This window comes from Variovorax sp. BGA-UO-ETr-C22, assembly GCF_059567965.1.
Window position 1 is genome coordinate 339,103 of the sequence record NZ_JCAQPA010000006.1, and the last position, 57,671, is coordinate 396,773.

Here is a 57,671-nt window from a genome sequence, read left to right on the forward strand (position 1 = left end):
TGACCGATGCCGAGTCGACCCTCTTCAGCGCCGCGCTGGCGGGCGGCCATGCCGAGTTCACGCTGACGCGCGCGCAGTTCTTCGCCGCCACGCAGGCGCTCACCGACCGCACCCTCGCGGCCGTGCGCAAGGCACTGCGCGACGCGAAGCTCAAGCCCGAAGCGTTGCAGGGCATCGTGCTCGTCGGCGGCTCCACGCGCATGCCGCAGATCCGCAGCGCGGTGGCCGCCTATTTCGGCCGCGAGCCGCTGATCAACCTGAACCCCGACGAGGTCGTGGCGCTTGGCGCCGCGATCCAGGCCAACCAGCTGGCCGGCAACAACGGCGCGGGCGAACTGCTGCTGCTTGACGTGATCCCGCTGTCGCTCGGCATCGAGACCATGGGCGGCCTGGTCGAGCGCATCGTGCCGCGCAACCAGACCATCCCCACCGCGATGGCCCAGGACTTCACGACCTACCAGGACGGCCAGACCGCGTTGGCGCTGCACGTGGTGCAGGGCGAGCGCGACCTCGTGTCCGACTGCCGCAGCCTCGCGCGCTTCACGCTGCGCGGTATCCCGCCGATGGCGGCCGGCGCGGCGCGCATCCGCGTGACCTTCACCGTCGACGCCGACGGCCTGCTGAGCGTGAGCGCCAAGGAGCAGGGCAGCGGCGTCGAGGCCAGCGTGGCGGTCAAGCCGTCGTACGGCCTGTCGGACGACCAGATCGCGACCATGCTGCAGGAAAGCTTCTCCACCGCCCAGCAGGACATGCAGGCCCGCGCGCTGGTGGAATCGCGCGTCGATGCAGACCGCATGCTGCTGGCCACGCAGAGCGCGCTCGATGCCGACGGCGACCTGCTGAGCGCTGAAGAGCGCGCCGCCATCGACGCCTCGATGGCACGGCTGCGCGATGTTGCCAAGAGCAGCAACGAAGCCGCCGTGATCGAAGCCGCCACGAAGGTACTGGCCAACGACACCGAAGCCTTCGCGGCCCAGCGCATGAACGCGGGCATTGCACGCGCGCTCGCCGGCCGCAAGGTCGAATCCCTGTAGACAGAACCATTTCATGCCCACGATCAAGATCTACCCGCATCCCGAGTACTGCCCGCAAGGCGCCGAGATCACCGCGCCCGCCGGCACCTCGATCTGCGAGGCGCTGCTCGACCACGACATCAACATCGAGCACGCCTGCGAGATGAGCTGCGCCTGCACCACCTGCCACGTGATCGTGCGCGCGGGCTTCGACTCGCTGAACGAGGCGGAAGAGGGCGAAGAAGATTTGCTCGACCGCGCCTGGGGCCTGGAGCCGCAATCGCGCCTGAGTTGCCAGTCGATCCTGGCGCAGGAGAATGTGACGATCGAGATTCCGAAGTACTCGATCAACCACGCCAAGGAAAACCACTGATGAGCGCAGCGCCGGGCCGCCCCAAGCAAGCTCGCACCCCCTCGGGGGGCGGCGAGGACACGAAGTGCCGAGACAGGGGGCACGCATGAGTCGCCAGATCGTTCTCGATACGGAAACCACCGGCCTGTCTGCGGAGAACGGCGACCGCATCATCGAGCTGGGCTGCGTGGAGCTGTTCGCGCGCAAGCTCACCGGCAACGACCTGCACATCTACTTCAACCCGGAGCGCGAGAGCCACGAGGACGCGCTCAAGGTCCACGGCCTGACCACCGACTTCCTGCGCGACAAGCCGAAGTTCGCCACGCTGGGCAAGGACATCATCGAGTACCTGCGCGATGCCGAGCTGATCATTCACAACGCGGCCTTCGACGTCGGCTTCCTGAACAAGGAATTCGAGCGCGCCGGCCTGCCGCCGCTCAAGACCTTCGTGAGCGAAGTGACCGACACGCTGGCCATGGCCAAGCTGGTCTACCCGGGCAAGCGCAATTCGCTCGACGCGCTGTGCGACCGCTTCGGTGTCGACCGCTCGAACCGCACCTTCCACGGCGCCAAGCTTGACGCGCAGCTGCTGGCCGACGTCTACATCAACCTCACGCGCGGGCAGGATGCCCTGCTGATCGACGTGGCCTCGAACGAACCCGCGCAGGGCACCACGATCGTGGCCATCGACCTGAGCCAGTTCGAGCTGCCGGTGATCGCGGCGGCCGAGCACGAACTCAGCGCGCACGAGGCCGTGTTGTCGCAACTCGACAAATCCAGCGGTGGAAAAACTTTATTTCGCCAAAACGGCTGAAAAGCTATGGCATAATCTGAGGCTTCGCACAACGCGATACGTGTTCAAGACACTGAACTCAAAAGCAGTGTCTCAGGGCGGTTAGCTCAGGGGTAGAGCACAGCATTCACACTGCTGGGGTCGGAGGTTCGAAGCCTCCACCGCCCACCATTTCAGACCTACGACAGACGGCACCATCAGGTGCCGTTTTCGTTTCAGGCGGCACCTTCGGGTGCCGTTTTTGTTGGTCCCGCGCAAATCCCGATGCCATTCAGGACGGGTCTGCCGCGCTCAGAAGGAGCGGCCTTCGCGGTTGCGCCGCAGGTCGGCCTCCACCATCATCGCGCACAGCTCCTCCAGCGTCGTCCGGGGCTCCCAGCCCAGCGTCTTCCTGGCATGCGACGCATCGCCGATGAGCAGTTCCACTTCCGCCGGCCGATAGAACTTCGGATCGATCTTCACCAGAACCTTGCCGCTCTCGCGGTCGATGGCGACCTCTTCCTGCGCCGACCCTTCGAACCGGAGTTCGTAGCCCGCGGCCCTGAACGCCATGTCGACGAAATCCCGCACGGTTTCCGTGCGGTTGGTGGCGAGCACGTAGTTGTCCGGCTTGTCGGCCTGCAGCATGCGCCACATGCCATCGACGTATTCCTTCGCATAGCCCCAGTCGCGCTTGGCATCCATGTTGCCCAGCGTGAGCACATCGAGCTTGCCGAGCCTGATCTTGGCCGCCGCGTCGGTGACCTTGCGCGTCACGAATTCGCGGCCGCGCAACGGGCTCTCGTGGTTGAAGAGGATGCCGCAGCAAGCGAAGAGCCCGTAGCTCTCGCGGTAGTTCATGGTCATCCAGTGGGCGAAAAGTTTGGAAACGCCGTACGGGCTGCGGGGATAGAAGGGCGTGTCTTCCTTCTGCGGAATGGCCTGGACGTTGCCGAACATCTCCGACGTCGAGGCCTGGTAGTACCGGATCCCGCGGTCCGTCAGGCGGATCGCGTCGAGCAGGTGGAGGGTGCCCAGCCCGTTGATGTTCGTGGTGGCTTCGGGCTGGTTGAAACTCGCGCCCACGTAGCTCTGCGCCGCCAGGTTGTAGACCTCGTCGGGCTGCGAGTCCCTGATGAGCGTGATCGAACTGCCCAGGTCCGTCAGGTCGTACTCCACCAGATGAAGCTCCGGATGGTCCTGGATGCCGAGCGACTCGATGCGCCAGAAGTTCACCGAACTGGTTCGGCGGAAGGTTCCGTAGACGGTGTAGCCCTTGCCCAGCAGCAGCTCGGCCAGGTACGCCCCGTCCTGTCCGGTAATGCCAGTGACGACAGCACGTTTTTTCATGGCTTCAATGAGGTGAGAGGAAGGGAAGGGACGGGTCAGGCCGGCGCATCGACGCCGCGTTCGGCCGTGGGCTGCAGGGCCGCTTGCAACGCGAGTGCCTCGCGCTTCTCGGCCGCGGGGCAGCGGCCGTAGGTGTCGTCGAAGCGCACGATGTCGTCTTCGCCGAGGTAGCTGCCGGTCTGCACCTCGATCACTTCCAGCATCGTCTTGCCGGGGTTCTCCAGCCGGTGGATGGTGCCCGAGGGCAGGTAGATCGACTCGTTCTCCCGCACCAGCAGCACTTCGCCGCCGCGCGTGGCCTTGGCCGTGCCCTTGACGACGATCCAGTGTTCGGCGCGGTGGTGGTGCATCTGCAGCGACAGCTTGCCGCCGGGCTTGACGGTCAGGTGCTTCACCTGGAAGCGCTCGCCCGTATCGATGCTGTCGTAGGCGCCCCAGGGCCGCACCACGCGGCGATGCTCGGTGGCCTCGACCGTGCCCTCGCGCGCCAGCATGCGCACCACCTCGGCCACCTGTTCGGCGCAGTCCGCGCCCGCGACCAGCACCGCGTCCGGCGTGTCCACGATGATCAGGTCCTCGGTGCCGAGCGCTACCACGGGCCGGTGCGGCGCATGGACGAAGGTGTTGCGCGAATTCAGCACGCTGCCCGCGCCGCTCACGCGGTTGCCCGCCTCGTCGGCCGGGTGCAGCTGGGCCACCGCGTTCCAGCTGCCCACGTCGCTCCAGGCGCCCTCGAAGCGCACCACCGCGACGTCGGCGTGCTTTTCGAGCACCGCGTAATCGATGCTGTCGCTGCGGCAGCCTTCGAAGGCCTCGCGGTCCAGCCGCACGAAGCTGCCGTCGACCGACACCGCGGCGGTCGCGCGTTCGCAGGTGGCGAGGATGTCGGGCGCATGCGTGCGCAGGGCCGCGACCAGCGTGCGCGCCTGGACCAGGAAGATGCCCGCGTTCCAGCAGTAGTTGCCCTGCAGGATCAGCGCCGCGGCCACCGCCGCCGTCGGCTTCTCGACGAAGCGCGCCACCGCGTGGCTGCGGCCATGGCCCGTGGCCCCGGCCGCCTCGATGTACCCGTAGGCCGTGCTCGGAAAGCTGGGCGCGATGCCGAAGGTGACGATCTTGCCCGCCAGGGCTGCGTCGACGCCGCTGCGCATCGTGGCTTCGAACAGCGCCACGTCGGGAATGTGGTGATCCGCGGGCGCAAAGAGCAGCAGGTCGTCGGGCTCGGCCAGCAGCGCTGCCGCGGCCATCGCGGCGGCCGTGTTGCGGGGCACGGGCTCGAGGATCTGGCGGCCCTGCGCGTGCGCGTTCTCGATCGCCTCGCGCACCAGGAAGCGATGCTCCTCCGACGCGACGCAGGTGATCGTCCGGTTCAGCGTGGCGAGCCGTTCGAGCGTGAGGTGCAGCAGGCTCTTGTTGCCCACGATCGGTGCGAACTGCTTGGGAAAGGCCTTGCGCGACAGCGGCCATAACCGCGTGCCGCTGCCGCCGCACAGGACCACGGGATGAATGGTGGGGGTGTTCATGGTGACCAGCCTTTGTGTGTGCAGTGGGTGATGAACCGGATCGCTTCGAGGGCGTGCCGCTCAGATCAGGCCCGTGTGAACGGCGAGGTTCACCGCCTGGGCGCGCGAATGCACATGCAGCTTCTTGTAGATGCTCTTGATGTGCACGTTGACCGTCTGGCCCGTGATGCCGAGCTTGGCGCCGATCTCCGCCGAGACGTAGCCCGACGCCACGTGGCGAAGGACCTGGCTCTCGCGCGGTGTCAGCGTCGTGTCGCGCGGCGGCGATGCGTCGTCGGCGGGCTGCGGCTCGCGGGGCTGGTGGTTCAGGCGGTGCAGCAGGCGCCGCGCGAGCCGCGGCGTGATGACGGCGCCGCCGTTCACCACGTGCAGCACCGCATCGGCAAAGCTCTGCAGCCAGGCGTTCTTCAGCAGGTAGCCCGTGGCGCCCAGTTCGAAGGCGCGCAGCACGTGGGCATCGTCCTCGAGCGCGGAGATCACGATGATCTCGCCGTTGCCATGGTGGCGGCGCGCCTCGGCGATCAGCTCGAAGCCCATGCCGTCGCTGAGCCGCAGGTCGACCATCAGCACGTCGAACGCATGCGTGGCCAAGAGCTTGCGCCCCTCGCGGATGCTGTCGGCCTGGCCTTCGAGCTGGATGCGCAGGTCCGACAGCAACTCCTGGGCGATCACCCGGCGCATGTACTCGTCGTCGTCGATGAGCAGCACGCGCACCGGCGATTTTTCCTGGCCCGTCATGAAGTCCGGCCACAGCCTCGCGGCGGGCGCGCACACGGGGGCGGACGGGCCCGGGCGGCGCGGCGCCATCACGGCGGGGGTGGGGTCGCCAGAGGGTGTGAGCGTGTTTTCAGCCATGTTCTTGCCCCGGTTGAAGTGAGTGAGTGACGGCGGTCGGTGCGGCGCCGTCGGCGGCGCGGACCGGGAAGCCCGGCATCGGTTCGTCGAAGCCGCGCGGGTTCGCCAGCTGCCAGCGCCAGCTGTCGGCGCACATCTGGTCCAGGCTGCGCTGTGCGCGCCAGCCGAGCCGGTCCTGGGCGTGCTGCACGTCCGCCCAGTAGGCCGCGGCGTCGCCGGGACGGCGCGGACCGATGTGCACCGCGATGCGGTGCCCGCATGCGCGTTCGAAGGCCGCAATCACGTCGAGCACCGACGCGCCGTGCCCCGTGCCCAGGTTCACCGTGAGCAGGCCCCGATGCAGCGTCGCGTACCGCAGGGCCGCCACATGGCCTTCGGCCACGTCCATCACGTGCACGTAGTCGCGCACACCGGTGCCGTCGTGCGTCTCGTAATCGTTGCCGTGCACGACGACGTGCCCGCGCTCGCCCACCGCGACCTGCGAGACATACGGCACGAGGTTGTCGGGCGGTCCCTGCGGGTGTTCGCCCAGCAGGCCGCTCTCGTGCGCGCCGATGGGGTTGAAGAAACGCAGGCACGCGATGCCCCAGCGCGGATCGGAGCGGGCGAGGTCCGCGAGCATGCGCTCCACCATCACCTTGGAGCGCCCGTAGGGGTTGACGGCCGCGTACGACGCGCTTTCCCGTATCGGCGAGCGCGGGATGTCGCCGTAGACCGTGGCCGAGGACGAGAAGATCAGCGTGCGCACGCCGGCACGCTCCATGGCCCGCGCCAGCGCGAGGCTGCCCGCCACGTTGACGTCGTAGTAGCCGAGCGGGTCGCTCACCGAGCGGCTGACCGCCTTCAGCCCCGCCAGATGCAGCACCGCGTCGACCCCGTGCTCGGCGAACACGCGGTCGAGCACCGCCGCGTCGCGCACGTCGCCGCGCACGAGCTGCGGCTGCACGCCGCAGATGCGTGCCACGCGCTCCAGCGAGCGCGGGTCGCTGTTGACCAGCGTGTCCAGCACCACCGGCAGGTAGCCGGCCGCGATCAACGCCACGCAGGCGTGGCTTCCGACGAAGCCGGCGCCACCCGTCACCAGAATCTTTGAGTGGGTCATGGTTGGGACTCGCGCAGTGGGGATGGCGTGGCCGTGCCTCGGTCCGCCACGCAGCGAAGCAGCTCTTGTTCGAGGCGCGACAAGATGGCGTCCTGGTCGAGTTCCGTCTGCGCGAACGCGCGGCCCGCCGCACCGAGCGCCTGGCGCAGGCCCGGCGAGCACGCGAGCTGCGCGATCGCGTCGGCCAGCACGGCCGCATCGCCCGGGGGCACCACGAAGCCCCGGTCCGCGACCACGCGGGCGAGTTCGGTGCCGGGGTGCGCCGTGGCGATCACGGCCTTGCCGCTCGCGAACATGCCGGCCAGCTTCGAGGGCATCACGAGGTCGGCGGCATCGGCACGCTGCGGCAGCACGTGGATGTCGGCCATGCCCAGCAATTCGTTGAGCCGTTCGGCGGGCTGCAGGTCGAGAAAGTGCACGCGGTCCAGGCCGGCGCAGGCCGACATCAGCGAGGCGCGGCTCGGGCCGTTGCCGCAGATGACGAAGTGAATGTTCCGCCGGTCGGCCAGCAGGCCCGCGGCCTCGGCCAGCAGCTCGATGCCCTGCTTGGCGCCCAGGCTGCCCGCATAGAGCACGACCACGGCATCGGGCGCAATGCCCAACTCGGCTCTGTAGCCATCGGCCGCGCGGGGAGCGGGACGGATCGCCGAGACGTCCACCCAGTTCGGAAAGAGAACCAGCCGGCCTTCGCCGATGCCCTTGCTCCTGGCCTTGTCGACCATGGCCGCCGAAATGCTCGACACGCGGTCGAACCTCGCCAGCAGCCATCGCTCGAGCGACAGCGCGACGCGCCGCACGCCCGCGCCGCGCACGAGGCCCAGGCCGAACGCCGCATCGACTTCGAAGTCCTGGATGTGCAGCCACGACCTGATGCCGAGCAGCTTCGCGAAGCACAGCACCGCGGGCGCGCAGAAAAGAGGCGGCTCCACGACGAACACAAGGTCGGGCTTCCAGCGCGCCTGCGTCAGCAGCAGCGGCATGCTCGACAGCATGAACGAGCACAGGTGCGCCACGCGCGCCAGCGCACGCGGCTGCGAAGGCACCCAGGTGGGCGCGCGCCAGACCGTGAGGCCGTTGCGCCCGGTGGTCTTGCGGTAGGCCCGGGCCGAATGGCCCTCGAACACCGCCCAGTGCGGGAAGAAGGGCGGTGCCGCGATCACGCGCACGTCGTGGCCCCGGGCCTGGAGCCACTCGGCCATCTCGCCCGAGTACTTGCCGATGCCGGCCAGCTCGGGCGCGAAGTTCATCGAGTACAGCAGGATCTTCACGGCGAGCTCCCCATGGCCGGGCGCAGCAGGCGCACGATCGGAAAGAAACCGAACAGCGCGCGCATGCGCAGCTCGTACAGCACGAAGTCGGTGACGAAGGCGATGAAGAAGACGTAGTGCGGCTTGTCGGGAAAGAGCGAGATCACGACGCCATACGAGGCCAGCCGCAGCGCGAACTCCAGCAGCGTCCACCACCCGAGCGAGCCCATCGTGGCGTTCAGCGCGAGCATCGTTTCGTGATGGACCGTGTAGGTCCTCAGCAGGAAGTACGGCGCGATGCACACGAAGATGTCGCGCGCCTCGGGGCCGAGCTTGAGCAGTGGCGCGGCCACCGCCATCAGCCCCGCCAGCCCCACGAAGAGCACGCAGCCGAGCAGGAACGAATGCCGCGCCAGCCGCAGCTTCTCGATCGTCAGGTTGCCCGCGTTGGCGTCCAGCATCGCCGGCGTCTTCGTGACGAGAAAGGCCTGCACGAACTGCGAGGGCGCCTCCGCGAGAAGGAAGGCCAGCTTGAACGCGCCCACGTAGCCCAGTGGCATGAAGAGCGCCACCAGCAGCAGGTCCGACTTGCGCAGCAGGAAGGTCATCAGCGCATACACCGTGGCGCTGGCCTGCGACGCGAGCGCCAGCACGGGCGGCCCGGCCGGCGGCGCCGCGCCGTTCGCCGGCAGGAAGATGGCCGCGCCCACGAGCACCAAGGCCAGCAGATTGACGGCGAGCAGGTGCGCCACGCCGATCTCCAGGCCGAGCGCAGCGAGCGTCGCCACGCCCAGCACCAGCACGGTCGCGCGCACGCCCGACTCCAGGTTGAGCAGGCCCGCATGGCCCAGGCCCCGGCTGTACGACAGGCGCAGGCTGTTGAAGGCGAAGACCGCGAGCGACAGCACGATCAGCATGAAGGGCGCGCTGGCCACCGGCAGGCGCTGCGCCCCCACGACGCCGGCCGCGAGCAGCGCGGCCAGCGGCAGCCCGATCGCCAGCGTGCGCACCAGGTCGCCGCGGGTCACGCGGGGCGGCACGCTCGCGGCATTGCGCGAGAACAGCAGCGAACTGCCCAGCGTGCCCACGACCAGCGCCACTTCCAGCACCGACTGGTAGACGGAGTACTCGCCGAAGCGCGCGGGCGCCACCTGCGCCGCGATCAGGAAGATCGCCAGGAAGCCCGACAGGTACACATACAGCCGCGACGCGAGCGCCCCCAGGCCCAGGCGCTGCGCCAGGCGGATGCCGGGCAGGGCGAACGAGGTGCCGGCGGCTGGCTTCATGGCGTGCTCCCGTCCGCAGGGTGCTTGGCCGCCGGCGCGTCTGCGAAGCCCAGGGTGTCGGCCATGCGGCGCGCGCGCGAGGCGATCCGGTGCGCGTTGTTCTTGGCCCGGCGCGCCATCTGCAGTGCCCAGGTGAGCAGCGCGACCGTGTACACGCGGCGATGCAGCGCGGGCTGCATCGCCAGCTTGGCGGCGCCCTGGAAGTGCAGCGCGAGCACGCGCACCGTCTCGCCCGCCGGCGTCTGCAGGCAGGGCTGGCCGTCGACGAAGGCCAGGCGCTTGGCGCCGCCGCGCACGCGGAACTCGCGCACGAAGTGGTTGGTGCCGCCGTTGACGTTGTGGTCGATCACCTGGCCGTCGAACACCCGATTGATCGGCACGGTGTTGCCGCTGGCCTGCGCCCACAGGTACAGCAGCGTCATGTCGGACACCCCGCCGCGCACGCTGCGGGTCGCGAAGCGCTCGGCGATCTCGCGCAGCTGGTGCAGGCCCGTGGGCGTGCTGTACATGCGCAGGAGGCAGGCGACGAAGTCCTGCAGGCCGGCCGCCGTCCAGTAGCTCACGTGCGGCGAGATCTGGCAGGGGTTCCAGCCGTCCGTGGGCAGGATGCTGGAGCCGGAGAAGTCGGCGTGGCCCACCAGGCGCGCGATGTGGGCGCCGACGCCGTTGAACAGCAGCACGTCGCTGTCGATCAGCACGAAGGCACGGCAATCGGGGTGCGCTGCGAGATGGTTCGCCAGGAGGAAGTAGCGCCGGAAGCAGATCTTCTCGAACGCCGGCGTGTTGCTCGACAGGTGCACGTAGGCCTGGCAGAAGCGTTCGTATGCCGGTCCGGCGTCGGTGTCCGACAGGACGACCAGCTGCTCCTGCGCCATGGCCGCGGATTCGCAGCACAGGCGCAGGGCCGTGTTCTGGCGGTCTTCCACAACGATGAAGGGGAGGGCGTGGTCCATGGTCGGGCAAGCGGGTTGGTACGGGTCAGGGCCGCGGCGCGGTGGCGCTGCGTACCAGCGCGACGTGGGCGGGAAGAAAGTGGAAGTCGGCGTCCAGCGGCATGTCGAGCGTGAGCATTCCGCCTCGCGCGTTCGCGTCGCCGATCCAGCTGCGCAGTTGCACCGCCGAGAAGCGCGGCGCGCTCGGCTGGGCCCAGGAGGCGCCCAGCGGCGTCAGCACATGCAGCCGGAGTTCGGAGGGCGGCGAGGCCAGGCGTGCGGCGGGCTGCAGGTACTCGCCTGCCATGAGGTTCTGGCACGGCGCGCTCTTGAGGCTGAAGCGCGCCGCCCCCTCGCCGGCATTGAAGGCCAGCCACCGGGTGGGTGCGCCGCTGCGCGCGGCCGCGCAGAACCGCTCCCAGTCGCGTGCCGTCATGCCCGTCGTGTTGTAGACGCCGTCGAACCACCAGCCCGTGGCGACTGCGCCATAGTGCTGCGACCAGCTGTCGATCACGGCCGACCAGGCGGTGATGAAGCGCGTCGGCGGCGGCAGCTGTTCGGAGACGTCGCCCAGGCATTCCATCAGGTAGGCATCCCCTTGCGGCGCGCGGAAGGGCAGGTAGAGGATCAGCGCGATGCCGTGGCGGCGCAGCGCGCGGCCGATCTCCATCGGCAGGTCGCGCGGCGAACGGTGCGCGGCGCTGCGCGGGCACAGCGCTTCGAGCGCGGCGTTCGGCGCGATGAACTGGCCGTTGTTCTGCCCGAGCGTGAGGATGAGATGGCTGGCGCGCATCTCCGCGAGCGAGGCGGCGAAGGCGTCGACGTCGAAGCGCCCGATGCCGGCGATGGACTGCTTGTCGGGCAGGTAATGCACCATCACGCCGAAGCCCGGGGCGCTCTGCGTTTCCGGCAGTGCGGCGGCGGCGGGCTGTGCCCAGCCGGTCAGCCCGAGCGCCAGCACCGCGAGCGCGCGAAGCAGGGAGCGTGCGCGCTTCGTCATGGCGTGGCCCTCGCCAGTGACGCGTCACCGCGCTTCAGCCTGAGGTAACTCGCGGCCACCGCGCCCGGCGTGCAGGCCCGCGAGAGCGACCATGCGGGGCGCGTGCGCTGGTGCGCGGCCAGGTAGCGCTCGATGCTGCCGAGGCCGACGAATTCGTTGCCGATGAAGAACGCGTAGCCCGCGAAGAGCTCGCGGTGCACCGGAAGGTCCGAGAGCAGCAGCGGCACGCCCAGCGTGGCCGCCTCGGCGGCCGACAGGTTGAAGCCCTCGAAGGTGGACAGCGAGATGAAGGCCGTCGCGCCCCGGTACAGCCGCAGGAGTTCTTCCCGCGATACCAGCCCCCGGTGCCGCACGCAGCCGCGGAACGCGGGCGCCATGGCCGAGATCATGCGTTCGACCTCCTTCGCGCCGTTGCCGGTGATGTCGAGGTAGTCGACCAGGCCCTGGCGCTTCATGCGCACGAAGAGCTTCAGGATGCCTTCGAAGTTCTTGTGCGGGTAGTAGTGGTAGGCCGCGATCAGGTAGCGCCCGTCGGGCGCTGCCGTGCCGTCGGCGCTAGCGGCGACGGCACCCGCATCCACCGGATTGAAGATCACCGCCGGGTGCTCGCAGCGCCTGAAGTGCCGCTCGAAATCTTCCTGGCTGCTGCGGCTGATGAAGACCACGTCGGCGGCGCTGCGCGCGACGCGGTGCAGGTTCCAGTCGAGCCAGAGGCGCTTGCGCGCGCTGAAGTACTGCGGGTACGACTTGTACTGCACGTCGTGCACCACCACGATCGAATCCCGATGGCGGCTGAAGGGCGCCAGCAGCGAGAACGGCAGGAAGTAGTTCGGGAACAGCGAGTACACGCGCTCCCCGCGCAGCCATCCACGCACCAGGTGGACGTTGTAGAGCAGCGTGTCGAGGATGAAGCGGCTGATCTTCAGCCGCCGTGCGGCCGCGTACAGGTGCGGATGGCGCTCGCTGACCGGCTGCACCTCGTGGCCCGGCGCGTCGCGCATGCTCTCGAGCAGCACCTCGGACACGTTCAGCACCCCGCCCGCCGACGCGTTGAGCCGGATCGTGTCGTAGAAGAGGTAGGTGGCCATGGTCGCTCCTGCGTGCGTGCGTTCTCATGCGGTCGGCAGGCTGGCGCGCGCCGGGCGGGGGCCCGGCCTGCGGAACCACGCAGCGAGGCTGCCGGCGACGACGGCCGCGACCAGCCCCGAGACGGCGAACGGTCCCCAGCCCAGGATCGGCCCGCGCAGGAACGGCACGTAGGCCGCCAGCAGCACCAGCGCGCACAGGTAGCCGGCCGTCAGCGTGCGTTGCGGATCGATGGCCTTGTCGACGAGGCGAAAGAGCGCCGAGACCGCGAAGCCCAGCAGGGCCGGGCCCGCCAGTCCGAAGTCGAAGTAGGCGGTGGTGAAGGGCGGCAGCGACAGGTTGCTCTGCGAGAAGTTGCCCAGCACGGCCGGCCAGCCGAGCGGGTCGTAGCCCGGGAACATCTTCAGTTCGCGCGGCAGGATGAAGGAGAAGGCCGAGAGCAGGTAGCGCCCGTAGCCGAGGTCGGGCGAGGGCGCGCGCTCCAGGATGCCCGCGACGACGAACATCGCGTCGAAGTCCTGGCTGAACGGGTACGACGCCAGCTCCGCGCCCCACATGGCGTCCCGCGAGATCAGGTTCAGCACCGGCCCCAGGCCCGCGATGGCGCCGAAGATCACGGCGGCGAGCGTCCACCGGTGGCGCCGTCCCAGGGCGTGGATGAGCAGCGGGAGCAGCCCGATCAGGATGACCTGTCGCGCCGTGTTGACCGGGTTGGCGGCGATGGCGGCCAGTGCGAACGCGAGGCCCGCGACGCACCAGGCCCACAGCGTGCGCTGGCGCGTGGCGTGGATCGCGAGCGCCACGCAGCACAGCAGCACCATGAGCTTGGGCAGCGTGGAATAGACGATGTACTGGACCGGCGCGGCCTCCTCTTCGGAAATCACGCCGCGCGCCGTGAAGTTCATGTCGGGGCGCAGGAAGAGCATGGCGAACGCCACCTCCAGGCAGGCCAGCAGCAGGAAGGGGTGGGCGACGCCGGCGCCGAGTGCGCGGCGCGCCAGCCGGGGCGCGGTAGACGGCTCGGGCAGGCCCAGCCGTGCGGCCTCCACGCCGGCCATGTACAGCAGCACGAGCATCAGCCCCTGCGTGTGCGCGGCCTGCCCGACGATGCCGACCTCCCAGAAGTCGGTGTCGGTCGCGATCTGCATCGCCGGCGCCAGCGAGAAGTAGATGAGAACCGCCGTGTAGTGGATCAGCAGGAACACGCTGTCGCCGGCGGTGCCCAGCATCGACAGCTGCACCACCGTCAGCACGAACACCACCCCGTAGCCCCAGACAGGATCGATCAGCCCGCACAGTGCGGCGCAGACGATGCCGGACCAGAAGACGAGGGTTCTCATGGCGAGGTCCGTTTCTTCTTCAGGCGTGCTCGGCCTCGGCGGCGGTCCGGCGCGCCGTCTGGTAGTCCGCATAGGTGCGGCGCAGCCCTTCGGCCAGCGGCACGGTGGCGTGCCACCCGAAGCTGGCCGCGCGCGACACGTCCAGCAGCTTTCGCGGGGCGCCGTCGGGCTGGGCCAGGTCGTAGTGGATGCTGCCCTCGTAGCCCACGACCTCGCGGATGTGCTCCACCAGCTCGGCGATCGAGACGTCCTCGCCCGTTCCGAGGTTGATGTGGCCGCGCATCGGATCGGTGTGCTGGTCGTAGGCGGCGCGCGACAGGTTCATCACGTCCAGGCAGCCTTCGACCATGTCGTCCACGTACAGGAATTCGCGCCGTGCCCGGCCGCTGCCCCAGATCAGCACGCTCGGCGTGCGGCTGATCTTGGCCAGGTGAAAGCGCTGGATCAGCGCGGGCACCACGTGGCTGTTCTCCAGGTGGTAGTTGTCGCCGGGCCCGTAGAGGTTGCTCGGCATCACGCTGCGGAAGTCGACGCCGTGCGTGGCGCCGTACTGCCGGTTGTAGCTTTCGCAGAGCTTGATGCCGGCGATCTTGGCGATCGCGTAGGGCTCGTTGGTGGGCTCGAGCTTGCCGGTGAGCAGGGCCTCTTCGCGGATCGGCTGTTCGGCCAGCCGCGGGTAGATGCAGCTGGAGCCGAGGAACAGCAGCCGCTTGACGCCGGCGAGAAAGGCCTGGTGCGTGAGGTTGGCCGCGATCAGCAGGTTCTCGTAGATGAACTGCGCGGGATAGGTCATGTTGGCGTGGATGCCGCCGACCTTGGCCGCCGCCACGTAGACCTGGTCGATGCGCTCGGTCGCGAAGAAGCGTGCGACCGCCGCCTGGTCGAGCAGGTCGAGCTCGGCGTGGCTGCGCGTCACGACCTCGTGGCCGAGTTCGCCCAGGCGCCTCGTGAGCGTCTGGCCGACCATTCCGCGATGACCTGCAACATAGATTCGCATGGCGTTCTTTCAGTGAAGGAAGAGGGGGCTCCAGGTCTCAGCGCGAACCGCGCGCCCCGAGCACGACGCGGAAGGTCTTCAGCAGGATCACCACGTCGCGCAGCAGCGAGAGCGTGGCGACGTACTCGGCGTCCATGGCCGCGCGGCGGCGGTAGCTCACCTCGTTGCGTCCGCTGATCTGCCACAGGCCCGTGATGCCCGGGCGCACGGCGCAGTAGTACGCCCAGTAGGGGCCGTACAGTTCCTTCTGCGCAAACATGCAGGGGCGCGGGCCGACCATGCTCATGTCGCCCTTGAGCACGTTCCAGAACTGCGGAAACTCGTCGATGCTGTAGCGGCGCAGGAAGGCGCCGAAGCGGGTGATCCGCGGGTCGTGCTCGAGCTTCTGGAACTTCTCCCATTCGCGCCGCGCCGCGTCGTTCTCGCGCAGGTGGCGGGCCAGCAGGGCATCGGCGTCGGGCGCCATGGTGCGGAACTTGTAGAAGCGGAAGATCCGCCCGTCGCGGCCGTAGCGCGGCTGCACGTAGATGGCCGGGCCGCCCGAGGTCAGCAGCACGCCGAGGGCGATCAGCGCGTAGGCCCAGCCCAGGAACAGGAAGAAGGCGCCCGCCAGGAGGATGTCCATGGCGCGCTTGGCGGCCTGCAGGAGCCGCGAGCCGCCCACCGGCACGGGGCGTGCGGCGCTGCGGTGCGGCGTGCGTGAAAGGTGCGTGCTCATGATGTCGCGCGCTCCGGTTCTGCGCGGGGGGTGTGCCCCAGCGCGGGCGGATAGATGTTCGGCGGCAGGCCGTAGGGCCCGTAGTCGTAGCCGTAGGCGTTGTGGCGTTGCCGCGCGTCCTGCGCGTTGAGCACCACGCCGTGGAACGCCGCGCCCACGTGCGCCAGCCGCTTCGCGCTCTCCACCAGGTCGCCCAGCTCGCTGTCGCCGGCGCGGGCCACGAGCATCAGGGTGCCCACGTCCGGTGACATCGCCACGGTCTCGGTCGCCAGCAGGATCGGCGGTGCATCGATGACCACGGCGTCGTAGAGCGCCGAGAGGGTCTCCAGCAACCGCGTGAACGCACTGGAACCCATCATCGTGGCCGGATCGAGCGGCAGCTTGCCGGTGGTGATCACGTCCAGGTGCGGCAGCACCTGCGCATGCACTGCCTGCGCGAGCGTGGCGGTGCCGGCGATCAGCTCCGACAGGCCGGTGGTCGCCTTGAGCCCGAACTGGCTCGCCAGCTTGCCGCGGCGCATGTCGGCGTCGATCAGCAGCACGCGCTTGCCCGAGGCCGCCAGCACGGCCGAGAAGTTCGCCGACAGGAAGGTCTTGCCCGCGCCCGGCGTGGCGCTGGTCAGCAGGATGCGGTTGTTCTGCGCGCCCGCCATCAGGAAGCCCAGCGCGGTGCGCAGCCTGCGCACGCCTTCGAGCGCCGGGTCGTCCGGGTGCGAGGCCGCCAGCAGCTTCACGCCGGGCTTGCCCTGGCGGATGGCGCGGTCGAGCGTGCCCTGCCGCGTGCTGAGTGCGATCGTGCTGTAGACGTTCAGGCCGGTGCGCATCTCGATCTCGTCGGGGGTGGCGACCGTGTTCTTGAGCACCTTGCGAAGCACCGACGTGACCGCGCCCAGGAACAGCCCCACGACCAGCGCCAGCGCCATCACGATCACCGCCTTGGGCCGCACCGGCTTCTCGGGCGACAGCGCCTGGTCGAGCACGCGCACGTTGCCGATGCGGCCTTCGCGGGCCAGGCGCATCTGCAGCGAGCTGTTCAAGAGCGACGAATAGAGCTCGGTGTTGACCTTGATGTCGCGCTGCATGCGCAGCGAGTTCTGCTGCAGCATCGGCATGCGGCGGATGCGGTTGTCCACGCCGCCCAGCTCCTTGCGCAACGAGGCGATCTGCGCGTCGAGCGTGATCAGCATCGGGTGCTGGCTGGTGAAGCGGCTTGCCAGGTCCAGGCGCTTCTGGCGCGCGTCGAGCAGCTTGGCCTGCAGGTCGACGTTCTGCGACAGCGCGTTGCGCGCCTCGTCGTCCAGGCTGATGGTTCCGTTCTGGTTGCGGTACTGGTTGTAGGCCTCTTCCGACTGTTCCAGCTGCTGCTTGAACTTGGGCAGCTCGGTGCCCAGGAAGTTCAGCGTGCGCTCGGCCTGCGCGGTCTTCTGGTCGATGTTCTGGCGCATGTACAGGCGCGCCACTTCGTTGAGCAGGTTCGCCAGGTGCTCGCGATCGTCGGTCTGCCAGCTCACGTCGATCACGCTGGACTGCTTGCCCTTCTCGATCACGCGCAGCTCGCGCTGCAGCTCGAGCATGGTGAGCTGCGTGGAATGCCGCGTCAGCTCGAAGGCGCCGCCGGGCCGGGCGTCGATCGAGGCCACCAGCAGGTGGACCGTGCCGCCCGGCACCGAGCTGTCCTGCGGCTCACCGACCCGGCCGTGCAGCGGGGTGTCGAGGTCGGGGTGCGTCAGGGTGTAGGTGCCGTCCTTGCCGGCGGTCAGCAGGAACTTCTTGCCCTCGAGGGCCGGCGGCACGTCCATCTGCGCGACCGCGATCCGCTCGATGCCCGACACATAGCCGCGCATGCCGAGAAAGCCCGGCCTGGACAGCGTCTTCGAATGCCGCGCCATGAAGGCGCCCACGACCGGGATGTAGTGCGGCCGCGCCTTGATGAACAGCTTGGTGTTCTCGATCGCCTGGCCGAGCACCATGCGCGACTTCAGGATCTCGGCCTCGCCCGAGGTCGGCGTCTTCACGCCCACGCCGTTGACCGCGGCATCGCCCGCGCCGCCGGGCGAACGCTCGGCGTCCTCGAGCTGGATCAGCACGTTCGCTTCGTACACGCGCGGCCCGAAGAGCGCGTAGCCCGCGCCCAGCACCAGCACCGCGGCGGTGACCGAGGCGATCAGCCATCGGTTGTCCAGCATCAGGTCGACGTATTCCTTGAACCGCGAGTGCGGGCGCTCGGGTTCCGGGCTGTACGGTGCGGGAAGCGGGGGGTACCAACGCGCATTCATGGGCTTCACCTTCTTTGTCGTGTTCGGGCCGGGGCTGCGCGGCCTACCTGCTGCGGGCGGTGTCGCGCGCGAGGTTGATCACCTGGGCGGCGGGAAGGATCAGGTTGGCGACCCGGTTCCACGAGACCAGCGGCACGCGGTCGACATAGACCACGTCGCGCGGCCGCAGCTCGAAGCGGTCGGCCAGCGCGAGCGCGGCCGGGTTCTTCGCGTTCAGGCTGAAGATCTGCGGCGTGTCGGGCGTCTGCGGCGAGTTGCGGATCACGTAGATCTGCCCGGGGTCGGCCGTGAGCAGGTCGGGCCCGCCCGCATCGCCGAGGGCCTCGTTCAGGCTCATGCGGCCGTTGCGCATCAGCAGCGCCGAGGGCCGCAGGATCTCGCCCATCACGTAGATGCGGCTGTCGTCGCGGTTGCCGACGTACACGATGTCGCCGTTGCGCAGCGGAATGTTGTTGGCATCGGCGCCGAAGCGCTTGAGCTGCATCAGGTCGATGACCACCGTGCGGTCGCCGCGCGTGAGCGTCACATGCGAACGGTCGCCCCCGGCGGTGATGCTGCCCGCGCGGTTGAGCGCCTCGGACAGCGTCATCGGGATGTCCGTGAAGATCTGCAGCCCCGGCGTGCGGACCTCGCCCTCGACATAGGCGCGCTGGCTGCGGAACGACTGGATGCGCACGCTCACCAGCGGTGCCTTGATGATGCTGCCGATGCGCTTGGCGATCAGTTCGGACGCACCGCTTTCCGTCAGGCCTTGCAGCCGGGTGCGGCCGATGTAGGGAAAGCTGATCTCGCCCGCGGCATCGACGATGAAGCCCGGCGCCACGGTGACGCCGGTCGGGTCGCTCTGCTGCGCGATCACCGCGCCCAGGTTGGGCTGCAGCTCGGGATTGTTGTAGACGGTGATGCCCACCACGTCCCCCGGCCCGATGGTGTAGGGCGCGGGCCGGCCGAACAGCGCCTTCACGTCGGGCGGGATGCCCGTGTTGCCGGCGAGCTGCGCGCGGACCAGCTCCGGCGTGATGGCCGCGATCCTGCCGCCGGCCGTGCCGTCGGCCGACTGCAGCGGGCCCGGCGTGCCGAAGCCGGGTGCGCAGCCGCACAAGCCGAGCGACAGCAGCAGCGCCATGGCGCGCGACCGGAAGCGGCCACCGGGAAGGGCGCGGGCGCCCTCGGTGGCGAGGAGGCGCTCGCCGCGCGGGTTCGCTGGGGTTGCGGATGTCATGGCAATCTCCTTGGCTTCGGTTGTTGTTTCAGGGCGCGGCGAGCGTGGCCGGGATCGCGCGCGGGGTGCCTGTCGCCGGACGGTCCTGCCGCTGCGGACTGCCGGTGGCCAGACAGTGCTCGACGACCCAGTCGCCGACGGACTGCAGGAAGAGCTGCTGGCCTTTCACCGTGCAGACGGTGTGGTCCACGTCCCGCATGAACTCGTACTGCAGGCCCTGCATGAACGGTTCGTGGCGCAGGGCGCCGAGCTGGTCGCGGTCGCGGTCGCAGACATGCAGCGATCCCGAATACAGCAGCTGCACCGCCACCTCGCGTTCGACCAGCCGCTTCATCGTGGCTTCGAACCAGATCGCGTTGACGTTGGGTGGCCGCCGGTCCACGAAGTAGCCCGGCAGCGGCTTGCCCACCGTGCTGCCCGGCAGATGGCGCAGCACCCAGCGCCGCGCCTTGCCGGGGAACGACGGGTGCAGCGGCGCCGCGAGCGCGCGGCGCACCGTGAGCTCCCAGCGCGTGCGCCGCTGGGGGAAGGCAAAGCCATCGAACAGCGAGAGCGCCACCATGCGCGCGTCCACCGCGGCGGCCGACATGGCGTGCTCCACGCCCGAGCACATGGCCACGGTCGCGAACTGGCTGATGCCCTGCATGCGTTGCACGAGGTCCATGGCGGCCTGCAGGCTGTGCACCGCGCGCGTCTGCAGGTCGGGCCCGGTGTCCAGCGCCTCGCTGTCGCCGATGCCGCCCAGGTCGAAGCGCAGGCTGCCCACGCCGCGCGCGGCCAGCAGGTGCGCCAGCTTCACGTTGATGCGGCGCGGCCCGACGCGGTGGTTCGCGCCCATGTTGAACATCAGGCAGGCGACAGGCGCCGGCACGCGCTGCGCAGGGAGGGTGAGCATGCCCATCAGTGCGTTGCCGGGGCCGAAGCACACCGGGGTCTGCGTCAGGTCATTCATGGATGGCTCCCTGCAGGCGGTTGAGCGCATCGGCCGGCACCATCGCGCTGTGGGGAAAGGGGTCGGACGTCCAGTCCAGCGGGTGGCTCAGGTAGGCCAGGCGCACCGGCATGTGGCGCGACTGCTGCTCGGCCGCCCATTGCGCGGTGGACGTGTCGTCGGGCGGGGCCAGCACCAGGGTGTCGTGCAGGGCCGTGAGCGGCAGCGACTGTGGCGTGAGGGCGCGCAGCTGCGCCTGCAACGCCGGCGAGAGACGCACGCCCAGCGCCTCCTCGGGCAGTGCGTCCGGGTCCCGCGCGAGGCTGCGGCGCCAGGACAGGTCGGGAATGCAGAAGGTCGTGTCGATCGCCTCGACGTGGCGTTCGCGCAGCAGGCGCGCGTAGCCCGGCCCGTCGATCACCGGTTCCCAGAGCACCAGCCGCGCCGGGTCGCAGCGCCCGTTGCGCGCGGCCAGCACGGCCAGGGTGGCGCCCAGCCGCGCGCCGATCCACACGATGGCGGCATGCGGTGCGTGCCGCCGCAGCTCCTCGTGCGCCGCGCACAGGTCGCGGCGCCAGCCGTCGAGTTCGCCTTCGCTCTCGTCGCCCGGCGAGTCGCCGGAGCCGTAGAAGTCGAAGCGCAGCGTGGCGATGCCGGCGCGCGCGAGGCGTTCGGCCAGCACCTTGAAGAAGCGGTGGGTGCGCAAGCCCTCCTGCCCGAAAGGCGGGCATAGCAGCACCGCGGTGGGCTCGCCCCGGTGGTCGTCGGCGGCGTGGAACGCGCCGAAGACCTGGCGCGAGGCCGGCCCGAACATGAGGGGCGTGAAGAGGGTCATGCGACACCCCCTGCGCATCGCGCCTCGCTCATCCCCTTGCGCGGATTCAGGGGGCGCATGCGGCGGCCTTCGGGGTCGGCCTGCGAGGGCCGCGCGCGGGCTTCGGTATGGCGCCATTCGGCGAGCGAGCCCACGCTGTCCGCCCGCGCGGGCGCGGGCCCCAGCGCCAGCACCAGGATGCGTCCGGCCACCGGCAGCTCGACGCTGCGGCTGTCCGGTGCCAGGCCCACGTCGAAACTCTGCGGCGACACCAGCAGGCCCACGCCGATGGCCTTCAGGCAGGCTTCCTTGCGGGTCCAGCAGGTCAGGAAGGCACGGTCGCGTTCGTCGGCGGGCAGGGCGGCCAGCGCCTCCTGTTCGCGCCGCGTGAAATGCGCCGCCGCCAGGTCGGGGGCGTCCGGCATCGGGCGCAGCAGCTCGACGTCGGCGCCCAGCGGGCCGCGCCCGCCGATGGCGATCAGTGCCAGGCCCTGGCTGTGGCTCAGCGAGAACTGGGTGCGCGGATGCCCCGCCAGCGACGGCTTGCCGAAGGCGCCGATGGCCAGCGTCAGTGCGTCGGGGGCCAGGCCCGTGTACGCGCACAGCGCCTGGCGCAGCGCGACATGGGCCGCCACGAAGCGCTGCCGGTCGACGGGAAAGCGCAGATTCTCGGCACGCGCGCGCTCTTCCTCCGACAGGACCTGGGCGGGCAGGGTGTCGGTGAAGCTGTCCAGCTCGACGTACCGGCAGACCGGTGCGTCGATGGACAGTGCGTTGGCGGCGCCGGTCATGATCACCCCTTGCGCAGCCAGCTGCCGAGTGCGCCGAGCAGCCCGCCGCGCTGTGCATGCGCGGCCGTGCCGGCGGCCAGGTCGGCGAGGTCCGAGGGCACGCCGTGCGGTGTGCCATGCGCCGAGGACGCGATCTGCCCGAGGTTCTCGAACAGGTAGCGGCGTGGCTCCACGCGGTGCCCCAGCGTCTGCGCCGCCTGCTGCACGGCGCGCAGCACCAGCAGCGAGTCGCCGCCGAGGTCGAAGAAGTTGTCGCTGGCGCGGATCTCGTCGACGTCGATGCCGATCACGTCGGCCCAGATCTGGGCCAGCTGGGCGTGCTCGGGGCTGAGCAGTCCGCGGTTCGCCTCGCGCGCGTCGCCGTTGAGGGGCTCGGCCGGCGCACTCTTGTCCGCCTCGCCGGCCGCCAGCTTGCGTAGATAGCGCGCGCTGGCCGAGCCTTCGGTGCTGGCGATCTCCGCGAGCGTGGCGTTTGGGTGGTCGGCGACGCGGCCCAGCACCTCGAGATAACGCTCGCGCAACTGAGCGCCGGTCTCGCGCAGGTACACGTCGGCGTTGTAGAGCAGCGCGCCTTCCAGGCCGTGCGGCTTGTCCATCAGCCACACGCCGACGTCGTCGGTGGCGCCGTGCTGCATCACATGCACCTGGCGGGTCTGCAGGCTGCCGACGGTGCGCGCGCGCTCGCGGGCATCCTGGAACGAGAACATCGCCTGGTAGGGCCCCGAGGCCTTGATCTGTCCCGCATAGCCGGGCTCGGCCATCAGGCGCTCGAACGGCACCTGCTGGTGGTTCATCATCGACAGCAGCTCCTGCTTCACGTAGCGCATGAAGTCGGGCAGCGGCAGCGCCATGTCGACCGCGAGCGAGACCGGCAGCACGTTGTTGAAGAAGCCCATGACGTCTTCCGTCTCGGCCTGCTGGCGCCCGCGCACCGGGTTCGCGATGACGATGGCGTCGTTGCCGGTCGCCTGGGCCATCGTCACCGCGTAGATGCCGAAGGTCAGCATGCTGAGCGTCACGTCCATGTCGCGCGCCACCTCGCGCAGCCGCTGCGTGCTCTGCAGGTCGATGTGGATCCAGTGCGCGCCGCCCTGGCCGCTCTTGCCCGCGCGGCGCGGCATGTCGGTCTTTGGCGGCCGCACGGCCCTGGCGCTGGCGAGCCGGCCGCGCCAGAACGCGAGCTGCTCCTCGCAGGCGGGCTCGGTCAGCCAGGTCTCCAGCCACTCTGCGTAGTCGCCGTGGGTGGTGGCGAGCGCGGGCAGGTTGTGGGGCCGGCCGCGTTCGGCGGCGTCGTAGAACGCGCCCAGTTCGCGCTGCATCAGGTCGAAGGACCAGCCGTCCCAGATCAGGTGATGCGGCACGAACAGGAAGACGTGTTCGTTGTCGTCGAGCTGGAACAGGGTCGCGCGCATCATCGGTGCGCTGTGGATGTCGAGCGGCCGGTCGGCCAGCTCCTGCATCTGCTCGGCCAGCTCGGCCTCGCGCTGGTCCGCGGGCAGGCCGCGCAGGTCGACCAGCGGCAAGGCGAATTCCACCGACGCTGCGATCGATTGAATGGGCCGCCCCGTGTCCTCGTCGAAGCCGATGCTTGTGCGCAGCGACGGCTGGCGGCGGATCATTTCGCGCAGCGCGCCTTCGAAGCGCGCGGCGTCGAGCTTGCCGGTGAGCCGCTGCGCCGAGGGCGCGTTGTAGACCGAACGGCCCGTGTACAGCTGCTCCATGAAGCGGATGCGTTCCTGCGAGGGCGTGAGCGGCGCGCTGCGGCGATCGGGGTGGCAGGCAATCGGCGCCTGCAGGCCGACGCCCGCGCCCTGCAGCGCCTCGATGACCGCGGTCAGCTTCTCGGCCGTGGGCGCCTCGAACAGCGCGCGCAGCGGCAGCGTGACCTGGAACTCGCGGCTCAGCAGCGTGGTGAGCCGCGCGGCCAGCAGCGAGTGGCCGCCCATGGTGAAGAAGTTGTCGTGCATGTCCAGGCCCGGCAGGCTCAGCACCTTCTCCATGACCGCGAGCACCTTGCGCTCGTGCGCGTTGCGCGGACCGGCGCCGCGCCGCACCTCGTTGCGCGCGACCGCCTGCGGCGGCGGCAGCGAGACGCGGTCGACCTTGCCGTTGGCCAGCGTGGGCAGGGCGTCGAGCGTCACCACGTGCTGCGGCAGCATGAAGGCCGGCAGGTGCTTGCGCAGGTGCACCATCAGCGCATCGAGGTCGAAGCCGCCGCCGGGCAGCAGCGCCAGGTAGGCCACCAGGCGCACGTCGCCGGGGTTGTCCTCGCGGGCCACGACCACGCTGCGCGAGACGCCGGCCACTTCGCAGCAGCGCACCTCGATCTCGCCGGGCTCGATGCGGTAGCCGCGCACCTTGACCTGGAAGTCGAGCCGCCCGAGGTGGTCGAGCAGCCCGTCGTTGCGCCAGCGGCCGCGGTCGCCGGAGCGGTAGACCTTCTTCGTGGCGCCGAAGATGCGCACCGTGACGAAGCGCTCGGCGGTCAGCGCGGGGCGGTCGAGGTAGCCCAGCGAGACGCCTTCGCCCGCGATGCAGATTTCGCCAGGCACGCCGATCGGGCAGGGCTGCAGGTCGGCGTCGAGAATCCAGATCTCGGTGTTGTCGACGGGCCTGCCGATCGAGATGCCGCGCGAGGCGATCTCTTCGGGACGCACATGCCAGGCCGTGGAGTACACCGTCGTCTCGGTCGGGCCGTAGCCGTTCCACAGGCCTTCCATGCGCTCGCACAGCGCCAGCGCCATGCTCGGGCGCAGCGCCTCGCCGCCGGTCCAGCCGCGAAAACCGGGCGTGCCGCCGGCCCATTGGGCATCGAGCAGCAGCTGCCACATGCCGGGCGTGGCCTGCAGCAGCGTGATCTGTTCGTCGTCGAGCGCCTGCGACAGGCGGTTGCCGTCCATGGCGACCTCGCGCTGCACCATCACGAGTTCGGCGCCCGCCGCCAGCGGCAGCAGCAGGTCGGGCACGGCCATGTCGAACGACAGCGTGGTGACGGCGGCGATGCGATCGGACGGGCCGATGCCCGATTCGCGCTGCATCCACTGCAGCAGGTGCGCCACGCCCCGGTGGTGCGCAATGACGCCCTTGGGCAGGCCGGTCGAGCCGGAGGTGTAGATCACATAGGCCGCGTCTTCGGAGCCCGGGTCGTCGCTGCTCGGGGGCAGCGCTTCGCCCGACAGCTGGCGCCAGGCGGTGTCGCGATCGATCTCGAAGACGCGCTGGTCGGCGTCGGCGCGCCAGTCGCGCGGCGCCACCGCGATGTCGGACGAGGTCAGCATCAGGCTGAGGGTGGCGTCGCTGGCGTAGTGGTCCAGCCGGGCCTGCGGGAATGAGGTGTCCATCGGCACGTAGGACGCCCCCGCCTTGAGGATGCCCAGCATCGCGACGACCATCTCCAGGCTGCGTTCGAGGCACAGCCCCACGCGCTGGCCGCGGCCCACGCCGCGCGCGCGCAGCGCACGCGCCAGGCGGTTGGACAGCGCGTCGAGCTCGCCGTAGCTGCAGCTGCGCGCGCCGTCGCGCACCGCCGGGCGGTGCGGCTGCTGCGGCACGCGCGCCACGAAGCCGGCGTGCGCCAGCGGCGCGCCGCGCAGCGGCACGCGCGCCGGCTGCAGCGCCAGCAGCGCACGCGCGGCGCCGGCGGACAGCACGTCGAGCCCGCCGATGGTGTCGTCGGGCTTTTGCGCGGCCGACTGCAGCACGCACTCGAACATGTCGAGCCAGCGCTGCACGCTCACGTCGTCGAACAGGTCGGTGTTGTATTGCGCCTCGACCTGCAGGCTGCCGGCGTGCGGGCGCAGGTTCACGAAGAGTTCGAAGTTCTCGTAGCGCCGGGCGATGGTGTCCTGCACCACGTCGAGCGTGGTGAAGGCCTGCGCGCTGCTCGCCACGTCGGGGTCGACGTTGAAGGTCACGCTCACCAGCGGCAGCCGGCTCGGGTCGCGCTCGAGCGACAGCTGGCCCAGCAGCGCGCCATAGGTCAGGGCCTGGTGATCGAAGGCGTCGAGCACGGCGGTGCTGCATTCGTCCATCAGCGCGTCGAAGCGCATGGCGGGATGCGCGGCGATGCGCAGCGGCAGCAGGTTCACGCAATGGCCGACCAGGCCGGGCACGTCGTGCGCGAGCTGGCCCGAGGTCGGAATGCCGACCACGATGTCTTCCTGGCCCGTGAGACGGTGCAGCGTCGCCACGAAGCCGCTGAGCAGGCCCGTGAACAGGCTGACGCCGGCCTTGGTGCTCGCGATGCGCACGGCGCCGACCACGCGCCGGTCGAGCAGGCGCTCGGCGCGGCGCGAGTTGAAGGTGCGCGCGGCCGGGCGGGGGCGGTCCAGCGGCAGGTCGAGCACGGGCTGCGTGTTGCCGGCAAAGCGCTCCAGCCAGTAGTCGATGTGCGCCTGCATGTCGGGGCTCGCGGCCGCGACGGCTTCCTCGGCGGCGAAGTCCGCGAAGAGCGGTGCGGCCTTGAGCTTCAGCCCGATGCCGGTTTCCTCGGCATAGAGGTGGCCCAGCTGCTCGGTGATGACCGCCCACGACCAGCCGTCGCAGACCACGTGGTGCGCCGACATCACGAGTTCGTGCTCGTCATCGCCCAGGCGGTACAGCACCGCCCGGAACAGCGGCCCGTGCTCGAGCGAGAACGGCGTGCACACCGCCTCGTCATGGGCCGCGTGCAGCGCCTGCGCGAGGGCTTCGGGCGCGAGCCCGCCCAGGTCGTGGCGCACCAGGTGGTTCCCGGCCGGCGGGCTGACCAGCATGAAGGTGCCGTCCGGCGAGATGGTGGCGCGCAGCGCCTGGTGGCGTTCGAGCAGCCGGTCGGTGGCGCGCGCCAAGGCGTCGCCGTTCAGCGCGCCGCGCAGGCGCAGCACGACCGACTCGTTGTAGGCCATCGAGGCCTCGGGGCTCAGCGTGGCGCCGAGCCAGATTTCGCGCTGCGACTCGGTGGTCGCAATGATGCATTCGACGAGGCCACCGCTCGCGGTGGGCTTGAGTGCGGCGTTCATGCTGCGGCCTTTCCGTTGATGAGGCGCTCGTGCAAGGCGGCGTCTTCGGGTACGTACCAGTACGGCTGGCCGTCGCTGTCGCGGGCCAGCACGCTGCCGTCCTCGACGGGCTTGCGCGCGTCGAAGCGGGTGGGGGCGGGAGCGCGGCGCGGAAGGAAGCCGGATTCCTGCATCTCGGCGACCGATTCCTTGAAGGCGCGCTGCAGAAAGGCGATGTCCTCGGCGCTGTGCGCGCTCGTGAGGAAGCACGGGAAGTTGTCCAGGATGTGCACGCCGCGGCTGCGCATCATGGCGAACAGCAGGTCCTGCAGCGGCTGGTCTTCGAGCCAGCTCACGCGCCACAGCGACGCGAAATGACGGATCTCGATCGGCGCGCCGACCTCCTGGCACCAGCCCGAGAGTTCCGTGGCCATGGCGGTCGTGCTGGCGGTGAGCCCGGCCTGCAGCGCGGGCCCGGCTTCCTTCAGGTGCGTGAGCGAGGCCTTGGCTGCGGCGAGCGCCAGCGGATGGCGCACGAAGGTGCCGGCAAAGTAGGTCACGCCCACGCCCGGGATCGAGTCGTCGCCGTACTGCCAGGCGCCGCCGTCGAGCGCGTCCATGAACTCGCGCTTGCCGGCGATCACGCCCACCGGAAAACCGCCGCCGATCACCTTGCCGTAGGTGGCGAGGTCGGCGCGCACGCCGAACAGTTCCTGCGCGCCGCCCAGCGCGCTGCGAAAGCCGGTGATGACCTCGTCGAAGATGAGGCAGCAGCCGTTCTTCGCGGTGACGTCGCGCACGTCGTGCAGGAACTCGCGCGGCTGGAAGTCGGGGCGGCGGCTTTGCACCGGCTCGACCAGCACGGCCGCCAGGTCCGCGGCGTTGCCGCGGATGAAGGCCAGCGCCTCGGGCGTGCCGTAGTCGAGCACGCGGATGTCGCCGAACATGCCGCTCATCACGCCGGGTGCGGCCGACAGGCCCTTGCCGCCCTTGCCGGCGCGCACCAGCACTTCGTCGAAGGTGCCGTGGTAGGAGCCCGTGAAGGCCACCACCGTGCTGCGGCCGGTGACGGTGCGCGCGATGCGCAGCGCCGCCATCACGGCCTCGGAGCCGGTGTTGCACAGGCCGGCGCGCTCGCTGCCCGTGAGTTCGCAGATGAGGCGGGTCACGTCGGCCGCGAGCGGATGCTGCGGCCCGATCTCGTAGCCCGCATCGAGCTGGGCCCGCACGGCGTCCTGCACGAAATCGGGTTGCCAGCCGAACAGGTTCAGCCCGAAGCCGTTGAGCGCGTCGACGTACTCGTTGCCGTCGAGGTCCCAGAGCCTCGAACCCTTGGAGCGTTCGATCACGATCTGGTAGGTGATCTCCTTGGTCAGCGGACGGAAGCCGTTGACCACGCGCGGATCGGCCATGTGGGCGCGGTTGTCCTCGGTGAAGCGCTTGCTCTTTGGCGTGCGCTCGACATAGCGCCGCACGAAGGTCGCCAGCCGCGCCTTCTGCCGCGCGCTGGGTTCGGCGGTGCGCTGGGTGTGGATGCGGGCGATGGCGCCGAAGGCCTTGTTGACGTCGTAGCGAAGCGGTGCTTCGGCGGGCGGCTGTGGCTGCGCGGCGGGTGCGGCCTCGGCCGCGACGGGCATCGCCGCCACCGCCACTGGCGCGGCCGCGCCGGACAGGAGTGCGAGCTGCTGGCGCATCAGCTCCATCTGCTGCGCGATCACCTGGTTTAGCAGGCCGGTGGGCGGCGCAAGCCCTTGCGGCGGCGTTGGCATCGACACCTGCACGGCGGATGCCGCAGGCATGGCGGGCATGGCGGGCACAGCCACCGGCTCGGCCTCGGGCGGCAGGCTCTTCAGCAGGTACGCGGCCAGCGCGTCGAAGCTGCGGTAGTTCTCCATCAGCTGACGGAAGCTCAGCTCGACCTTGAAGCGCTTCTTGATCTGCGTGGCCGCTTGGGTCAGCGTGAGCGAGTCCATCCCGATCTCGCCGAACGGGGCCTGGCCCTCGGCCTGGGCCATGTCGATGCCCGAGATGTCTTCGAACAGGGCCCGCAATCGGGCGTCGACCGACGCCGCGCGCGACGCCTCGGACGGCGGGGAAGAAGGCGGAGGAAGGTCAGGCGAGGGCGCAGCAGCGGTCACGATCGGCTCCAATGAAACAGGCAGGACGGGCGCAAGGGCCGGTGACACCGGCGCGGCGGGCGCGATGTCGACCCACAGGCGCTTGCGTTCGAACGGGTAGGTGGGCAGGCACACGCGCCGGGCGCCGGCGCGCGGTGCCAGCAAGGCAAGGTCGACCTCGGCGCCGCAGGTCCACAGGCGCGCGGCGGCCAGGCGCAGGGTCCGGGTCTCGTCGGCCGGCTCGCCGTGCAGCAGCGACACCGCCACCGCGCCGGCCTTCGACGCCGGGGCCAGGCCTGGCAGGCGGTGCTGGCGCACCAGCGCGGCCAGCGTGTTGCGGGGGCCGACTTCCACGAACACCGGATGGGTGGCGTCGTCCGCCGCGCTCTGCAACGCCGGCGAGAAGCGCACGGTGCCGCGCAGGTGCTGCGCCCAGTAGGCCGGGCTCGTGGCCTGTGCGTCTTCGAGCAGGCGACCGGTGAACGTGGAGTAAAGGGGAATCTGCGGTGCGTGCAGCGCCACCTGGCTCACGAGCGCCTCGAAGGGCGCCACCGCGGCGTCCATCATGGCGGAGTGAAAGGCGTGCGAGGTCTGCAGCAGCCGGCAGGCGACGCCCTCGGCTTCGAGCGCGGCCTGGAGTTCGGCGATGGCCTCGCTGGGGCCGGCGGCCACGCAGGCGCCGGGTGCGTTCTCCGCGGCGAGCGAGACCTGGGGCGAGGACGCGAGCCGCGAGGCCAATGCGTCCGCGCCCAGGCGCACCGACAGCATCGTCCCCGCCGGCTGTGCCTGCATGAGCGCGCCGCGGCGGGCAATGAGCCGGGCGGCATCTTCCAGGCGCATCACGCCGGCGATCACGGCCGCGACGAATTCCCCCACGCTGTGGCCGATCAGCGCGTGCGGGCGCAGGCCCAGCGACAGCAGCCGCCGCGCGAGCGCGTACTCGAGGGTGAAGAGCGCGGGCTGCGTGACGGCCGTCGGCGCGAGCGCCTGCGGGTCGTCTGCGAACAGGCGCTCGCGCAGGTCGAAGTCCAGCGCGCCGTCGAAGGCGCGCAGGCAGTTGTCGAACGCGGCCGCGAACACCGGGTCGCCCGCATGCAGCGCGCGGCCCATGCCCGGGTACTGCGCGCCCTGGCCCGGGAACATCAGCACGGGCTGCGGCGCGCGCTCGGCGATCCGGTCGCTCACGCGCCACGCCGTGTTCTCCGAGCGCAAGGCCTCGATGGCCTGCGCCGCATCGCCGGCCACCACGGCGCGGCGGAAGGCATGGGCCTTGCGGCCGACGCACAGGGTGAACGCCGCGTCGGCCAGGCAAAGCCCGGGCTGTTCCTCCAGGTGCGTGGCCAGCCGCTGCGTCGCGACCGCCAGCGCGGCCTCCGAGCGGGCCGACAGCGCCAGCACATGGACGCCCGGCTGCGTGCTACGTGCCTGCCGCGCCGGCGCTTCCTCGAGCACGACGTGCGCGTTGGTGCCCCCGACACCGAACGAGCTGACCCCCGCGCGGCGCGGCAGCTCGGCCCGCGGCCACGACTGCAGCTGGTTGCTGACGTGAAACGGCGTGCGCGCGAAGTCGATCGCCGGGTTCGGCGCCGTGAAGTGCGCGGTGGGCGGAATCAGCTCGTGGTGCAGCGACAGCGCCGTCTTGATGAGGCCCGCGGCGCCCGCGGCCGTGACCATGTGGCCCACGTTGCTCTTGAGCGAGCCCAGCGTGCAGTAGCCCCGTGCGTCGGTGTGTTCGGCGTACGCGACGGCCAGCGCCTCGACCTCGACCGGGTCGCCCATCGGCGTGGCGGTGCCGTGTGCTTCCACGTAGGAAATGCTGCGCGCGTCCACGTCCGCCGCGGCCAGCGCGGCGCGGATCACGGCCGCCTGGCCGTCCACGCTGGGCGCGGTGAAGCTGGCCTTGGCGCCGCCGTCGTTATTGACGCAGGCGCTGCGCAGCACGGCATAGACGGTGTCGCCGTCGGCCTGCGCGTCGGACAGCCGCTTGAGCAGCACCACGGCGGCGCCGTCGCTGAACACGGTGCCCTTGGCCTGCGCGTCGAAGCTGCGCGTGTGGCCGTCGGGCGAGAGCATCGAGCCCTCGTTGTAGAGGTAGCCGCTGCGCGGCGGGCAGGTGACCGAGGCGCCGCCCGCCAGCGCCATGTAGCACTGGCCCGTGCGCAGCGCGTGGAAGGCCTGGGCCACCGCGACCAGCGAGGTCGAGCACGCGGTGTTGACGCTCACGGCCGGCCCGCGCAGGTTGAGCCGGTTGGCCACGCGGGTGGTGATGTAGTCCTTCTCGTTGGCCAGCATCACCTGGAATTCGCCGACGGCCTCCACGAGGTCGGGGCGCGAGGCGACGTGGCGCTGGAAGTAGGTCGCGTTGTACGTGCCCGCGTACACGCCCACCGGGCCCGGCGCTTCGTCGGGCACGTAGCCCGCGCGCTCCAGGCACTCCCAGCAGATCTCGAGGAACACGCGGTGTTGCGGGTCCATGAGCGCGGCTTCCTTCGGGCCGATGCCGAAGAAGGCGGCATCGAAGCCCTCGATGCCGTCGATCACGCCGCGTGCCCGCACATAGGCCGGGTCGCGGCGCAGCGACTCGCTGACGCCGGCGTCCAGGCTGGCGTCATCGAAGAAGCTGATGGTGTCGCGCCCGGCGACGAGGTTGTCCCAGAACTGCTCCACATCGCCCGCGCCGGGGAAGCGACCGGCGGTGGCGATGAGAGCGATGGGCTCGGGGACGCGGGCGGCGTCCTCGCGCACGGGCACGGGGTGTGGCGCCTGCGGCGCCTCGCCGGCCGACTGCAACTGCGCCGCGATGGCGCCCGGCGTCGGGTGGCGGAAGAAGAGGTTGGTCGACAGCGGCGGCGCGCCTTCGCGCTGCAGGTCCGCCAGCACCTGCAGCACCAACAGCGAGCTGCCGCCCAGGTCGAAGAAGTTGTCGTGACGCCCGGCCTTGTCGACGCCCAGGGCGCGCGCGAAGGCGTCGCACACCTGCTGCTCGAGCGCGTCGCGCGCGGCCTCGAAAGGCTGCGCGAGTTCGGGGCGCTCGGCGGCCGGCTCGGGCAGGGCGTTGCGGTCGAGCTTGCCGTTGGGCGTGACGGGAAGCTGCGCAAGCCACACCTGCGCCGACGGCAGCATCACCGCGGGCAGGCGGGTCGCCAGGTGCGCGCGCAGCGTGTCCCACGCCAGCTTCTGCGTGCGCGCGACCAGGTACGCGACCAGGCGCAGCTGGCCGTCGCGACCGGGCCGCGCGACCACCGCGCAGGACTGCACCGCGGGGTGCGCGAGGATCGCCGCCTCGACCTCGCCGGTCTCGATGCGGTGGCCGTGGATCTTGACCTGGCCGTCGATGCGCCCGATGAACTCGAGGGTGCCGTCGGGCAGCCAGCGGGCGAGGTCGCCGGTGCGGTAGAGCCGCTCGCCCGGCGCGCCGAAGGGGTCGGGCACGAAGCGCGCGGCCGTGAGTTCGGGCTGGTCCAGGTAGCCGCGCGCCAGGCCGTGTCCGCCGATGCACAGCTCGCCCACGAGTCCGCTGGGCAGCAGCTCGAGCGTCGGGCTCAGCACGCGCAGCACGGTGTCCTTGATCGGGCGCCCGAGCGGCACCGAGCGCGGGCCCGCTGCGATCGCGGCGCGCTCGATGCGGTGGGTGGTCGCGAAGGTCGTGCACTCGGTCGGCCCGTAGCCGTTGCTGAGCGTGAGCCCGGGGAGTGCGTCGAGCGCGCGCCGCACATGGGGTACCGACAGCGCCTCGCCGCCGGTGAACAGGTGCGCCAGGCCCACGAGGTGCTGCGGATCGCCGTCGACCACGGCGTTGAAGAGCGAGGCCGTGAGCCAGGCGGTGTGGACCTCGTGGCGGGCGATGGTGCGCGCGAGGCCGGCGCCGGTGGGTACCCGTTCGTCGTGGATCACGCAGCGCCCGCCGTTGAGCAAGGGCCCCCAGACTTCGAGCGTCGAGGCGTCGAAGGCAAGCGGCGCCGCATGCAGCATCGCGCGCCCGGGTGCGAGTTCGATGTAGTCGACATCGACGACGAGCCGCAGGATGGCGCGATGGCTGATCTCGATGCCCTTGGGTACGCCGGTCGAGCCCGAGGTGTACATGAGGTACGCCAGCGATTCGCCGTCGATGGCCGGCGGTGTCCACGGCGCGGGGGCCGCGCCGTCTTCAGGCGCGTCGATCCGCACGGCGGTGCAGTGGGCCGGCACGAGCGAGGCCAGCGCCTCGGTCGTCACGACCCGGGTCACGCCGGCCTGGTCGAACATCGTGGCGACGCGTTCGGGCGGAAAGTCGGTGGGTACCGGCACGTAGGCCGCGCCCGCCTTGAGGATGCCGAGCATGGCGACGATGGCGGCCATCGACCGCTCGAACACCATCCCGACGGGGTCGCCTGCCTGCACGCCCGACTGCTGCAGGCGCTGTGCGAGCCGGTCGCTGCGCGCGTCGAGCTCGGCGTAGGTCATCGTTTCGTCGCCTTCCACCAGCGTCACGGCGTCGGGCGTGGCCGCGGCCCGGCGGCCGAACACGGCGGGCACGGTGAGCGACAGGTCGGGCGCGGCGGGCGGCGTGGCCCATGCGGCGAGCTGGTCGCGGCGGTCGACGTCGGGCAGGGCGCGGATGTTGTGGAGCGCCGCACCGGGATGCACCAGCAGATCGGCGGCGGTGTCGGCGATGGCTGCGAGCAGGCGGCTGGCGCAGGGCGCGTCCATCAGGCTCGCGTCGACGTCCAGATGCAGGCTGGCGGGGAGTTCTGTCCGGGCTTCGAGCCGCAGGGGCGGCAGGGTGTCGGCGGTGTGCGGCGTGGTCTGCCGGTCGAGGTCGAGCTGGGTCAGCCACGCGCTCGCGGTGCCGGGCAGCGACGTCGGCATGCCGTGAGACCCCGGCAGGGCCGCGCCCAGCCAGCGCGATTGCAGCAGCAGCCAGGCACCCACGAAGAGCGTGTCCGGCAGGTACCCCGTGGTGCCCAGCGACGCAAGCCAGCGCTGCGCGAACCCGGCTTCGAGGGCCAGCGAGACGCCAAGCCGTTCGCCTGCCGCCGCGCGCGCGGGTGGCGAACCGAACAGATCGCCCAGCGCGGCCTGCGAAGCCACGGCGGCCTCCGGCGACGAAGCAATGTGGGTTTCCATGCAATTACCCGGCTGCAGACTGTGAATGGAAAATTCAATTGAAGGAATCGAATTGATTTCAATTGGATTTGGTTCTTGGTTTGTCGCGATCCTATGAACTTGGTGAGCCTTCTGTTTGGCTCTTTTCTCCATGTTTACATTTTGATATAAATATTTCCGAATCGAACTACCTAAGCCATGACATTTGAGGTACCAAGGCCATTTGTGGTGGGCGTTTTGTCACCCCTGTAGGAAGCCATGATGGAACGTCGATTCGAAAAAATGGCCATTTTTCTTCGCCATGTCCGCAGACCTGAGAGTCTGAGTTTCGGTATCGCTTCTATGAAGGTTTCTAAAATCAGACAAGTTTTGACGGTTGACAAGAAACTTTTCGCGAATTGAGACAGTTGGAAGGAATCGGCATTCGAGCGTTGAGCACTCAGAATGGGGTAGATATTTTTCTTCTGTGGAATGTATTTTTGTCTTTTGGGTAATTCGAGGGTGAATTTGAAAATTCTCAAAAGGCCTAAAAGATCTAATGAAAAATGTTACTTGTCATCTGATTTTTGGTGCCTGGTCGCAATTCTTTCGTGGTTCTTGGTGATCATTGAAATTCAAATGATGTCCATTGTTTTAACGAAATAGAGAGCGATGTGGGTCGAGGTACTTTCCCCTCTGTCAGCGCACGGAGCGCGGGGATGCATTGCGACAATCGCCGGCAAATTTCGGAAAGGCGGTCGCGCCATGGGTACCGGCATTGATCCCGGCTGATTTCTGTCGCGCCGGCCGGAAGGCCCGAACCGGGTCCGGGCATCGATGCAGCGGGCCCGTCATTTCGTCCGCAATTCACCGCCGGACCGCGGCGCGAATGCTTTGCGGGCACGGGTTTTTTCAGGCCGGACAGACGGCGTTTTTTCGACGCGACCAGCGGGTCGTGGGGGCCGCGCCGGGCACGCGGTCCCAGGCAGGCGCTTTGTCACGCTCGCATGCACGCCGGGCAGGGCGCATGGCTCCCTCACCAAAGGGCGCTTCGCTCATGTGCGAAGGCACGGCGATGCCTAGACTGGCCCTGCCATGCATCGTCCACTGTGATCCTCCCTGTGTGGTGTGGGAGGGGCGAGGACACAGCAGCGTGCGTGGCCCTGTTGCTGGAGTGCCTGGGCGAAGGCCTTGTCGGTGCGCACCGACGACGCCTTCCGCCACGGGCCGCTTGCAGGCGCGTGAGGACGCGCTAGAACGAAGAGATGGAACGAAGGAGTGCAGCCATGGCCACCCAACCCGATCTTCCGTCTCCGATCACGCCCGACCTGCCGGTCGAGCCCGACGAAGGGCCGGAGCACGCGCCCGACGAGCCCACCGACCCCGAGCCGCCGCCGAGCGCGAGGTAGGCCGAACGCCCGTCGCGCCGCGCTAAGCTCGCGCGATGGATGAAATCGATTGCGCCGTCATCGGTGCCGGCGTGGTGGGTCTGGCCGTGGCGCGCGCATTGGCGCTCGCGGGCCGGGAGGTGCTGGTGCTGGAGTCCGAAGGGGCCATCGGCACGGGAACGAGTTCGCGCAACAGCGAGGTGATCCACGCGGGCATCTATTACCCGCAGGGCTCGCTGAAGGCGACGCTGTGCGTGGAAGGACGCGACGCGCTCTACAGCTACGCGCAGGCGCGCGGCGTGCCGCACAACCGCTGCGGGAAGCTCATCGTGGCGACCTCGGCCGAACAGGTGGGCCAGCTCGAGGTGATTCGCGCCAAGGCCGCGGCCAACGGCGTGGACGACCTGGTGCTGCTCACCGCGCAGCAAGCCAACGCGATGGAGCCGCAGCTGCATTGCGTGGCGGCGCTGCATTCGCCGAGCACGGGCATCGTCGACAGCCACGCGCTGATGCTGGGCCTGCTCGGCGATCTCGAGAACGCGGGCGGCATGCTGGCGCTCAAGTCGCCCATCGAACGGGCCGAATGCGTGGACGGGGCCGTCGTGCTGCTCGCCGCCGACGGCACGGCCCTGCGTTGCCGCACCGTGGTCAATGCCGCGGGGCTGGGCGCGCCGGCGCTGGCGCGGCGCTTCGAAGGCATGCCGTCGTCGGTGGTGCCGCGCGAGCACTTCGCCAAGGGCAGCTACTTCACGCTCGCGGGCCGCGCGCCTTTCGGCCGGCTCATCTATCCCGTGCCGGAGCCGGGCGGGCTCGGCGTGCACCTGACGCTCGACCTCGGCGGGCAGGCCAAGTTCGGGCCCGACGTGCAATGGGTCGAGGCGGCCGATGATCTCGTGGTCGATCCCGCACGCGGCGAACGCTTCTACGACGAGGTGCGCAGGTACTGGCCGGCCTTGCCCGACGGTGCGTTGATTCCCGGCTATGCGGGCATGCGCCCGAAGATCTCGGGGCCGGACGAGCCTGCGGCCGATTTCGTGATCGCGGGGCCGGCGTCGCATGGGGTGCCGGGGCTGGTCCATCTGTTCGGCATCGAGTCGCCCGGACTCACCAGTTGCCTGGCCATCGGACGGCACGTTGCGGACCTGCTCGCCGACGCCTGATGCATGCACTCGGGCACAACTGAGCACATCTGTCGCGCATGAGGGGCTTTCGAGCCTGTAACATGACAGCACGCCATATGCTGGCGTGAAGCCGCCGGCGCGGTGCCGGTGTCATCACGGAGGAAAGATTCCAATGAGTGCATCCAACAATCTTGAAGCAGCAGCCGAAGACATCGCAAGCGACGTGCGCGGCGTGCTGGCCAGCAAGGACCTGGATTCGGTTCCCCACATCAAGGCGCTGCGCCAACGCATCGACACCAAGCTCGCCATCGCGCGCGAGCTGGCTTCCGAAAAGAGCAAGCTGGCCGCCAAGAAGGCGCGCCAGGCGGCCACCGCCACCAACACCTACGCCCACGACGAACCTTGGCAGGTTGCCGGCGCCGCACTGGCCGTCGGCGTGCTGGTGGGTCTGTTGCTTGGCCGCCGCTGAGCGTCACTGCACCGGCCTGAGCGCACACCGCCGTCCCTTCGTTCGCCGTTGCCACACTGTGGCCGGTGAGGGCGGAGGCGGCGCATGAGACTGCTGTCCCTGTTCGGGCTCGATGCCCGCATCCGACGGTTGCGCATCGCCGCCGCCGAAGGTGCGCTGGCGGCCGAGGACCGGGTGCAGTTGCTGCGCATGGCCTGGGAGGACGAGAAGCAGCGCCTGAAGCTGACCCTCGTCCTGGTCGTCGCCGTGCTGGGGCTGACCACCGTCGCGGTGGCACTGCTCTCGATGGCGGTGGTCGTGCATTACTGGGACACGCCGTACCGCGTCACCGCCGCCTGGGTGGTAGCCGGTGTCTGGGCGGTGCTGTGGCTGGCGGCCGTCATCGGCCTGATGCGCAGCCTGAGCAACGCCTCCAACAGCTTCGTTCCGACCTTTCAGGAGTTCGAGCGCGACTGGGCCTGGGTCCAGGACCGCTTCAACCTCGGCAAGGACCCGGAGCTGGACGACGAAGCGCCGCGTCCGCCGCGCCCCGCCACGCGCGAAGAGCTGCTGGCCCGCATGGACCGCCAACGCGAGCGCATCGCCACCCTGCAGGGCGGTCGCGAGACGCAGCCGGCCTCGGGCGAGCCTGCGAACGAATCGGCTGCGGCCACGGCGTTGCGCATTGCGCGCGAGCACCCGGTGGCTGCCGGGGTGGTCGCTGCCGCCGCCGTGGCGGTGATCCGCCCGAAGCGGTTGCTGCGCTGGGCCACGGTCATTGCGCCGGTGCTCTGGCGCATGCGCTAAGCACGAAGAACCGGCTCAGGCCTTGCGGCGATCCCGCTGCAGCGCCTGGGCCGTTTCGCGGACCAGCCCGGGGCCGCGATAGATCAGGCCGGTGTAGATCTGCACCACGTCCGCGCCCGCGGCGATCTTGGCCTTGGCATCGGCCGCACTCAGGATGCCGCCCACCCCGATGATCGGAAAGTCCTTGCCCAGCGCCGCGCGCAGTTGCGCGATCACGCGGTTGCTGGCTTCGCGCACCGGCGCGCCCGAAAGGCCGCCGGCTTCCTGCGCGTGCGGCAGGCCGGCCACCGCGTCGCGCGCGAGCGTGGTGTTGGTGGCGATCACGCCGTCCATGCGGTGGCGTTGCAGCGTGGCGGCGATCACCGCGACCTGCGCGTCGTCGAGGTCGGGGGCGATCTTCACGAACAGCGGCGCGCGCTTGCCGTGGCGCGTGGCCAGCGCTTCGCGCCGCTCGGCCACGGCGCCCAGCAGGGCGTCGAGCGCTTCGTCGCTCTGCAGCGAGCGCAGGTTGGCCGTGTTGGGGCTGGAGATGTTGATCGTCACGTAGTCCGCGTGCGGGTAGACGCCGTCCAGGCAGGCCAGGTAGTCGTCCACCGCGCGCTCGATCGGCGTGGCCGCGTTCTTGCCGATGTTCAGGCCCAGTAGCATCGGCGACTTGCCGCCGCCGGCCTGCTTGCGGAAACGGGCCTTCTGCACGTTGGCCAGGAAGGCGTCGAGCCCTTCGTTGTTGAAACCCAGCCGATTGATCAGCGCGTCGCGCTGCGGCAGGCGGAACATGCGCGGCTTCGGGTTGCCGGGCTGGCCCTTGGGCGTGACCGTGCCGACCTCGACGAAACCGAAGCCCATGGCCGCGAAGGCGTCGATGCAGCGGGCGTTCTTGTCCAGCCCGGCGGCCAGGCCGACGCGGTTGGGGAAATTCAGGCCCGCCAGCTGGATCGGGTCTTCGACGCGCGTCGCCGCGTAGGCGCAGGCCAGTGGCGTGTTCTGGGTGCGGGCCAGCCCGTCGAGGGTGATTTCATGGGCGTGCTCGGGGTCGAAACCGAACAGAAAAGGGCGGGCCAGGCCATAGAGCGAAGAGGGCAACAGCAGGGGCATCGGATAATTCTCGACTTCAATGAGCCAAGGATTCTCCGCGATGACCGCACCCGCCTCCCCAACCCCTCTTTCCCAGGATGAACTCAAGGCCCAGGTCGGCCTTGCCGCGCTGGCCTACGTGGTCAAGGGCGAGATCGTCGGCGTGGGCACCGGCTCCACGGTCAACAAGTTCATCGACGCGCTGGCCACGATCAAGGACGAGATCAAGGGCGCCGTCTCCAGCTCGGTCGCGTCCACCGAACGCCTGCGCGCACTGGGCATCCCGGTGTTCGACAGCAACGAGGTGGAAGAACTGGCCGTCTACATCGACGGCGCCGACGAGATCGACCACCGGGGCTTCATGGTGAAGGGCGGCGGCGCGGCGCTCACGCGCGAGAAGATCGTCGCGGCGCAATCGAAGCGCTTCGTCTGCATCGCCGACGCCTCCAAGCTGGTCGAGACGCTCGGCGCGTTTCCGCTGCCGGTGGAAGTGATTCCGATGGCCGCGCGCCGCGTGATGCGCCAGTTCGCCGGCCTGGGCGGCATCGCCCAGGTGCGCGAGAAAGACGGCCTGCCGCTGGTGACCGACAACGGCCAGCACATCGTCGACGTGACCGGCCTGCGGATCACCGACCCGCGCGCCTTCGAATCCGAAGTGAGCCAGTGGCCCGGCGTGGTGACGGTGGGGGTCTTCGCCCACCAGAAGGCCGACGTGTGCCTGCTGGGCACGGCGTCGGGCGTGAAGACGTTGCAGTTCGCCGGCTGAACGGCGGCGATGCAGCACGGGGAGCACGGGGGCGGGTCCCCCGTCGTTCCTAGAACTTGATGCCGGCCGGGTTGTTCGGGCCCGGCGCGTTCGAGGGCGGTGCCGGCGCGGGGTTCGGCGGCTGCAAGGGCGTGTCGGTCGCCCGGGGCGCAGCAGCCGCCGGTGCCTGCTGCGCGACGAGCGGACGCGCGGCGGGCGGGCGATAGCCCGGGGGCAGGCTGTTGCTCTTGGGATAGCCGGCCGCGTCGAGGTAGCGCGACCATTCCACATCCGAGAAGCCCTTGAGCTGCTGCGACCCGACGGTCAGCAGCGGCAGCGCGTTCTGTCCGCTCAGGCGCTGCAGGGCGTCGACGTCCTCGTTGCTCTTGATGGTGCGTTCCTCGAAGGGAATGCCGCGCGTGGTGAGCAGCGTGCGCGCCTCGTTGCAGGGGCCGCAGCCTTCGCCGCTGTACAGCGTGACGGGGTAGCGCTGTGCCACCTGTCGCAGTTCGTAGGGAAGCCCGCTGTTGGTTGGCGCGTTGACGCCGGCCGGCTGGGGCCCGCCCGTCGGCGCGTTGGTGACGACGGGGGGCTGGTCCGAGAACGTGACCTTGCCGTTCTTGTCGACCTGGCGGTAGACCGCCTGCGCCAGCACGCTGGCGGTCGACAACACGAGGACCAGGCCGATCAGGCCGCGCATCGGGAGTTTGTAAAAAGTCGGATACATATCTCCCGAGTATCGCAAGCTTCAGCGCCGTATCAAGCGGGCTGGGCCTGGGCCATGCCCTGATGTCGCAGCAGCGCATCAAGCTGCGGCTCGCGGCCCCGGAAGGCCTTGAACGAATCCATGGCGCTGCGGCTGCCGCCGGCCTCCAGGATGGCCTGGCGGTATCGGCGGCCGGTCTCGATGTTGGGCTCGCCGTCGGCACCCACCGTTTCCTCGAAGGCCGCGTAGGCGTCGGCGCTCAGCACCTCGGCCCACTTGTAGCTGTAGTAGCCGGCCGCGTAGCCGCCCGAGAAGATGTGGCTGAAGGTGTTCGGCGTGCGGCTGAACGGCGGCGAGGGCATCACGGCCACTTCGGCGCGCACCTGGCCGAGCAGCGCCATCACGGCGCCCGGTGCGGCGGCGGCCTGGTGCTCGGTGTGCAGCAGCATGTCGAACAGCGAGAACTCGATCTGGCGCAGCGTCTGCAGCCCGCTCTGGAAGTTCTTGGCGGCGGTCATCTTGTCGAAGAGGGCGCGCGGCAGCGGCTCGCCGGTGTCGACGTGGGCCGTCATGTGCGCAAGCACGTCCCACTCCCAGCAGAAGTTCTCCATGAACTGGCTCGGCAGTTCGACCGCGTCCCACTCGACGCCGCTGATGCCCGACACGTCGCGCTCGTTCACCTGCGTGAGCATGTGGTGCAGGCCGTGGCCGAACTCGTGGAAGAGGGTGGTCACGTCGTCGTGCGTGAGCAGCGGCGGCTTGCCGTCGACGCCGCTGGCGAAGTTGCAGACCAGCTGCGCGATCGGCGTCTGCAGCACGCCGTCGTCGGGGCGCAGCCAGCGGGCGCGCACGTCGTCCATCCAGGCGCCGCCGCGCTTGGCGGCGCGGGCGGAGGGGTCGAGGTAGAACTGGCCGACCTTCTGGCCGGCGCGCTCGATGCGGTAGAACTCGACGCTCGGGTGCCAGGTGGGCGCGTTGTCGCGGCGGATCGACACCTCGAACAGCGTTTCGACGATCTTGAACAGGCCGGCCATCACCTTCGGCGCCGGGAAGTACTGCTTCACCTCCTGCTCGCTGAAGGCGTAGCGCGCTTCCTTGAGCTTTTCGCCGACATAGGTCCAATCCCAGGCTTGCGGATCGACGAGGTTCAGCTGCTCGGCCGCGAAGGCGCGCAGGTCGGCCAGGTCGCGCTCGCCGTAGGGCTTGGCCTTGGCGGCGAGGTCGCGCAGGAACTTGACGACCTGCTCGGGTGATTCGGCCATCTTGGGCACGACCGAGAGTTCGCCGAAATTCCTGTAGCCCAGCAGCTTCGATTCTTCCTCGCGCAGCGCGAGGATCTCGGTGATGAGCGCGGTGTTGTCGAACTTCGGATCGCCGAGTTCGCTGGCGCGCGTCACGTAGGCGCGGTACAGGGTTTCGCGCAGCGCGCTGCTCTTGGCGAACTGCATCACCGGCAGGTAGCACGGCATCTTGAGCGTGAGCTTGTAGCCTTTCTTGCCTTCGGCCTCGGCGGCCGCGCGCGCGGCGCTCACCACGTCTTCGGGCACACCGTCGAGTTCACCCAGCTGCGCGTAGTGCGCGAAGGCGTCGGTGGCGTCGAGGGCGTTTTCGCTGAACTTCTGGCTCAGCTCGGCCTGGCGTTCCTGGATGTCGGCAAAGCGCTGCTTGGCCTCGCCCTGCAGCTCGGCGCCGCCGAGCACGAAGTTGCGCACGGCGTTCTTGTGCGCCTGGCGCTGCTCGGGGTTGAGCGTGGCCGGGTCGATGGCCTTGTACTTGGCGTACAGGCGTTCGTCGGAGCCCAGGCGGGTCCAGAAGGCGGTGACGCGCGGCATGGCCTCGTTGTAGGCAGCGCGCAGCTCGGGCGTGTCGGCCACGGCGTTGAGATGGCCGACAGCGCCCCAGGCGCGGCTGAAGCGTTCGGAGGCCACGTCGAGCACCTTGGAGATCGCGATCCAGTCGGCCGGGAATTCGGGCGCCGTCACCGTCTGCAGCGCGGCCTCGGCATCGGCCAGCAGCGCGTCGACCGCGGGCGACACGTGTTCGGGCTTGATGCGATCGAACAGGGGGAGGTCGGTGAAGTCGAGGAGCGGATTGGTCATGTGAAAGATCCTGGGCGAGCGTAGCGAAGCCATTTCGGAAACCACCGCGGAACCGGCTTTGCCGGGCCGCTGGTGCCCGTTGAGGGGGAGGCGGCTACACGCAGTGAGCCAACAACGGGGTGGTTCTTATCTTGCGGCGCGTTCGGCCGCTTCAAGGGTGTTGACCAGAAGCATGGCGCGCGTCATCGGGCCGACGCCGCCGGGCACGGGGGTGATCCAGCCGGCCACTTCCTTCACGCCGTCGAAATCGACGTCGCCGGCGAGCTTGCCGTCCGCCTTGCGGTTCATGCCCACGTCGATGACGACGGCGCCGGGCTTCACCATGTCGGCGGTCAGCAGGTCGAGCTTGCCCACGGCGGCGACGACCACGTCGGCCTGGCGCGTGAGGGCGCCCAGGTCTTTCGTGGCGCTGTGGCAGATGGTCACGGTGGCGCTCTTGGCCAGCAACATCATGGCCATGGGCTTGCCGACGATGTTGCTGCGGCCGATGACCACGGCGTGCTTGCCGCGCAGGTCGTAGCCGATCGATTCGAGCATCTTCATGCAGCCGTGCGGCGTGCAGGGCCAGAAGCCCGGGGCGCCGGTCATCAGCGCGCCGGCGCTGGCCACGTGGAAGCCGTCGACGTCCTTGGCGGGCGAGATGGTCTCGATGACCTTCTGGCTGTCCATGTGCTTGGGCAGCGGCAATTGAACGAGGATGCCGTGCACCTTCGGGTCGTCGTTGAGGGCGCGGATGCGCGCCAGCAGGTCGGCCTCGCTCAGGTCGGCGGGGTAGGTCTCGAGGGTGGCCGAGAGGCCGGTCTCGGTGCTGTCGTTGACCTTGTGCTTGGTGTAGACCTGGCTCGCCGGATCGCTGCCCACCAGGATGATGGACAGGGCCGGGTTCACGCCGCGGGCCTTCAGCGCAGCGGTGCGGCCGGACACCTCGGCGCGGATGGTTTTGGCGAGGGCGTTGCCGTCGATCAGTTGGGCGGTCATCGGTTTTGATTTTCCAAGTAAAAACGCCCGCTTGCGCAGGCGTGGGGAAGGTGCGTGGCTATCGCAGGGATAGCTGCAGCTCAGGAGGCCTTGGCCGCTGGGGCCGCCTGCCCGAGCGCGATCTTGAGCAGATCGGCCACGGTGTTGGCGTTGAGCTTTTCCATGATGTTGGCGCGGTGCGCCTCCACCGTCTTGATGCTGATGCCCAGGTCGTCGGCGATCTGCTTGTTCAGGCGGCCGGCGACGATGCGCTCGAGCACCTGCGCCTCGCGGCCGGTGAGCTTGGACAGCAGTGCGTCTCGGCTGGCCGACTGCTGGTGCTGCGTGAAGGCGCCGCGTGCGTGTTCGAGCATGCGCTCGACCAGCGACACCAGCTCTTCGTCGTTGAAGGGCTTCTGGATGAAATCCATCGCGCCCTTCTTCATGCTGTCGACCGCCATCGGCACGTCGCCGTGGCCGGTGATGACCACGATCGGCAACGGAGAACGCCGTTCGATCAGCCGATCCTGCAATTCGAGGCCGGTCATGCCGGCCATGCGGATATCGACGATCAGACAGGCGACTTCGCGCGGGTCGTATCGGGAGAGAAAGGATTCGGCGGACTCGAAACAGCGGACTCTGTAGTCCTTGCCTTCGAGCAGCCATTGCAGCGAATCGCGTACGGCTTCGTCGTCATCGACGACATAGACCGTGCCCTTCTTCGGAATCAAACTCATGCAGGTACCTTTGCCTCGTCGCTTGCTACGGAACTGATAGCGTCCAACACCGGAATCCAGAAGGAAAAACGGCATCCGATCACATCCGGGCCATTGTAGATGTTCTCCGCCTGCATCCGGCCGCGGTGCGACTCGACGATGGTGCGGCACAGGTTGAGCCCGATGCCCATGCCCTCGGGCTTGGTGGAGAAGAAGGCCTCGTAGAGCCGGTCCATGACCTCGGGCGAGAGGCCCTTGCCCGTGTCCTGCACCGAGAACTCGATGGCATTGTGCCCCTCGATCACCTTGGGCAGCACGCGCAGCTCGACGCTGCGGCGCGCCAGCGGGCGGTCGGCGATGTCGATGGATTCGGCCGCGTTCTTCAGCAGGTTGACCATCACCTGCTCGATGAGGATCGGGTCGACGCGCACCACCGGCAGCCGCGCGGCCACGTAGTGGTTCAGGCGCACGTTGCGCCGGCGCAGTTCGATGCCCGCGAGTTCGACCGCCTCGCTCACCATGGTGGCGACGTCGGCCGGCGTGCGGTTGGGTTCGCTGCGTTTCACGAAGGAGCGGATGCGCTGGATGATCTGGCCCGCGCGCTGCGCCTGCTTCGAGGTTTTTTCGAGCGCGGCGAGCAGGGCGTCGTTGTCGATCGTCTGGCCCTTGATGCGCGACATCATCCCGTTGCAATAGTTGGCGATGGCCGTGAGCGGCTGGTTGAGCTCGTGCGCCACGCTGGAGGCCATTTCGCCCATGGTGATCAGGCGGCTCGCGGCCTGGGCCTTGTCGGCCTGCGCGGCGGCCTGCTCTTCGGCGTCGCGTCGCGGCGTGATGTCGGTGGCGATCACCAGCTGCGCCAGGCGACCGTCGACCCAGGTCAGGTAGCGCGAGCGCACCTCGAGCCACTTGCCCAGGTGCGGCACGAAGATTTCGTTGTTCGCGGTCTGGGCGGCGGTGAGGGTGTCGATGGGCAGGCCGGCGTAGGGGTCGACGTCGTCCAGGCCTTCGTCGTGCGCGTTCGACGGCGGCACGCCGGCCTGCGCCACCATGCCCAGGTGGCCCACGGTGTCGGAGCCGAACCACAGGCGGTACAGCTTGTTGGCGAACAGCAGCTCCTCGCTGCCAATGGGCGCCACCGACACGGCGGCGTCGAGCGCCTCGAGCACGGTGGTGAAGCGCTCATACGAGGCGGACAGCTGCTCGCGGATGCGCGTCGGCTCGGTGATGTCGGTCATCGACGTCATCCAGCCGGTCTGGTGGCCGCGCGCGTCGATCAGCGGCGACACATACAGGCGCGCATTGAAGACGCTGCCGTTCTTGCGCTTCACGCGCACCTGGAAACCGCCGGGCAGGGCGCGGCCGTGCAGCTCTTCTTCGAGGCGCTCGTTCATCACCTCGCGGTCGGATTCGAGCCAGTAGGGGAAAGGCGGCGTCTGGCCGACCAGTTCGTCTTCGCTCCAGCCCGTCATGGCGCAGAACGCGGCGTTCACGTAGGTGATGCGGCCTTGCAGGTCGAGCACGCGCATGCCGGTGAGCATGGAGTTTTCCATCGCGCGGCGGAAGTTGGTTTCGGCCACCAGCCGCTGCTGCGCCTGCAGGCGGCGGCGTGTGTGGCGCCAGGTGCCGATCAGCATCCAGCTGGTCATCACGCTGAGGGCGCACACGAGCCAGAAGAGGCCGTTGCCCACCACGCCCTGCGAGGTGCGGTAGGCCTGCGCGCGCAGCATCAGCGCATTGCCCACGGGCGACACCGGCACTTCGTATTCGTTCGTGGCTTCGGTCCAGGGCAGCAGGCGGGTGCCGCTGTTCTTCAGCGGCGTGGTGTTGCCGGCGATGACGTTGCCCTTGGCGTCGAGCAGCGACACGGCATAGCGCGCCTGCACCTCGGAGGGCATGCCGTAGCGCAGCAGGCCGTCGATGGAAAACTCGCCGAGCACGACGCCGGCGAACAGGCCCTGGTCGAACAGCGGAATGTGCAGCTGCAGCATCGCGGCCGGTTCGCCGCCTGCCACGGGTTGCGAGTACACCGGCTGGCGCAGCTCGCGCGCCAGCGCGTAGTTGCTTTCGATGTCGCCGGGGCGCAGCACGTCGCCGATCAGGTGCTGTTGCGCCGGATGCACGCTGGGCGCGGCATAGCCGGCCTTGAAACGGCGGCGGTCGTCGATCCAGCTGATGGTCTGCAGCTCGGGGAACTGGCTCACCAGCGACTCGGCGCGGCTCGTGAACTCGACCGGGTCGATCTCTCGGTTGGAGGCATCGCGCGCGATGCGCATCAGCTGTTCCTGCCGCTCCAGCAGGCGCAGGCGCATGCGCTGTTGCGCGTACTCGACATCGCGCCGTACCGATTCCTGCTCGCGCTCGACTTCTTCGGAGCGCAGGTACCAGAACGCCGACACGATGGCCGCGAGAAACAGCAGCACGGCCGCCATCGGCGCGAGCATCGCGACGGCGTCCTGCAGCACGGGTGTCTGCTTGCGCCACCACGTGCGCCACCAGGACAGCGGCGAGGCTTTGACGGCACTGCGGGCGACCGCGAGCGGGGAGGAAAGGGGCATGGGCGGAGTTTAGGTGATGGCCCTCTCGGGCAAGAGGCCCTGCCGGGGACGTGCTTCCTTGATATTTCATAATAAGAAATCAACAAGCACTATTTGAAATAGGGAAACTTCTATGCGAAACTCCGGCGCGCTCGGTGCCCAGCGCACTAAATTACAGCCACAGCCCTAAAAGGAGAGACAAGCATGTCGGCAAATCCCGAGAACCTGTTCGGCTCGGCCGCAAACGATGCGGACGCCCAGGAGACGCGTGAATGGATGGATGCACTGTCTTCCGTCATCCAGAGCGAAGGGCCCGAGCGGGCGCACTTCCTGCTCGAACAACTGCTCGAACATGCGCGCCAGAACAGCGTCGACATGCCGTTCTCGGCCAACACCGGCTACGTGAACACCATCGAGCCGGGCGTGGAAGCCCGCAGCCCCGGCAACCTCGAGATCGAACAGCGCCTGCGCGCCTACATGCGCTGGAACGCCATGGCCATGGTGGTCAAGGCCAACCGCATCCACCCGCCCGAAGGCGGTGACCTGGGCGGCCACATCGGCTCCTTCGCGTCGCTGGCCAGCATGTTCGGTGCCGGCTTCAACCACTTCTGGCACGCCGAGAGCGAAAACCACGGCGGAGACCTGCTGTACATCCAGGGCCACGTGTCGCCCGGCATCTACGCCCGCGCCTACCTCGAAGGCCGCCTCTCCGAAGACCAGCTGCTCAACTTCCGCCAGGAAGTGGACGGCAAGGGCCTGTCGAGCTACCCGCACCCGAAGCTGATGCCCGAGTTCTGGCAGTTCCCCACGGTGTCGATGGGCCTGGGCCCGCTGATGGCGATCTACCAGGCGCGCTTCCTGAAGTACCTGCACGCCCGCGGCATCGCCAACACCGAGAACCGCAAGGTCTGGGTGTTCTGCGGCGACGGCGAAATGGACGAAGTCGAATCGCTCGGCGCCATCGGCCTGGCCGCGCGCGAGAACCTCGACAACCTGATCTTCGTCATCAACTGCAACCTGCAGCGCCTGGACGGCCCGGTGCGCGGCAACGGCAAGATCATCCAGGAGCTCGAAGGCGAGTTCCGCGGCGCCAACTGGAACGTCATCAAGCTGATCTGGGGCAAGGGCTGGGACGCGCTGCTCGAGAAGGACCATGACGGCGCGCTGCGCAAGATCATGATGGAGTGCAACGACGGCGACTACCAGTCGTTCAAGGCCAACGACGGCGCCTACGTGCGCAAGAACTTCTTCGGCCGCGACCCGCGCACGCTGAAGATGGTCGAGCACCTGACCGACGACGAGGTCTGGAACCTGCAGCGCGGCGGCCACGATTCGCAGAAGGTGTACGCCGCCTTCCACGCCGCCCAGAACCACAAGGGCCAGCCCTCGGTGCTGCTCGTCAAGACCGTCAAGGGCTTCGGCATGGGCAAGATCGGCGAAGGCAAGAACACGGTCCACCAGACCAAGAAGCTCGGCGACGAGGACATCAAGGCCTTCCGCGACCGCTTCAACATCCCGATTCCCGACAGCCAGATCGCCGAGCTGCCGTTCTACAAGCCGGCCGACGACACGCCGGAAATGCGCTACCTGCACGAGCGCCGCAAGGCCCTGGGCGGCTACCTGCCGCACCGCCGCGTCAAGGCCGACGAGAGCTTCACGGTGCCCTCGCTCGACACCTTCAAGGCGGTGATGGAACCCACGGCCGAAGGCCGCGAGATCTCGACCACGCAAGCCTACGTGCGCTTCCTCACGCAGCTGCTGCGCGACAAGGCCCTGGGCCCGCGCGTCGTGCCCATCCTGGTGGACGAGGCCCGCACCTTCGGCATGGAAGGCCTGTTCCGCCAGATCGGCATCTACAACCCGCACGGTCAGCAGTACACCCCGGTCGACAAGGACCAGGTCATGTACTACAAGGAAGACAAGGCCGGCCAGATCCTGCAGGAGGGCATCAACGAAGCCGGCGGCATGTCCAGCTGGATCGCGGCGGCCACGTCGTACAGCACGAACAACCGCATCATGGTGCCGTTTTACGTGTACTACTCGATGTTCGGCTTCCAGCGCATCGGCGACCTGGCCTGGGCGGCCGGCGACATGCAGGCCCGCGGCTTCCTGCTGGGCGGCACCTCGGGACGCACCACGCTGAACGGCGAAGGCCTGCAGCACGAAGACGGTCACAGCCACATCCTGGCCAACACCATCCCGAACTGCGTGAGCTACGACCCGACCTTCGCGCACGAAGTCGGCGTGATCCTGCACCACGGCTTGAAGCGCATGGTCGAGAAGCAGGACAACGTCTACTACTACCTGACGCTGCTCAACGAGAACTACGCGATGCCCGGCCTGCAGCCCGGCACCGAAGAGCAGATCATCAAGGGCATGTACCTGTCCAAGCAGGGCCCGGTGGTCAAGGCCGCCAAGGGCGCCAAGGAAGCACCGACCGTGCAACTGCTGGGCAGCGGCACCATCCTGCGCGAGAGCTTTGCAGCACAGGAACTGCTCGAGAAGGAGTGGGGCGTGTCGGCTTCGGTGTGGAGCTGCCCGAGCTTCAACGAGCTGACCCGCGACGGCCAGGACGCCGACCGCTGGAACCTGCTGCATCCCGACCAGACGCCGCGCGTGCCCTTCGTGGCCGAGCAGCTGGGTGCTTCGACCGGCCCGGTGATCGCGTCGACCGACTACATGAAGGCGTACGCCGAGCAGATCCGTCCCTTCGTGCCCAAGGGCCGCAACTACAAGGTGCTGGGCACCGACGGTTTCGGTCGCAGCGACTTCCGCGCCAAGCTGCGCGAACACTTTGAGATCAATCGTCACTACATCGTCGTGGCCGCGCTCAAGGCGCTGAGCGAAGATGGCACCGTGCCGGTGGCCAAGGTGGTGGAAGCGATCAAGAAGTACGGCATCAATGTCGACAAGGTCAACCCGCTTTACGCTTGAACATCAACAACCAACGAACGAACGGCGCCTGACGGCGGGAGACAACGATATGGCAGCAGTGGAAGTGAAGGTGCCGGACATCGGCGATTTCGATGAAGTCGCGGTGATCGAGGTGCTCGTGAAGGTGGGCGACACGGTCAAGGCCGAACAGTCGCTCATCACGGTCGAATCGGACAAGGCGTCGATGGAAATCCCGTCGTCCACGGCCGGTGTGGTCAAGGAAATCAAGGTCGCCGTGGGCGACAAGGTCACGGAAGGCTCGGTGGTGCTGGTGGTCGAGGCCGAGGGCGCGGCTGCCGCCGCCCCGGCGCCGGCCGCTGCGCCTGCTGCCGCGGCACCCGCTGCCGCAGCGCCTGCACCGGCCGCTGCCGCACCGGCCGCCGCGCCGGCTGCTTCGGGCCCGGTCGAAGTCAAGGTGCCGGACATCGGCGACTTCAAGGACGTCGCGGTCATCGAGCTGCTGGTGAAGGTGGGTGACACCATCGCCGCCGAGCAGTCGCTGATCACGGTGGAGTCGGACAAGGCCTCGATGGAAATTCCGTCGTCGGCCGCCGGCGTGCTGAAGGAGCTCAAGGTCAAGGTCGGCGACACCGTCAACATCGGCGACCTGATCGCGGTGCTCGAAGGCGCCGCAGGGGCTGCCGCATCGGCGCCCGCGCCGGCACAGGCCGCCGCTGCCGCGCCCGCTGCTGCAACCGCCAGCGCGCCTGCGCCGGCCGCCGCCGCCCCGGCCCACCAGCCGACCTCGGCCCCCACCGGCAGCCTGCCGCATGCTTCGCCCTCGGTGCGCAAGTTCGCACGCGAACTCGGCGTGCCGCTCGAAGAGGTCAAGGGTTCCGGCCTCAAGGGCCGCATCACGCAGGAAGACGTCCAGAACTTCACCAAGGCCGTGATGAGCGGCCAGGCCAGCACCAAGGCCTCGGCGGCCAAGGCGCCGGCCGGCGGTGGTGGCGACGGCGCGGCGCTGGGCCTCATCCCGTGGCCCAAGGTCGACTTCACGAAGTTCGGCACTGTCGAGCGCAAGGACCTGTCGCGCATCAAGAAGCTCAGCGGCGCGAACCTGCACCGCAACTGGGTGATGATCCCGCACGTCACCAACAACGACGAAGCCGATATCACCGAGCTCGAGGCCTTCCGCGTCTCCACCAACAAGGAGAACGAGAAGTCGGGCATCAAGGTCACGATGCTCGCCTTCGTGATCAAGGCGGTGGTCGCGGCGCTGAAGAAATTCCCCGACTTCAACACCAGCCTGGACGGCGACCAACTCGTCTACAAGCAGTACTACAACATCGGCTTCGCGGCCGACACGCCCAACGGGCTCGTGGTGCCGGTGCTGAAAGATGCCGACAAGAAGGGCATCCTGCAGATCAGCGCCGAGATGGGCGAACTCGCCAAGAAGGCGCGCGACGGCAAGCTCGGCTCGGCCGACATGCAGGGCGGCTGCTTCTCGATCAGCTCGCTCGGCGGCATCGGCGGCACGCACTTCACGCCCATCATCAACGCCCCTGAAGTGGCCATCCTCGGCCTCTCCAAGGGCCAGATGAAACCGGTGTGGGACGGCAAGCAGTTCGTGCCGCGTCTCACGCTGCCGCTGTCGCTGTCGTACGACCACCGCGTGATCGATGGCGCCCTGGCTGCGCGTTTCAACGCCTACCTGGGGCAAGTGCTCGCAGACTACCGCCGCATCCTGCTATGACCACCGTAGTGGCCGTCCGCAAAGGCGGCCAGGTCACGATGGCGGCAGATTCGCTGGTGACCTTCGGCGACACGCGCATGTCGCACAACGCCGAAGCGAACCAGAAGATCTTCACCGTCGAGGATGCCGCGGGCCAGAGCCTGTTCGCGGTGGCGGGCGCCGCCGCGCACCAGCTGGTGCTCCAGCATGCGCTGGCCGCCCAGCCGCGCGAGGCGCTGCAGTTCGGCAGCAAGCACGAGGTGTTCCACACCTTCACGCAGCTGCATCCGGTGCTGAAGGATTCATTCTTCATGCAGACCAAGGAAGACGAGCACGAGCCCTACGAGTCGAGCCAGTTCACCATGCTGCTGGCCAACCCGAGCGGCATCTACGGCATCTACAGCTACCGCGAGGTGTTCGAGTTCAAGCAGTACTGGGCCATCGGCTCGGGACGCAGCTTCGCGCTCGGCGCCATGCACGCGGCCTATGACAACAAGTCGCGCAACGCGCGCGACGTGGCGGAGGCGGGCATCGCCGCCGCCTGCGAATTCGATCGCAATTCGGCCCTGCCGGCCGACGTTCTCACACTCAAACTGAAAGTGTCCAAATGAGCGAACAACACATCAAGGTGCCGGACATCGGCGACTTCGACGAAGTCGCGGTGATCGAGGTGCTGGTCAACGTCGGCGACACGGTCAAGGCCGAGCAGTCGCTCATCACGGTCGAATCGGACAAGGCCTCGATGGAGATTCCCTCGTCGGCCGCCGGCGTGGTGAAGTCGCTGGCCGTGAAGGTCGGCGACAAGGTCAAGCAAGGTTCGGTCGTGCTGACGCTCGAAGTCGACGGGGCCGCTGCGCCTGCGCCGGCTGCTGCAGCGCCCGCACCTGCGGCGGCAGCTGCGCCCGCGCCCAAGGCGGCTGCACCGGCTCCGGCCGCCGCAGCGCCCGTGGCGGCGTCCAGCTACGGCGGCAAGGTCGATGTCGAGTGCGACGTGGTCGTGCTCGGTGCCGGCCCCGGCGGCTACTCGGCCGCCTTCCGCGCGGCCGACCTCGGCTTGAAGGTCGTGCTGATCGAACGCTACGCCACGCTCGGCGGCGTGTGCCTGAATGTCGGCTGTATTCCGTCGAAGGCGCTGCTGCACGTCGCTTCCGTCATGGACGAGGTGAAGCACTTCGCCGACCTCGGCGTGAGCTTCGCTGCGCCCACGGTCGACCGCGCCAAGCTGCTCGGCCACAAGAACAAGGTGGTGGGCAAGCTCACCGGCGGCCTCACGGCCATGGCCAAGATGCGCAAGGTGACCGTGCTGCGCGGCGTGGGCAACTTCATCGACCCGTACCACCTGGAAGTCGAAGAGACGTCGGGCACGAGCTGGGACACCACGGGCAAGAAGCAGACCGTCAAGTTCCGCAACGCGATCATCGCGGCCGGCTCGCAGTCGGTCAGCCTGCCCTTCATGCCGAAGGACCCGCGCGTGGTCGACTCGACCGGCGCACTCGAGATGGGCACCGACCCCAAGCGCATGCTGGTGCTGGGCGGCGGCATCATCGGCCTCGAAATGGGCACCGTGTATTCGACGCTGGGCGCGCGCCTCGATGTGGTCGAGATGCTCGACGGCCTCATGCAGGGCGCCGACCGCGACCTCGTGAAGGTCTGGCAGAAGATGAACGCGCCGCGCTTCGACAACATCATGCTCAAGACCAAGACGGTCGGTGCCGAAGCCACGAAGGACGGCATCAAGGTCACCTTCGAAGGCGAGAACGCGCCGAAGGAGCCGCAGGTCTACGACCTCGTGCTGCAGGCCGTGGGCCGCAGCCCGAACGGCAAGAAGATCGGCGCCGAGAAGGCCGGCGTCACGGTGAGCGACCGCGGCTTCATTCCGGTCGACATCCAGATGCGCACCAACGTGCCGCACATCTTCGCCATCGGCGACATCGTGGGCCAGCCCATGCTGGCGCACAAGGCGGTGCACGAGGCGCATGTGGCGGCCGAAGTGATCGCCGGCGAGCAGAAGGGCGACAAGGAGCTGTCCAGCGCCGCCTTCAACGCCCGCGTGATCCCCAGCGTGGCCTACACCGACCCCGAAGTGGCATGGGTCGGTCTCACGGAAGACCAGGCCAAGGCCGAAGGCATCAAGGTCAAGAAGGGCCACTTCCCGTGGACCGCATCGGGCCGCGCCATCGCCAACGGCCGCGACGAAGGCTTCACCAAGCTGCTGTTCGACGCCGAGACGCACCGCATCCTGGGTGGCGGCATCGTCGGCACGCATGCCGGCGACATGATCGGCGAGATCGCGCTGGCCATCGAGATGGGCGCGGACGAGATCGACATCGGCAAGACCATCCATCCGCACCCGACGCTGGGCGAAAGCATCGGCATGGCAGCGGAAGTGGCGCACGGCACCTGCACGGACCTGCCGCCGGCGAAGAAGGCGGCCTGATCGAGAGGCGCTACGGCGCCTGTCGAGCGCCCACAAAAAATCCCGCCGCGGCGGGATTTTTTTCGTCCTGGATTCGGTGTGCCGAATCAGTCGCTGGCGGTGCCCATGGCCGCGGCCTTGACCTCGTCGCCCTGGCCGCTGAGCACGCGGCGGGCGCCGTCGAAGCGGCGCTGCCAGTAGCTGCCGTTCATGTCTTCGACACGGACCTGGGCACCGGAGCGGGGGGAATGGATGAACTTGCCTTCGCCGACGTAGATGCCGACGTGGCTGAAGGTGCGGCGCATGGTGTTGAAGAACACGAGATCGCCGGGCTTGAGCTGGCTGCGGTCGATCTTCTCGGTGGCGGCGGCCTGTTCTTCGGCGCGGCGCGGGAGCACGTGGCCCACCGTCTGGTTGTACATGGCGCGGACGAAGCCGCTGCAGTCGAAGCCGGATTCGGCGGTGTTGCCGCCACGGCGGTAAGGAACGCCGAGGAAACCGATGGCGGTCACGACGAGGTCGGACGTGCGCTCTGCGACGGTCTGGCGAACCTGATGGAACTGGCCGACCAGGCCGCGTTCGGCAAGGATTCGGTCCATCTCATCCGATCGATCCTGTTGTTGGGGGGCGGCGTGGACGGCCACGGCGAACAGGAGGGATACGGGTAGGACGAAAAAACGCATGGCGCGTAGGATATTGATGACGCGCAGTTATGTCAATTTAATCTGAATTGTTGAATGTGTGCGTAAACCATTGATTTACATGTGCTTTTTCGATCCGGCGGAAGAAAAAATGTAACGGTGAACGTTTATGCGGCATAAGGATTCGAATGTAAACACCTCGACTGATATGACTTCGAAGTCTTAAAAGTCGGCATGTGCATTCCATTTGTTGCCAAGATGTCCTCAAATTCAGGAAATCTTCATGAACTTGCGAGATCGCTCCTTTCTTCGCTCCCTGGGAAGCCTCTTGGTGCTCGCCGGTTGCGGCTTGGCTGGCGTGGCCATGGCGCAAGTGCGTGCCGAAACCGTCGCCTCCGGTCTTGAGAACCCCTGGGGCGTCGCCTTCCTGCCGGAGGGCCGTTTCGTGGTCACCGAGAAGCCCGGCCGGCTGCGGCTGGTGGCGGCCGACGGCAAGCTGGGCGCGCCGATCCAGGGCCTGCCGCCCATCGCGGCGGGCGGGCAGGGCGGGCTGCTCGACGTGCTGGCTGACAGCGGCTTCGCGCAGAACCGCACCCTGTACTTCTGCTATTCGGAGCCCGAGGCGTCCGGCGGATCGGCCAACAGCACCGCGCTTGCACGCGCGCGCCTCTCGGCCGATGGCACGGCGTTGGAGGCGCTGAAGGTCATCTTCAGCCAGAAGCCCAAGGTCGCGAGCCGCGCGCACTTCGGCTGCCGCATCGTCGAGGCCCGCGACGGCAACCTCTTTCTCACGCTCGGCGACCGCTTCAGCCGCAAGGACGATGCGCAGACGCTCGACAACCACCACGGCAAGGTGGTGCGCATCGCCAAGGACGGCAGCGTGCCGAAAGACAACCCCTTCGTCGGCAAGCGGGGGGCGCTGCCCGAGATCTGGAGCTACGGCCATCGCAACAGCCAGGGCGCGACGCTCGCGCCCGACGGCCGTTTCTGGATGACGGAGCACGGCCCGCAGGGCGGCGACGAGATCAACATCCCGCGCGCCGGCGTCAACCACGGCTGGCCGGTGATCACCTACGGCGAGAACTACGGTGGCGGCAAGATCGGCGAGGGCATCACCCGCAAGGACGGCATGGAACAGCCGCTGCATTACTGGGTGCCGTCGATCGCGCCTTCGGGCATGGCCTTCCTCACCAGCGACCGCTACGGCGCCGGCTGGAAGGGCAACCTCTTCGTGGGCTCGCTGAAGTTCGGTTATCTCGACCGCATCGAACTGAAGGACGGCAAGGTGGTCGCCGAGCACAAGCTGCTGGCCGACGGCCGGGCCCGCATCCGCGACGTGAAGCAGGGGCCGGACGGCCTGCTCTACGTGCTCACCGACGAGTCCGACGGCAAGCTGCTGCGCCTGCGGCCGAACTGAAGGGCGCCTCAGCCGGGGCAGCCCGGCAGCGGCAGCGTCGGCAGCAGGCGGCGCCAGAGCCGCCGCCATTCGGGCCAGTCGTGCCCGCCTTCGGTCGTGACCACGCGTTCCGCCGGCAGCGCCCCGGCCAGCAGCCGGTGGCTGAACGCAAAGCGGTCGTCGAGCGCGTAGCCCAGGTACAGCGGCGGCCGGTCGCCGAACGTGCGGGTGTGGCCGACGTAGCCGCGCAGCCATTGCCACAGCTGCGTGTCGCTGGGCGTGCGTGGGTCGCTGCCGGGTGGTGCTTCGAGCGGGCCGCGCCAGCGCGACAGGCCGCCGGCGTTGGCGATGTCCTGGCTCAGCACGCGTTCGCCCAGGTAGGGCGCCAGCACGACCAGGCCGGCGAGGTCGCCGGGGTGCGTCTGGGCATACAGCAGTCCGCCGAAACCGCCGACCGAGATGCCCGCGATCCAGATCGCCTTGTAGCCCTGGCGGCGCGCCGGTGCGATCACGTCCCGATCCAGACGGTCGAGGATGGTCTTGTTGCGGTAGTAGCCCATGTGGGCATCGACGCGCAGGGTGTCGACCGCGAGCCGGTTCTCGTTCAGGGCGTCGATGAAGCCTTCGCGCACGAACTCCTCGGGCGCCGAGTAGGCGCCGGGCAGCAGCACGATCAGCGTGTCGGCGTTGCGGGTGCAACTGCTCTTTTCCAGTGTGCTGGCCAGTGGTGCCTCGGCGGTGCGCAACCCGCCGCAGCCGGCGAGCAGCAGCAACGAGGCGGCGCCGAAGAGCAGGACGAGGCGGTGGCGGAGGAGCGACAGGGTCTGCATCCGCCGGAGTCTAGGTGCGCGACACCGGAATTGGCAGGTCGACCATCACGGGCTGTCCCGGCACGGTGCAGCCGGTGTCGCAGCACTTGCCGGGCTGGCGGTTCTTCGTGACGGCGCGGCGCGGGTCGTGCGGCGCGGCGGCCGGCGTGCCGTCGGCCGCGATGCCGCGCTCGAGCAGGCGCTCGACCAGCTCGACCTTCGAGCCGACCGGGTAGTTGCGCCAGATCTCCTGCTTCATCGCCGCCGGCGAGCCGCCGCCGTGCAGGCTGATCACGCTGTACCAGCCGCCCTGGTAGCCGGCCGTGAGGTCTTCAATGAAGCGGGCCGTCTCGATGCGCTGTTCGTAGGGAATGGCGGGGTTGGCGCGCAGCACATCGGACAGGCGTGCCGCGGTCTCGGGGTTGTGGTCCTCGTCCGGGCCGGGCAGGGTGACGATGAGGCCGCCGCTCACGTAGTGGGCGATGCGGTGCATGTCGTAGATCTTCGTGGCCAGCAGCAGCTTGCCGATGTTGCTGAACACCGGGTCGGGCATGAAGACCTCGCAGTGGTCGTCGGCCTTGCCGTAGACGCTGGCCGCCACGCCGCAGGCAAAGAAGCTCTCGGTGATGGTGATGAGCTCGACCATCTGCTCGCGCAGGTGGCTTTCCTTGCCGGGGTCGAAGCCGTTGGCCTCGCACATCAGCGCGCCGGCACCGATCAGCAGGTCGCCGAAGCCGGCGCGGGCCGCGATGCAACTGTGGCGGTGGTGCGTGGCGTAGCTGTAGGTCAGGTGGCCTGAGTGCTCCCATTCGCCGGCGTAGAACACGCGCTCCCACGGCACGAACACGCGGTCGAACATGCACACGCCGGTGCTCTGGCCGTACTTGCGGCTGAACAGCGCATCGCCGTGCTCGAGCTTCTCGCCGGGTCGGCCGGCCGGCCGCGCGACGATGGTGAGCCCGGGCGCGTCGAGCGGCACGGCGCAGCAGACGGCGAAGTCGGCGTCTTCCTTGCCCATGTTGCGGCAGGGCATGACCAGCAGCTCGTGCACGTACGGCGCGCCGGTCACGATGGCCTTGGTGCCCGAGATGACGATGCCGCGCGCGTTGCGCTCGACCACGTGCAGGTAGCTGTCGACGTTCGCCTGCTCGTGCGGACGGCGGCTGCGGTCGCCCTTGGCGTCGGTCATGGCGACGCCCAGCGTCAGGTCCTGGTCTTGGATGCGGTGCAGGTAATTGTGGAAGCGCGCGGTGTGCTCGGTGCTGCCGCGCGCGTCGTCGATGCGGGCCGACACCTGGGCGATGGCGTTGAGCGCGTCGTGCGTCAGGTAGCGCTGGGCGCAGCCGGTTTCCTGGCAGACCAGCCGCACGGCCTCGAGCTTGTTGAGCAGGTCGCCCGAGCTGGTGTTGATGTGCGAGAGCCGGTTCACGCGCTT

At 68.9% G+C, this 57,671-nt stretch carries 41 protein-coding genes and 1 tRNA gene (2 of these 42 only partly in view); 14 read left to right on the plus strand and 28 right to left on the minus strand.

Annotation, left to right across the window (positions count from 1 at the left end):
- From hscA to AC57B8_RS03190, 4 genes are all read left to right on the plus strand, one after another.
- A protein-coding gene (gene hscA / locus AC57B8_RS03175) for a Fe-S protein assembly chaperone HscA (RefSeq protein WP_496478627.1) crosses the window boundary here: on the plus strand, window positions 1-1,034 show its 3' portion. It extends 829 nt beyond the left edge of the window; 1,034 of the gene's 1,863 nt are visible here — the last part of the coding sequence; its start codon lies beyond the left edge, outside the window; its stop codon occupies window positions 1,032-1,034.
- Window positions 1,035-1,047: 13 nt separating this feature from the next.
- Complete coding sequence (fdx, locus tag AC57B8_RS03180) at window positions 1,048-1,386, plus strand: ISC system 2Fe-2S type ferredoxin (RefSeq protein WP_070061051.1); 339 nt, start codon at window positions 1,048-1,050, stop codon at window positions 1,384-1,386.
- Window positions 1,387-1,471: 85 nt separating this feature from the next.
- Window positions 1,472-2,179, plus strand: coding sequence for a DNA polymerase III subunit epsilon (dnaQ, locus tag AC57B8_RS03185; protein ID WP_495259842.1), 708 nt, complete (start codon window positions 1,472-1,474; stop codon window positions 2,177-2,179).
- Window positions 2,180-2,254: 75 nt separating this feature from the next.
- Window positions 2,255-2,329 (plus strand) — tRNA-Val (locus AC57B8_RS03190).
- Between the two features lie 120 nt (window positions 2,330-2,449).
- Here AC57B8_RS03190 and gmd read toward each other — a convergent pair.
- From gmd to AC57B8_RS03285, 19 genes are read right to left on the minus strand one after another with little or no spacing between them, the layout of a single operon-like run.
- Window positions 2,450-3,487, minus strand: coding sequence for a GDP-mannose 4,6-dehydratase (gene gmd / locus AC57B8_RS03195; RefSeq protein WP_496478628.1), 1,038 nt, complete (start codon window positions 3,485-3,487; stop codon window positions 2,450-2,452).
- Between the two features lie 35 nt (window positions 3,488-3,522).
- On the minus strand, window positions 3,523-5,010 hold the full coding sequence (locus tag AC57B8_RS03200) for a mannose-1-phosphate guanylyltransferase/mannose-6-phosphate isomerase (protein WP_496478629.1): 1,488 nt from the start codon (window positions 5,008-5,010) through the stop codon (window positions 3,523-3,525).
- A gap of 60 nt (window positions 5,011-5,070) precedes the next feature.
- Window positions 5,071-5,817 (minus strand): LuxR C-terminal-related transcriptional regulator, encoded by a 747-nt coding sequence (locus AC57B8_RS03205; protein WP_070061303.1) that lies wholly within the window; start codon window positions 5,815-5,817, stop codon window positions 5,071-5,073.
- A 40-nt stretch (window positions 5,818-5,857) separates the two neighbouring features.
- Complete coding sequence (galE, locus tag AC57B8_RS03210) at window positions 5,858-6,967, minus strand: UDP-glucose 4-epimerase GalE (protein WP_496478630.1); 1,110 nt, start codon at window positions 6,965-6,967, stop codon at window positions 5,858-5,860.
- Window positions 6,964-8,235 carry a glycosyltransferase WbuB gene (locus tag AC57B8_RS03215; RefSeq protein ID WP_496478631.1) on the minus strand — a complete coding sequence of 424 codons (1,272 nt, stop codon included), beginning with the start codon at window positions 8,233-8,235 and terminating at the stop codon, window positions 6,964-6,966. The genes galE and AC57B8_RS03215 overlap by 4 nt, the downstream gene beginning before the upstream one ends.
- Window positions 8,232-9,500, minus strand: a complete 1,269-nt coding sequence (locus tag AC57B8_RS03220; RefSeq protein WP_496478632.1) for a polysaccharide biosynthesis protein — start codon at window positions 9,498-9,500, stop codon at window positions 8,232-8,234. The genes AC57B8_RS03215 and AC57B8_RS03220 overlap by 4 nt, the downstream gene beginning before the upstream one ends.
- Window positions 9,497-10,453, minus strand: coding sequence for a hypothetical protein (locus tag AC57B8_RS03225; protein WP_496478633.1), 957 nt, complete (start codon window positions 10,451-10,453; stop codon window positions 9,497-9,499). The genes AC57B8_RS03220 and AC57B8_RS03225 overlap by 4 nt, the downstream gene beginning before the upstream one ends.
- A 25-nt stretch (window positions 10,454-10,478) precedes the next feature.
- On the minus strand, window positions 10,479-11,432 hold the full coding sequence (locus AC57B8_RS03230) for a hypothetical protein (protein WP_496478634.1): 954 nt from the start codon (window positions 11,430-11,432) through the stop codon (window positions 10,479-10,481).
- A complete protein-coding gene (locus AC57B8_RS03235) occupies window positions 11,429-12,520 on the minus strand; it encodes a glycosyltransferase (RefSeq protein WP_496478635.1) in 1,092 nt (363 codons plus the stop codon). The genes AC57B8_RS03230 and AC57B8_RS03235 overlap by 4 nt, the downstream gene beginning before the upstream one ends.
- A gap of 24 nt (window positions 12,521-12,544) precedes the next feature.
- A complete protein-coding gene (locus AC57B8_RS03240; RefSeq protein ID WP_496478636.1) occupies window positions 12,545-13,858 on the minus strand; it encodes a hypothetical protein in 1,314 nt (437 codons plus the stop codon).
- A 19-nt stretch (window positions 13,859-13,877) separates the two neighbouring features.
- On the minus strand, window positions 13,878-14,855 hold the full coding sequence (locus AC57B8_RS03245; RefSeq protein ID WP_492734857.1) for an NAD-dependent epimerase/dehydratase family protein: 978 nt from the start codon (window positions 14,853-14,855) through the stop codon (window positions 13,878-13,880).
- 37 nt (window positions 14,856-14,892) lie between these two features.
- Window positions 14,893-15,573 carry a sugar transferase gene (locus tag AC57B8_RS03250; protein ID WP_095947192.1) on the minus strand — a complete coding sequence of 227 codons (681 nt, stop codon included), beginning with the start codon at window positions 15,571-15,573 and terminating at the stop codon, window positions 14,893-14,895.
- Window positions 15,570-17,849: a polysaccharide biosynthesis tyrosine autokinase gene (locus tag AC57B8_RS03255; RefSeq protein ID WP_496478637.1), complete on the minus strand. Its 2,280-nt coding sequence runs from the start codon at window positions 17,847-17,849 to the stop codon at window positions 15,570-15,572. The genes AC57B8_RS03250 and AC57B8_RS03255 overlap by 4 nt, the downstream gene beginning before the upstream one ends.
- 43 nt (window positions 17,850-17,892) lie before the next feature.
- Entirely contained in the window at window positions 17,893-19,071 is a 1,179-nt protein-coding gene (locus tag AC57B8_RS03260; protein WP_370869855.1) for a polysaccharide biosynthesis/export family protein, read from the minus strand.
- A gap of 28 nt (window positions 19,072-19,099) precedes the next feature.
- On the minus strand, window positions 19,100-20,023 hold the full coding sequence (locus AC57B8_RS03265; protein ID WP_496478638.1) for an alpha/beta hydrolase family protein: 924 nt from the start codon (window positions 20,021-20,023) through the stop codon (window positions 19,100-19,102).
- Entirely contained in the window at window positions 20,016-20,837 is an 822-nt protein-coding gene (locus AC57B8_RS03270) for a serine aminopeptidase domain-containing protein (protein WP_496478639.1), read from the minus strand. The genes AC57B8_RS03265 and AC57B8_RS03270 overlap by 8 nt, the downstream gene beginning before the upstream one ends.
- Window positions 20,834-21,607 carry a 4'-phosphopantetheinyl transferase family protein gene (locus AC57B8_RS03275; protein ID WP_496478640.1) on the minus strand — a complete coding sequence of 258 codons (774 nt, stop codon included), beginning with the start codon at window positions 21,605-21,607 and terminating at the stop codon, window positions 20,834-20,836. The genes AC57B8_RS03270 and AC57B8_RS03275 overlap by 4 nt, the downstream gene beginning before the upstream one ends.
- 2 nt (window positions 21,608-21,609) lie before the next feature.
- Window positions 21,610-26,607, minus strand: a complete 4,998-nt coding sequence (locus AC57B8_RS03280) for an amino acid adenylation domain-containing protein (protein ID WP_496478641.1) — start codon at window positions 26,605-26,607, stop codon at window positions 21,610-21,612.
- Window positions 26,604-33,809, minus strand: coding sequence for an amino acid adenylation domain-containing protein (locus AC57B8_RS03285; protein ID WP_496478642.1), 7,206 nt, complete (start codon window positions 33,807-33,809; stop codon window positions 26,604-26,606). The genes AC57B8_RS03280 and AC57B8_RS03285 overlap by 4 nt, the downstream gene beginning before the upstream one ends.
- A gap of 1,244 nt (window positions 33,810-35,053) precedes the next feature.
- Between AC57B8_RS03285 and AC57B8_RS03290 the strand changes: the two genes are divergently transcribed.
- The 4 genes from AC57B8_RS03290 to AC57B8_RS03305 all read left to right on the plus strand — a co-directional run bounded on the left by AC57B8_RS03290 (window position 35,054) and on the right by AC57B8_RS03305 (window position 37,531).
- On the plus strand, window positions 35,054-35,176 hold the full coding sequence (locus AC57B8_RS03290; RefSeq protein ID WP_062479916.1) for a hypothetical protein: 123 nt from the start codon (window positions 35,054-35,056) through the stop codon (window positions 35,174-35,176).
- 35 nt (window positions 35,177-35,211) lie between these two features.
- Window positions 35,212-36,315 (plus strand): NAD(P)/FAD-dependent oxidoreductase, encoded by a 1,104-nt coding sequence (locus AC57B8_RS03295; protein ID WP_496478643.1) that lies wholly within the window; start codon window positions 35,212-35,214, stop codon window positions 36,313-36,315.
- A 133-nt stretch (window positions 36,316-36,448) separates the two neighbouring features.
- Window positions 36,449-36,745 (plus strand): glycine zipper domain-containing protein, encoded by a 297-nt coding sequence (locus AC57B8_RS03300; RefSeq protein ID WP_056580064.1) that lies wholly within the window; start codon window positions 36,449-36,451, stop codon window positions 36,743-36,745.
- Window positions 36,746-36,829: 84 nt separating this feature from the next.
- Entirely contained in the window at window positions 36,830-37,531 is a 702-nt protein-coding gene (locus AC57B8_RS03305; protein WP_070061031.1) for a phage holin family protein, read from the plus strand.
- A 15-nt stretch (window positions 37,532-37,546) separates the two neighbouring features.
- Here the strand turns inward: AC57B8_RS03305 and AC57B8_RS03310 are convergent, their stop codons facing one another.
- Window positions 37,547-38,626 carry a quinone-dependent dihydroorotate dehydrogenase gene (locus tag AC57B8_RS03310; protein WP_496478644.1) on the minus strand — a complete coding sequence of 360 codons (1,080 nt, stop codon included), beginning with the start codon at window positions 38,624-38,626 and terminating at the stop codon, window positions 37,547-37,549.
- Between the two features lie 40 nt (window positions 38,627-38,666).
- Between AC57B8_RS03310 and rpiA the strand changes: the two genes are divergently transcribed.
- Window positions 38,667-39,371 (plus strand): ribose-5-phosphate isomerase RpiA, encoded by a 705-nt coding sequence (gene rpiA / locus AC57B8_RS03315; RefSeq protein ID WP_062479923.1) that lies wholly within the window; start codon window positions 38,667-38,669, stop codon window positions 39,369-39,371.
- A 49-nt stretch (window positions 39,372-39,420) separates the two neighbouring features.
- Here rpiA and AC57B8_RS03320 read toward each other — a convergent pair whose 3' ends face one another.
- The 5 genes from AC57B8_RS03320 to AC57B8_RS03340 form a co-directional block, all read right to left on the minus strand.
- The gene (locus tag AC57B8_RS03320; RefSeq protein WP_307693132.1) at window positions 39,421-40,050 is read right to left on the minus strand and encodes a glutaredoxin family protein; all 630 of its coding nucleotides are present in this window, start codon (window positions 40,048-40,050) and stop codon (window positions 39,421-39,423) included.
- A 59-nt stretch (window positions 40,051-40,109) separates the two neighbouring features.
- On the minus strand, window positions 40,110-42,155 hold the full coding sequence (locus AC57B8_RS03325) for a M3 family metallopeptidase (protein ID WP_496478645.1): 2,046 nt from the start codon (window positions 42,153-42,155) through the stop codon (window positions 40,110-40,112).
- A gap of 126 nt (window positions 42,156-42,281) precedes the next feature.
- The gene (folD, locus tag AC57B8_RS03330) at window positions 42,282-43,133 is read right to left on the minus strand and encodes a bifunctional methylenetetrahydrofolate dehydrogenase/methenyltetrahydrofolate cyclohydrolase FolD (protein ID WP_062479931.1); all 852 of its coding nucleotides are present in this window, start codon (window positions 43,131-43,133) and stop codon (window positions 42,282-42,284) included.
- An 80-nt stretch (window positions 43,134-43,213) separates the two neighbouring features.
- On the minus strand, window positions 43,214-43,849 hold the full coding sequence (locus AC57B8_RS03335; RefSeq protein ID WP_056580071.1) for a response regulator transcription factor: 636 nt from the start codon (window positions 43,847-43,849) through the stop codon (window positions 43,214-43,216).
- Window positions 43,846-46,386, minus strand: a complete 2,541-nt coding sequence (locus AC57B8_RS03340; protein WP_062479933.1) for a PAS domain-containing sensor histidine kinase — start codon at window positions 46,384-46,386, stop codon at window positions 43,846-43,848. Before AC57B8_RS03340 ends, AC57B8_RS03335 begins: the two co-directional genes overlap by 4 nt.
- Before the next feature lie 183 nt (window positions 46,387-46,569).
- Here AC57B8_RS03340 and aceE point away from each other — a divergent pair, with 183 nt between their 5' ends.
- Genes aceE through lpdA form a run of 4 tightly spaced genes read left to right on the plus strand, consistent with a single transcriptional unit; the run spans window position 46,570 to window position 53,411 of the window.
- Window positions 46,570-49,299 carry a pyruvate dehydrogenase (acetyl-transferring), homodimeric type gene (gene aceE / locus AC57B8_RS03345; RefSeq protein ID WP_062479935.1) on the plus strand — a complete coding sequence of 910 codons (2,730 nt, stop codon included), beginning with the start codon at window positions 46,570-46,572 and terminating at the stop codon, window positions 49,297-49,299.
- A 49-nt stretch (window positions 49,300-49,348) separates the two neighbouring features.
- Complete coding sequence (gene aceF / locus AC57B8_RS03350; protein WP_496478646.1) at window positions 49,349-50,995, plus strand: dihydrolipoyllysine-residue acetyltransferase; 1,647 nt, start codon at window positions 49,349-49,351, stop codon at window positions 50,993-50,995.
- Window positions 50,992-51,585 (plus strand): Ntn hydrolase family protein, encoded by a 594-nt coding sequence (locus tag AC57B8_RS03355; RefSeq protein ID WP_095745669.1) that lies wholly within the window; start codon window positions 50,992-50,994, stop codon window positions 51,583-51,585. Before aceF ends, AC57B8_RS03355 begins: the two co-directional genes overlap by 4 nt.
- Window positions 51,582-53,411, plus strand: coding sequence for a dihydrolipoyl dehydrogenase (lpdA, locus tag AC57B8_RS03360; protein ID WP_496478647.1), 1,830 nt, complete (start codon window positions 51,582-51,584; stop codon window positions 53,409-53,411). The genes AC57B8_RS03355 and lpdA overlap by 4 nt, the downstream gene beginning before the upstream one ends.
- Before the next feature lie 86 nt (window positions 53,412-53,497).
- Here the strand turns inward: lpdA and AC57B8_RS03365 are convergent, their stop codons facing one another.
- A complete protein-coding gene (locus tag AC57B8_RS03365; RefSeq protein WP_496478648.1) occupies window positions 53,498-54,073 on the minus strand; it encodes a C40 family peptidase in 576 nt (191 codons plus the stop codon).
- Between the two features lie 322 nt (window positions 54,074-54,395).
- Here AC57B8_RS03365 and AC57B8_RS03370 point away from each other — a divergent pair, with 322 nt between their 5' ends.
- Window positions 54,396-55,448, plus strand: coding sequence for a PQQ-dependent sugar dehydrogenase (locus AC57B8_RS03370; RefSeq protein ID WP_496478743.1), 1,053 nt, complete (start codon window positions 54,396-54,398; stop codon window positions 55,446-55,448).
- A gap of 8 nt (window positions 55,449-55,456) precedes the next feature.
- On the opposite strand, the gene AC57B8_RS03375 is transcribed toward AC57B8_RS03370, so the two are convergent.
- Together AC57B8_RS03375 and AC57B8_RS03380 are read right to left on the minus strand one after the other, a co-directional pair.
- Window positions 55,457-56,257 (minus strand): alpha/beta hydrolase, encoded by an 801-nt coding sequence (locus AC57B8_RS03375; protein WP_496478649.1) that lies wholly within the window; start codon window positions 56,255-56,257, stop codon window positions 55,457-55,459.
- A 10-nt stretch (window positions 56,258-56,267) separates the two neighbouring features.
- Window positions 56,268-57,671, minus strand: the 3' portion of a protein-coding gene (locus tag AC57B8_RS03380; RefSeq protein WP_496478650.1) for a 4-hydroxyphenylacetate 3-hydroxylase family protein. The gene runs 222 nt beyond the window's last position; only the last 1,404 of its 1,626 coding nucleotides appear in the window; the start codon falls outside the window, past its right edge; the stop codon is at window positions 56,268-56,270.

What these genes read in the sequence shown, in the direction of transcription:
- fdx (WP_070061051.1), top strand. Translation starts at nt 1,048, where the DNA reads ATGCCCACGATCAAGATCTACCCGCATCCCGAGTACTGCCCGCAAGGC.
- dnaQ (WP_495259842.1), top strand. Translation starts at nt 1,472, where the DNA reads ATGAGTCGCCAGATCGTTCTCGATACGGAAACCACCGGCCTGTCTGCG.
- gmd (WP_496478628.1), bottom strand. Translation starts at nt 3,487, where the DNA reads ATGAAAAAACGTGCTGTCGTCACTGGCATTACCGGACAGGACGGGGCG.
- AC57B8_RS03200 (WP_496478629.1), bottom strand. Translation starts at nt 5,010, where the DNA reads ATGAACACCCCCACCATTCATCCCGTGGTCCTGTGCGGCGGCAGCGGC.
- AC57B8_RS03205 (WP_070061303.1), bottom strand. Translation starts at nt 5,817, where the DNA reads ATGGCGCCGCGCCGCCCGGGCCCGTCCGCCCCCGTGTGCGCGCCCGCC.
- galE (WP_496478630.1), bottom strand. Translation starts at nt 6,967, where the DNA reads ATGACCCACTCAAAGATTCTGGTGACGGGTGGCGCCGGCTTCGTCGGA.
- AC57B8_RS03220 (WP_496478632.1), bottom strand. Translation starts at nt 9,500, where the DNA reads ATGAAGCCAGCCGCCGGCACCTCGTTCGCCCTGCCCGGCATCCGCCTG.
- AC57B8_RS03225 (WP_496478633.1), bottom strand. Translation starts at nt 10,453, where the DNA reads ATGGACCACGCCCTCCCCTTCATCGTTGTGGAAGACCGCCAGAACACG.
- AC57B8_RS03230 (WP_496478634.1), bottom strand. Translation starts at nt 11,432, where the DNA reads ATGACGAAGCGCGCACGCTCCCTGCTTCGCGCGCTCGCGGTGCTGGCG.
- AC57B8_RS03235 (WP_496478635.1), bottom strand. Translation starts at nt 12,520, where the DNA reads ATGGCCACCTACCTCTTCTACGACACGATCCGGCTCAACGCGTCGGCG.
- AC57B8_RS03240 (WP_496478636.1), bottom strand. Translation starts at nt 13,858, where the DNA reads ATGAGAACCCTCGTCTTCTGGTCCGGCATCGTCTGCGCCGCACTGTGC.
- AC57B8_RS03245 (WP_492734857.1), bottom strand. Translation starts at nt 14,855, where the DNA reads ATGCGAATCTATGTTGCAGGTCATCGCGGAATGGTCGGCCAGACGCTC.
- AC57B8_RS03250 (WP_095947192.1), bottom strand. Translation starts at nt 15,573, where the DNA reads ATGAGCACGCACCTTTCACGCACGCCGCACCGCAGCGCCGCACGCCCC.
- AC57B8_RS03255 (WP_496478637.1), bottom strand. Translation starts at nt 17,849, where the DNA reads ATGAATGCGCGTTGGTACCCCCCGCTTCCCGCACCGTACAGCCCGGAA.
- AC57B8_RS03260 (WP_370869855.1), bottom strand. Translation starts at nt 19,071, where the DNA reads ATGACATCCGCAACCCCAGCGAACCCGCGCGGCGAGCGCCTCCTCGCC.
- AC57B8_RS03265 (WP_496478638.1), bottom strand. Translation starts at nt 20,023, where the DNA reads ATGAATGACCTGACGCAGACCCCGGTGTGCTTCGGCCCCGGCAACGCA.
- AC57B8_RS03270 (WP_496478639.1), bottom strand. Translation starts at nt 20,837, where the DNA reads ATGACCCTCTTCACGCCCCTCATGTTCGGGCCGGCCTCGCGCCAGGTC.
- AC57B8_RS03275 (WP_496478640.1), bottom strand. Translation starts at nt 21,607, where the DNA reads ATGACCGGCGCCGCCAACGCACTGTCCATCGACGCACCGGTCTGCCGG.
- AC57B8_RS03280 (WP_496478641.1), bottom strand. Translation starts at nt 26,607, where the DNA reads ATGAACGCCGCACTCAAGCCCACCGCGAGCGGTGGCCTCGTCGAATGC.
- AC57B8_RS03285 (WP_496478642.1), bottom strand. Translation starts at nt 33,809, where the DNA reads ATGGAAACCCACATTGCTTCGTCGCCGGAGGCCGCCGTGGCTTCGCAG.
- AC57B8_RS03290 (WP_062479916.1), top strand. Translation starts at nt 35,054, where the DNA reads ATGGCCACCCAACCCGATCTTCCGTCTCCGATCACGCCCGACCTGCCG.
- AC57B8_RS03295 (WP_496478643.1), top strand. Translation starts at nt 35,212, where the DNA reads ATGGATGAAATCGATTGCGCCGTCATCGGTGCCGGCGTGGTGGGTCTG.
- AC57B8_RS03300 (WP_056580064.1), top strand. Translation starts at nt 36,449, where the DNA reads ATGAGTGCATCCAACAATCTTGAAGCAGCAGCCGAAGACATCGCAAGC.
- AC57B8_RS03305 (WP_070061031.1), top strand. Translation starts at nt 36,830, where the DNA reads ATGAGACTGCTGTCCCTGTTCGGGCTCGATGCCCGCATCCGACGGTTG.
- AC57B8_RS03310 (WP_496478644.1), bottom strand. Translation starts at nt 38,626, where the DNA reads ATGCCCCTGCTGTTGCCCTCTTCGCTCTATGGCCTGGCCCGCCCTTTT.
- rpiA (WP_062479923.1), top strand. Translation starts at nt 38,667, where the DNA reads ATGACCGCACCCGCCTCCCCAACCCCTCTTTCCCAGGATGAACTCAAG.
- AC57B8_RS03320 (WP_307693132.1), bottom strand. Translation starts at nt 40,050, where the DNA reads ATGCGCGGCCTGATCGGCCTGGTCCTCGTGTTGTCGACCGCCAGCGTG.
- AC57B8_RS03325 (WP_496478645.1), bottom strand. Translation starts at nt 42,155, where the DNA reads ATGACCAATCCGCTCCTCGACTTCACCGACCTCCCCCTGTTCGATCGC.
- folD (WP_062479931.1), bottom strand. Translation starts at nt 43,133, where the DNA reads ATGACCGCCCAACTGATCGACGGCAACGCCCTCGCCAAAACCATCCGC.
- AC57B8_RS03335 (WP_056580071.1), bottom strand. Translation starts at nt 43,849, where the DNA reads ATGAGTTTGATTCCGAAGAAGGGCACGGTCTATGTCGTCGATGACGAC.
- AC57B8_RS03340 (WP_062479933.1), bottom strand. Translation starts at nt 46,386, where the DNA reads ATGCCCCTTTCCTCCCCGCTCGCGGTCGCCCGCAGTGCCGTCAAAGCC.
- aceE (WP_062479935.1), top strand. Translation starts at nt 46,570, where the DNA reads ATGTCGGCAAATCCCGAGAACCTGTTCGGCTCGGCCGCAAACGATGCG.
- aceF (WP_496478646.1), top strand. Translation starts at nt 49,349, where the DNA reads ATGGCAGCAGTGGAAGTGAAGGTGCCGGACATCGGCGATTTCGATGAA.
- AC57B8_RS03355 (WP_095745669.1), top strand. Translation starts at nt 50,992, where the DNA reads ATGACCACCGTAGTGGCCGTCCGCAAAGGCGGCCAGGTCACGATGGCG.
- lpdA (WP_496478647.1), top strand. Translation starts at nt 51,582, where the DNA reads ATGAGCGAACAACACATCAAGGTGCCGGACATCGGCGACTTCGACGAA.
- AC57B8_RS03365 (WP_496478648.1), bottom strand. Translation starts at nt 54,073, where the DNA reads ATGCGTTTTTTCGTCCTACCCGTATCCCTCCTGTTCGCCGTGGCCGTC.
- AC57B8_RS03370 (WP_496478743.1), top strand. Translation starts at nt 54,396, where the DNA reads ATGGCGCAAGTGCGTGCCGAAACCGTCGCCTCCGGTCTTGAGAACCCC.
- AC57B8_RS03375 (WP_496478649.1), bottom strand. Translation starts at nt 56,257, where the DNA reads ATGCAGACCCTGTCGCTCCTCCGCCACCGCCTCGTCCTGCTCTTCGGC.